The sequence below is a fragment of the Methylobacterium sp. BI1 genome (assembly GCF_056680125.1).
The window spans coordinates 446,270-501,866 of the sequence record NZ_CM155267.1 but is presented as its reverse complement, the minus strand read 5'-3'; the positions used below and the strand labels follow the sequence as shown (position 1 = coordinate 501,866).

The following is a 55,597-nucleotide window of genomic DNA, read 5'->3' as shown; positions in this document are numbered from 1 at the left end:
GACGCCTCTCGCGCAGCAAGGTTACCCGTTGAGGATCTCGGCCGCCGTCCGGAGATGCGAGCGGTTCCCGCCGACCGCCCGCGCCTACTTCTTGGCCAGGTCCTCGAGGCGGGACTGCATCTCGGCCATCTGTCGCTTGAGGTCGTCGAGATCGGTCCCGGCCGAGCCGTGCTGGGCCGGGACGGGAACGCCCCCGGACTTGCCCGCCGAGGAGGGATGCGCGCCCATGCCGGAGAGCGGGCCGGTGCCGAAGGTGGTGAACATCTTCATCGCGTCGCCGAAGAAGCTCATGTTCGCCCGGACCTGTTCCTCCATCGCACTCTGGAACGCGGTGGGCGCGAAGCTCTGCGCCATCTTCTCGCGCAGGCCCTCCTGGTCCCGGGCGAAGTTCGCCATGGAGAATTCCAGGAAACTCGGAACCATGGTGCGCATGCTGTCGCCGTAGAAGCGGATCAGCTGGCGCAGGAAGGCCACCGGCAGCAGGTTGTCCTCGCCGGCCTTGTTCTCCTGCTCGAAGATGATCTGCGTCAGCACGGAACGGGTGATGTCGTCGCCCGAGCGCGCATCGTAGACGAGAAAATCCTCGCCGTTCTGCACCATCGTCGCCAAGTCCTCGAGGGTGACGTAGGTCGACGTCCCGGTGTGATAGAGGCGCCGGTTGGCGTATTTCTTGATGACGGTGTGGGTGGACTTACCGTTATCCGCCATTTCTGGGGGCCTCTCCCGGCGCGTTCGTAGCCGCGCGATCTTCTTACCGCGGCGCCGAGGACCGCTGCTCGATCCCGCGCCGCACAAGGACACCTTAAGACGTTCCCGTGCCGACGAAAACAGCAATTTATCGCCCATCCCGCGGAATACCACGCAACGGAGCGGGTCCTGTCACGGCCGGGGCCGCAAACAACCTTCGGATGCCTTGACTTCGCAGGGTCGACGGCTTTCATCCGAGGGAACGGCACAAAGGCGCCCACGCTCGATTGCATTCAGAGCGTCAAGGGAGCGCCCGCCGGAATGAGGAGAACGTCACCATGGCAGCAGAAGATATCGTCATCGTCGGCGCGGCCCGCACCGCGGTGGGTTCGTTCGGCGGCGCATTCAACACCGTCCCCGCGCACGATCTCGGCGCCGTGGCGATCAAGGCCGCCCTCGAGCGCGCCGGCGTCCCGGCTGACGACGTGGACGAGGTGATCTTCGGCCAGGTCCTCACCGCCGGCGCCGGCCAGAACCCCGCCCGCCAGGCCGCCATCAAGGCTGGCATCCCCGAGAAGGCCACCGCCTGGGGCGTCAATCAGGTCTGCGGCTCGGGCCTGCGCACCGTCGCCATCGGCATGCAGCAGATCGCCAACGGCGACGCCACCGTGATCGTGGCCGGCGGCCAGGAATCAATGTCGCTCTCCCCCCACGCGCAGTACCTGCGCGGCGGCCAGAAGATGGGCGACGTCAAGCTCGTCGACACCATGATCAAGGACGGCCTCTGGGATGCCTTCAACGGCTACCACATGGGCCAGACGGCCGAGAACGTGGCGCAGGCCTTCCAGCTCACCCGTGAGCAGCAGGACCAGTTCGCCACCGCCTCGCAGAACAAGGCCGAGGCCGCCCGCAAGGAGGGCCGCTTCAAGGAGGAGATCGCCCCCGTCACCGTGCCGGGCCGCAAGGGCGACGTCGTGGTCGACACCGACGAGTACATCCGCGACGGCGCCACCATCGAGGCGATGGCCAAGCTGAAGCCGGCCTTCACCAAGGACGGCACCGTGACCGCCGCCAACGCCTCCGGCCTCAACGACGGCGCGGCCGCCATCGTACTGATGTCGGCCTCCGAGGCCGAGCGCCGGGGCATCAAGCCCCTGGCCCGGATCGTCTCCTGGGCCACGGCCGGCGTCGACCCGAAGGTGATGGGCACCGGCCCGATCCCGGCCTCGCGCAAGGCCCTGGACAAGGCCGGCTGGAAGGCGTCCGACCTCGACCTGATCGAGGCCAACGAAGCCTTCGCCGCCCAGGCGCTCGCCGTGAACAAGGACATGGGCTGGGACACCGACAAGGTGAACGTCAATGGCGGCGCCATCGCCATCGGCCACCCGATCGGAGCCTCCGGCGCCCGCGTTCTCGTCACCCTGCTGCACGAGCTGAAGCGCCGGGACGCCAAGCGCGGCCTCGCCACCCTGTGCATCGGCGGCGGCATGGGCGTGGCCCTCTGCGTCGAGCGCGTCTGAGTCTGAGCCGCAGGCGGTGCCGCATGAATTCTTGACGGCACCGCAAATTTAAATCGGTCGCGCCCGACGTGGACCGTCCGCTAAAGCGCGACCGGCCAAACATAATCACAAGAAACCAGATTTCGGAGGAAACCATGGCTCAGGAACGCGTCGCACTCGTCACCGGCGGTACCCGCGGCATCGGCGCCGCCATCTCGAAGGGCCTGAAGGCCAAGGGCTACAAGGTCGCGGCCAATTACGGCGGCAACGACGAGGCGGCCAACGCCTTCAAGGACGAGACCGGCATCCCGGTCTTCAAGTTCGACGTCGGCGACTACGCGGCCTGCGAGGCCGGCATCAAGGCCGTCGAGGCCGAGGTCGGCCCGGTCGACATCCTGGTCAACAATGCCGGCATCACCCGTGACGGCCTGTTCCACAAGATGACCTTCGAGAAGTGGCAGGCGGTCATCAAGACCAACCTCGACTCCGCCTTCACGGTCACCCGGCCGGTGATCGAGGGCATGCGCAACCGGGGCTTCGGCCGCATCATCCTGATCTCGTCGATCAACGGCCAGAAAGGCCAGATCGGCCAGGCCAACTACTCCGCCGCCAAGGCCGGCGTGATTGGCTTCGCCAAGGCCCTGGCCCAGGAGAGCGCCTCGAAGGGCATCACCGTCAACGTGATCGCGCCGGGTTACATCGCCACCGACATGGTCATGGCGGTGCCGGAGGACGTGCGCAACAAGATCATCTCGACAATCCCGGTGGGCCGCCTCGGCGAGGCCGAGGAGATCGCCCGCGCGGTGGAGTACCTCGCCGCCGACGATTCCGGCTTCATCACCGGCTCGACCCTCACCATCAACGGCGCCCAGTACATCGCCGGATAGTCGTTCGCGCGGCTCCCTTCGCGGGAGCCGCGCCCCTCACTCGATGCCCATGCAATTGGCGTAGAACGTCGCCGTCGCCGGCCAGTCCGAGAAGACCCCCTTCACCCCAACGTCGCGGTAGAGCACGTCGAGGAGCGCGAAGGTGTCCCCGTCCCGGTCGATCAGCGGACGGATCGATTTGTAGTAGTACCCTCCCCCATCCTTCAGCGGCCCCGAGCGCTCGAGCGACCAGGTGACCAGGTCGAGGCCGGCGGCCCGCGCCGCGCGCGCATAGGCCGAGGGCACGATCGTCCCGTTCGGTCCGACCCCGACCAGCATCCAGAGGGGCGGCGCCAGGGTGCGCAGGCCGAGGGCGGACAGTTCCGCCATGCCGCGTTTCCAGCTCTCCGGCTTCTCGGGATCGAAGCCCGGATCGGTCTCGTCGCGGTTGTCGAGCCACAGGGCCTGTCGACCGAATTCGGGCTCCGCCTTCAGCCAGTACTGGATGTCCCGGAGCTGGAAGCTCTGCGGGCGCACCTCGGAAGCCGGGATGCCGGCCTGCTTGTAGGCATCGATCATCGCCTGGGCATACTGGTCCTGGCCGTAACCCTCGAAGGGCATCGGGACTTCGGGGGCCTTCAGTTCGGGCGTGAACCGGCGCCCCAGGGATTTGACCAGGGCGATGTACGCATCGTGGGTCATGAGCGTGCCGGTGGTCGCGTAGAGGTCGGTACGCCAGCGGGGGGTCGCATGCGCGTAGGCCTCCCGGGTCGTGGCCTGCGGGTCGCTGGCGTCCATCTTGCCGTTGAGGCTCTTGAACTCGGCCAGGGTCAGGTCGCTGGTGCAGCAGCGGGCCGAGGCCTTGCGCCCGGTGGCCGGATCGGCGGGCTGGAAGTCCTGGCTGCACTTGGCCGCCAGGTCCGGGCGGGCGAGGATGTCCGTGGTGGTGTGCAGGTCGCACTGGGCGTGCCGGCAGACCAGCTGCCGGTCCCGCGTGAAGGCGACATCGCACTCGATCACGCCGGCGCCCATGCGGGCGGCGGCCAGCACGCCCTCCCGCGTATGCTCGGGAAATTGCAGCGGCGCGCCCCGGTGCGAGATCGAGAAGCGGCGGGCGGTGTAGGGCCTGTCCGCCCCGCAGGCCTGCAGGCGCTCCTTCAGGGGGCCGGGCTTCATGCTGTCCACGAGGTAGAAGGGCCGCGGCCCGAGCTGGGCCGGCTCCCCCGCGCCCGCCGGGCCGGCGGCGAGGAACAGGGCCATGCCCAGTCCCCCCGCGCTCCGGGCCAACCCCGATCCGAAAGATCCCGTCCCCATGCCCCGCCTCCGCGCCGATTGCCTGCTCCACGCAGGTAGGGCCTGGCCGTGACCGGTCGATGAAGGGAGGGGCCCCGGATCATCTTCGCCTTGCCCGGGGCGGCCCCGGCGTGGGACAGCGGCGCCTCCCGCCTCGGACGTCCGGTTCCCCATGCCCTCCGCGACCCTGCTCGGCTTCGGCGCCATCCTGCTCTGGTCGCTGCTCGCCCTGCTCACGGCCCTGTCGGGGGCGGTGCCGCCGTTCCAGCTTGCCGCGATGACCTTCGCGCTCGGGGGGCTCGTCGGCTGCGCCAGCTGGCTCGTGCGCCCGGCGGGCATCCGGGCCCTGCGCCAGCCCTGGCCGGTCTGGCTCCTCGGCGTCGGCGGCCTGTTCGGATACCACGCGCTGTACTTCGCCGCCCTGCGCCTCGCCCCGCCGGCGGAGGCGGGCCTGCTCAATTATCTCTGGCCCCTCCTCATCGTGCTGCTGTCGGCCCGGCTTCCGGGGGCGGCGGGCCTGCGCGCCGGCCATCTCGGCGGGGCCGCCCTCGGGCTCGCCGGCGTCGTGGTGCTGTTCGCCGGGCGGGGCGGGATCGACTTCGCTGCCGGAGCCGTGCCCGGCTACGTCGCGGCCCTGGCGGCGGCCTTCGTCTGGTCGGGCTATTCCGTGCTCTCCTCCCGGGTCGGCGCAGTGCCGACCGATGCGGTGGCGGGCTTCTGCCTCGCCACCGCCGCCCTGAGCCTGGCCTGCCACCGCGCCTTCGAGACGACGCTGTGGCCGGCGGGCGCGGTGCAATGGGGGGCGGTCGTCGCCCTCGGACTGGGGCCGGTGGGCGCCGCATTCTATCTCTGGGACATCGGCGTGAAGCGGGGCGACCTGCGCCTTCTCGGGGTCGCGGCCTACGCGGCCCCGATCCTGTCGACCCTGACCCTGGTACTCGCCGGCTATGCCGAGCCTAGCCCAGCCCTGGCGCTCGCCTGCCTCCTCATCGTCCTCGGCGCCGGGGTGGCGGTGCGGGCCTCCCGCGCCGGGACGCCCTAACGCCGGCGCAGCGATACCGGACCATCAGGACCTGGGCATCGGGCGCCAGTCCGGCGGCGCCATCTCGAAGCCGGCGAACTCGAAGGCCGGCGAGACGGTGCAGCCCACCAGCGTCCAGGCCCCCAGGCTGGTGGCGGTCTGCCAGTGGCCGGCCGGGACGACGATCTGCGGCTGCTGACCCCGCGCGAGATCGGGACCGAGATAGGTCGCGCTGGCATCGTGACCGTTGGGGCTCACCGTCAGGACGAGGGGAGCGCCCGCGTGCCAGTGCCAGATCTCGGCCGCATCCACCCGGTGCCACTCGGAGACCTCGCCGAGATCGAGGAGGTAGTAGATCGCGCTGCCCACCGAGCGCCCGTCGACCGTGCGGGGATCCCGGAAGGTCTCACGGTAATGGCCGCCCTCCGGGTGCGGCGCGAGGCCGAGGCGGGCGATCACCTCGGCGGCGGTCGGTCCCTGGGATCCGGCACTCATGGGCGAACTCCTACAGATGGTGGACGAACTCCTGCAGATGGCGTCACTCGATGGCCCCTTGCGGCAGGCTGAGACCGGGGGGCGCCTTGGCGCCGGATGATCCGCTCCCCGACTCCTTGGCCACCTTCGGGCGGGCCTTCTTCGCCGGGCTCCTGCTCGGCTTGGCCGCCTCGTTCCCGGCGGCCACCGGCGCACTCTTCACGGCGGGGGCCTCCCCGCATTCCCGAAACCCGAGTTCGGCCAGGCTCTTGCCGGTGTCGGAGACGATGTTGAGCGTGTCGGGCAGGGCCGCCGGCACGGGGTCCCAGCGGACCGGGGCACCGAGCAGCGCTCCCAGGGCCGCCGGGCTGCCTCCGCGCCGTAGGGCGAACAGGTCGGGACCGTACGCCGTGGCGGCTTTGCCGGCGATGACGACCTCGAGCACCCGGGTGGTCTCCGGCGTGAGCGGACGCAGCGGGTTCTCGACCACCACCGCCCCCGTGCGCGTGACCCAGACCGCGAAATCCTTCGGCCCCTCGTAGAGCGCCGCCCGGGCCTCGCATTGCACGGTCAGCCCCGGCAGGTTGGCGGCCGGCATCGGCGCGGGCGCGGGCTCCGGAGCGGTGGGGGCGGTCGCGGGGGCCTCGGCCGCAGGTTTGGGCTCGGCGTTGAGCTTAGGCTCGGACTTGCGCTTAGGCTCGACCTTGGGCCTGGGCTTCGGGGCGACCCGGCGCGGGGGCGGCGCTGCGGCCGGCGGCTCGGTTTCGAGCGTCGGCTCGGGACCCTGTGCCTGGACCGGACCGGCCACGATCAGGGCCATCAGGGACAGGAAGGCCGCAGGTTGACGCGTTGGCCAACGGCGCGTGCGGGAGCACACCATCAACGAAGCTCTCGTTCTCGATGCGGGTCTGGGTAGGGGGGCGACGGCAACGCGCGGGCCGGGTCCGCGTCCGGAATCCCGAGCGGCCGCTCCGGCTCGATGTCCAGGACGGGCGCGCTGCGATCGATGGGACTGGGGCGCAACGGCTCGAGGCTGCGGATCAGCAGATCCTCGCCATCGGCCTCGTCCACGAGGTCTTCCTCGCGCGCCATGCGCAGCTCGGGGCGGCGCCCACGCCTGAGCTGAAGGGCCACGAGGAAGCCGGAGAACAGGAGGACGCCCAGGGCCCCCAGGATCAGGAGTGTTTCCATGCCGGGTCCAGGGTTAGCCCAGGACGCGCCGCGTTGCATCCTCCTCCGCCGCTTTCGCGGATCGCCGCCCCGGGCCGGAACGGTCCTTGCGTCGTCGAGGGACGATGTCAGAAGTGATGGCGCGAACCCCGCCCGATATCCCCAGTCCCGGGGCCGTCAGGCACGAGCCGTGCAGTCAACAACCGTGCAGATATGGACTGCGCAGGAATGCACCCTGTGACCCCCGGACATGGTCCTCGTTCCGTGTCGATGGCCGGGGATTTCGCGCCGTTCCGACGCACCGGCGTCGTCCGCATGCCGTATGACGCCCTAGCCCGCTCCCGAACCTCAAGGTCGATCGATGCGCATGCATGACCTCAATCCGGCCGATGCCGCCTACGACCCCGGCCATGAAGCGCAGGGGGCGGAGAGCCTGGAGCACGATCTCCTGCGGCTGATCGAGGAATCCCGCGAGCAGGCGGCGGAGGATCCGTTCCGCAACCCCGTGCTCGCGGTGACGCTGGCCATCACCCGGCGCTTCGACCGGGGCGAGATCGGCGAGGACGACCTCGACGCCCTGTTCCCCCGGCTGCGATCCCAGTCGCTGGCGTCCCGCGCCGAGCGCCTGCGCGCCTATGTGGGTCTGGACCGGGACGCGGCGTCGGCGCCCGACAGCCGGATGGCCGCCCGTCTCGTGGCGGCGGTGCCCGCGCGCCAGGGGGATTTCGAAACCTTCCGGGACCTCGTGGGCCGCACGGGCTTCGCCGTGGTCTTCACCGCCCATCCGACCTTCGGGATGCCGCGCGCCGTCGCCGCCCTGATCGCCCAGGCGGCGAGCCAGGCTGAGGGCGCCGCCCGCGCGCCGCTGCTGACGCGCGCAGCCGCCCTCTCGACCCGGCCCGATCCGAACATCAGCCTGGACGACGAGTTCGACCAGGCCTGCATCGCGGCCAATCACGGCCGTACCGCCGTCGACGGCTTCAACGCCGCGCTCCTCGATGCGGCCCGGGTGCGCTGGCCCGACCGCTGGACGGAATTGGTCCCGAAACCCTTCGCGATCGCGAGCTGGGTCGGATGCGACACCGACGGACGCACCGATATCGGCTGGTGGGACACCCTGCGCTATCGCCTCGAGTCGAAGCGGATGCAGCTCGACCGGGTGATGCGCCACCTGCCCCAGGTGCCCGCGACCCAGGTGGTGCGCGACCTCACCGGGAACGCGCTCGCCGCCGTGAACCGCCAGCTCGCCGTGGCGCCCCGGCTCGGGACCAAGCCGTCCCTGGAGGCGGTGCACCGCTTCGCCCTCGCGTTGATCATCGAGCGCGAACGGGCCCAGACCGATTCCAGCGCGATCCTGGCCGGGCTCGCGGGCGCCCTCGGGGCGGCAGAATCCGAGGCCGACCAGCGGAGCATCGCCCTGCTGCGGTCCGGCATCGCCACCCACGGTCTCTCGAACGCCCTGCCGCATTTCCGGCTGAACGCCAGCCAGATCCACAACGCGGTGCGGCGCGTCACCGATCTCGAGGGTGAACCCACGGACGCCGCCCAGCGCCGTTCGCACCTCGCCACCATCCACGCGCTGCTCAACGACGTGCAGGCGGTGGACGTGGATTTCGGCGCGCTCGCCGCCGAGCGGGCCTCGGCCGCGCGGCTGATGATGACGATCACGCAGATCCTCAAGCACGTGGACGGCACCCACCCGGTCCGCTTCCTGATCGCGGAGACCGAGACCGGCTACACCCTGCTCGCCGCCCTCTGGCTGGCGCGGCACTACGGCATCGCCGACCGGGTCGAGATCACGCCGCTCTTCGAGACGGCCAGCGCCCTCGAACAGGGCATCCGCGTCCTCGACGACGCGCTCCGCAACCCGCATTGGCGGCAGTACCTCAAGCGCATCGGGCGCCTGACGGTGCAGTTCGGCTATTCGGATTCCGGGCGCTATGTCGGCCAGCTCGCGGCGAGCTTCTGGATCGAGCGCCTGCGCCTACGCATCACCGAGCTGATGGTGCAGAACGATCTCACGGGCGTGGAGCTCGCGATCTTCGACACCCACGGCGAATCCATCGGCCGGGGCGCGCATCCCAGCTCCCTGCGCGACCGCCTCGCCTATCTCGCCCCGGAGGATTCGCGGCGGCGCAACCGGACTGCCGGAATCCGGGTGCGCCTCGAATCGAGCTTCCAGGGGTCGGACGGCTACCTGATGTTCGGCACCCTGCCCCTGGCCGAAGCCACGGTGGAGCGCATCGCCGAGCACGTCTTCGCCTTCGACGTCGCCGACGACGACAGCTTCGCCGACTATGTCCTCTCCGATCCCGCCAGCGGGGCCGACGAGACCGACGACCCGATCTACGCCGAACCGGATTTCGCCGCGGAGTTCTTCACCGTGGTGCGCCAGGACATGGAAGCCCTGGTGGACGATCCCGGCTACGCCGCCCTGCTCGGGACCTTCGGCCCGAGCCTCCTCGACCGCACGGGCTCCCGGCCCGTCGCCCGCCAGACCGATGGCGGCGGCCCGACCATGATCACCCATCCGCGCCAGATGCGGGCGATCCCCAACAACGCGATCCTGCAGCAGCTCGGCTTCCTGGCCAACTCCCTGCACGGCGTCGGCCGGGCGGCCGGGCGGACGCCGGACCTGTTCCGCGACATGCGCCGGGACTCCGTGCGCTTCTCACGCGCCTTCCGGCTGGTGCAGCACGCGGCCAGCGTCTCCGACCTCGACGTGTTGCGCGCGTATATCGACACGCTCGACCCGGCGGTGTGGCTGGAACGGGCCCGGCGCACGCAGCGCGACGGCCGGCGCGAGGAGCTCGTGGTGATCGCCAACGCCCTCGACCGGCTGCGGCTCGCCCCCGACCTGCGCCACCTCTTCGGCCGCCTCACCTGCGACTGGCTGAACCTGCAGGTCGCCGCGCCCGACCTCGGCCGGATGTCGGCCCGCCTGACCCTGCTGCACGCGATCCGCCTCGCGCTGATCCACCGGATCTGGTTCCTGGCCGTGCACATCCCGGGATTCCGCCCGCAATCGGGCGTGAGCCGCGAGGCGCTGATCGAGCGCTTCCTGCGCCTCGACATCGACGGCTGCCTCACGCTGCTGGAGGACATCTTCCCGATCACCCCGGATCCGACCCTCGGGCTGAACTTCGGCGAGCCGGCCGGACCGCGCGACGTCGGCACCTACGAGGCCGAGCACAAGACGCTGTTCGAGCCGATCCGGCGCAGCTTCCTACGGGTGCGCGAGATCTCGGGCATGATCCAGCACGAGGTGGGCGCGTTCGGCTGAGGCGCGGGGCGCGCGGCTCCGGCACGCCCCCCCATTTCGGAGCCCGGGCGCCCGTCAGTGCGGCGCGGCGTCCGAGCCCGGCTTCATCGCGGCCGCGGCAGCCGCCAAGCCCCAGCGGACCAGATCCTCCGCCTCTGCGGCCGTTCCCGCCTCGGCATAGCAGCGCAGTTCGGGCGCGTTGCCGGAGGCGCGGAAGTGAAGGGTGCGTCCGGCGTCGAGTTCCATCCGCACGCCATCCTGCTCGTCGACGGCGCGCGGCTCGCCGATCGGCCGAACGAAATCCCGCCGATACGCCTCTTGGCCGAGTTGCCGCAGGAAAGCGCCGCTTCTCTCGGCCGGCGTGTTGGGCAGGCGATCGCTCGCGGTCTCGCCCACGGAGAGGGACGCGACGAGGTCGGCGAGGGACAATCCGGCTTTGCGCGCCGCGGCCAGCGTGGCCAGGATCGGCAGCATCGCATCGCGGGTCGGCAATGCGGGCAGGGTTCGCCCATCGAGGGTCACGTCCGAACCGAGCAGGAAGCCGCCATTCGCCTCGAAGCCGACGACGGCATCGGCGCCCTCCGTCTCCGCCTGGGCCATGCCGGCGATGACGTAGGGCGAGCCGACCCGGGTGCGCAGCACCCGCCGGAAGCCGCCCGCATGTTCGATGGCCGAGCCGGCCGTGACGGGGACGACGACGGTATCGACGCCGAGGTAGCGCGCCGTGATCAGCCCGAGGACGTCCCCCCGCAGGATCCGTCCGGCGGCATCCGCGACGAGGGGCCGATCCGCGTCGCCATCCGTCGTCACCAGGGCGTCGAACTCGCCCGACGCCATGGCTTCGCGGATGAAGGCGATATCTTCTGGGCGATGGGCCTCCGTGTCGATCGGAACGAAGCGGTCCGCGCGCCCGATCGCGGTCACGTCCGCCCCCAGCGCCGTCAACAGGTCGACGAGCACGTCGCGCGCGACCGAGCTCTGCTGGTAGACCGCGATTTGGAGGCCCGCCAGCATGTCCGATGCGAAGGCCGCGCGGTAGCGCTGGCGGTAGCGGTCCGTCGCGTCGCCCTCCGGGGCGGCGGAAGCGGCCGCCGCCATGGGGGCTTCCGTGGAGATATCGCCGAGGGCGGCCAGGATCGCAGCCTCGTCGGTCTTGGTGATCTCGCCGTCGGGCCGGTAGAACTTGAGGCCGTTCCGGTCTTCCGGGATGTGGCTGCCGGTGACCATCACCGCACAGACGCCGCGTCGAAGCGCTTCGAGAGCCAGGGCCGGTGTCGGCAGCGCGCCGCAGTCGATGGCCGTGAAGCCGGCGCCCGCTGCGGCGGCCGCCACCGTCGCCGCGATGCCGGGGCTGCTGTCGCGCAGATCCCGCCCGATCACGACGGTGCGACCGGTGCTGGTCGTCTCGGCGACGGAGCGGAAGAAGGCGCTGGCATAGGCGTAGCTGGGCCAGCCCACCAGGTCGGTGACCAGCCCACGCAAACCGCTCGTTCCGAACTTCAAGCTGCTCATGAGAACTCCGATCACAGGGGCACGGCGCGGCGCCGGCAAGACGACTGCGCTGCTTCTACAACACGACTGCGCTGCTTCTAGGAGAAGTGGTTCCCCACCTCAATTGCGCGCCGGTCCGTGAGGGCCAGCGGCGCGAGCCTCACAGGGGCGAACAGTGCTAGACCGACACGACCGTGAGCAGCGTGCCCTCCACCCCCGTCACCCGCACCCGGGCGCCCAGCGGCGCATCCGGGCCGGTGACGCGCCAGAGGGTGTCGTTGACGCGAATACGCCCCTCTCCGGCGACGATCGGTGCCACGAGAGGATAGTCCCGTCCGACGAGGCCCTGGGCGCCCTGGTTCAGCGCGTTCGGTCCGGCCTTGGCCCGGCGGCTCGCGACCACCGCGAAGGCCACAGACAGGGCGGCGAACAGCAGCAACTGTCCCTGCCAGGGCATCGGCACGAGGAGAAGCTGCAGCCCCGTGACTACGGCCGCGAGCCCGAGCCAGAGCAGGAACACCCCCGAGGCGACGAGCTCGGTTCCCATCAGCACGAGGCCGACGAGGATCCAGGTCCAGGCTGGGCCGATCGCATCGACGAACGACGCGATCATCGCCCGGACCCGCCGACATTCGGAGGCAGGCCCGCGCTCTTCCGGGTCGGAGCCCCTTCGCCGAAGACGCTGCGGGTGATCTCGGCGATGCCGCCCAGGGTGCCGGCCAGGGCCGCCGCCTCGATTGGCACCACCACCACGCGCTGGTTCGGCGCAGTGGCGATGGCCTTCACCGCCTCCACGTACTTCTCGGCCACCAAAAAGTTCGCCGCCGCGAGGTCGCCCTTGGCGATGGCCTCGCTGACGAGCTGGGTCGCCCGCGCTTCGGCCTCCGCCCCGCGTTCACGGGCCTCCGCGTCGCGAAAGGCCGCCTCCCTGCGCCCTTCCGCCTCCAGGATCGCCGACTGCTTGCGCCCTTCGGCCCGCAGGATCTCCGCCTGCCGGTGCCCCTCCGCCTCCAGCACCGAAGCGCGCTTCTCGCGCTCGGCCTTCATCTGGCGCGCCATCGCGCCGGCGAGGTCGGCGGGCGGCACGATGTCCTTGATCTCGATGCGGGTCATCTTCACGCCCCAGGGCGAGGCGGCGGCATCCATCACCCGCAGCAGGCGCTCGTTGATCTCGTCGCGGTGCGACAGGAGCTGGTCGAGGTCCATCGAGCCGACCACGGTGCGGATGTTAGTCATGGTCAGGGTCATCATCGCCACCTCGAGGTTCGAGACCTCGTAGGAGGCGCGGGCCGCATCGAGCACCTGGTAGAAGACCACGGCGTCGATCCGCACCCCGGCATTGTCGCGGGTGAAGGCCTCCTGGCTCGGCACGTCGATGACCTGCTCCATCACGTTCACCCGCCGGCCGATGCGCTCGACATAGGGGGCGATGAGGCCGAGGCCGGATTCCAGGCTGCGGTGGTACTTGCCGAACCGCTCCACGGTATAGACGTGCCCCTGCGGCACGATGTTGATGCCGATCCCCAGGGTGACGACGACGAGCGCCACGAGCACCACGGCAGCGACGCTCACGCCCACAGAGAAATCCATGCCTCGTCCCCCGGCCGTCCCGCCGGCATTGAGACCGGCGGGCCGTGACGAAGCAAGGGCGTTGTTCACGTGGTCGCGACCCGGAGGGCCCCCGTGCGGTCAGCGCGCCCAGACGCCGAGGCGTTCGGCGCGGGCATGGTCCTCGGCGGCCACGAGGTCGGGCGTCGCCTCGGGCGAGGCGCGACCGCCGCCGTTGAACAGCACCACTTCGGAGAGATCGCGCCCCTCCACCGAGCACAGGCGAGCCTCGCTGCCCGCCACCGGCTGGCAGGTCACGGTGCGGCCGGCGAGGTAGCGGGTGAGTTCGTCGGCCTGTCCGCCACGCACCCACTCGACCCCGAACAGGCGCACGAGCTTGCCACTGACGCGCAGGGTCGCGGTGTCGATGACCTCGACCGGACCGCTGATCTCGTTGGCGGCGGCCTGTTTCGGGAGGGCTTCCTCCGGCGGAGCCGGACTCATGTCGGGCGCGCTCGGGGGCGCCACCGTGGACGAAGCCTGCGGTGACGATGGCGTCGGCCCCGCCGCGTCGGGCGACGCGGCTTCCTGCGGCGTCCGCCCTCCGAAGACGGCGAGAAGGGCCACGAGCGCAGCCGCTCCCAGTCCGATCGGGAGGGCGCGCCGAGACAGGGCATCGCGCATCACGTTGCGGTCACGGGCAACCTCACCGAGCCGCGACGCGCTGTCGGCGAGGCGACCCCGGGCGTAGCCCCCGACGCGTTGGGCTCCCTCTCGGACGCGGCCCGCGACGAGGCCTGCCCGGCTCGGCTCCGCGAAGTCGGTCATGCTCCCCGACGCGAGCCCCTCGGTCGGCGAAGACGCGACCCGGCCGCGCCGGAGCGTTGCGAAGCGCCCGGACAGGGCGATGGCGAGGGCACGGGTGCGGGTGGCCGAGCGCGTGACCAGGGACCGTGCCAGGACCGACTGCGCCTCGACGAACCGTGCCGTTGCCGTGCGGAAATCCTCCGTTGGAACGGCTTCCGGCGCGGGTTCGGGGTCCGGCTCGGGGATCGGCCGGAACAGGGCGGGGTGCCGGTCACGGAGTTCCGCGAGCAGCGCCGGCAGATCCATTGGGACGAAGGTCCCGTCCGCCTCGGTGACGTGACGCGGTGCGCCCGTCCGGTCGATCACATGGTAGCCGGGCGGCTCCGGGCTCGGCACGAGGGCCGCTTCCGCCAGGAGCGCGAGCGTGCGTTCCGCCACGGGATAGGCGCCCGCTTGCGCGATCGCTTGAGCGATGCGCAGGCGCAAGGTCTCGCGCTCCGAGGCCATCCCGTCCCGTCGCGCGTCACCCGGTACCGGCGAGGGTGGATTTCGATCATCCAAGACGCGCACAACTCCGGGTATGACGGACCGATCGCGACGGGCCGGCTTCAGGCACCGCGCTGCGCATTCGCTATAGCGCTCTGCGGCCCTGCACCATAGCGGCGCAGCACGCGGCTCGACTCCGCGACGATCAGCGGGCGCTCCCCGGCGAAGCTGATGGTGAGCGTGAGCTCGGACACGCCCTGCGAACGCACCCCGCGCACCGGATTGTCGGCGCGGAAATCGAAGGTGGTGTGGACGATGCAGGTCGCGCTGGCCGCATTGCAGGCAGTTCGGGTCGCTCCGCCCTGCGCCTCATAGCGCCGCTCGGGCCAGCGCCGGACGAAGCGGCGCTTCTCGGCGATGAGGGCCGCCAGGGACAGGGTGCGACCGTGGAAACGCACCCGCTCGGCATAGAATCGCGGCGCGGCAGCCACCATCCCGTCCCCGGGGGCCGAGACGCTGTCGAGGTAGCGGTCGGTCAGGCGCGTCGCGGCGGCGGCCCATTCGGGGAAGCGAGCGTCCGAGCTCGCCACCGATGGCGCCATCGGGGTGGACGTATCGGCCAGCCGCGGTCGGATATGGAGTCGCTCCGGCGCGGCGCGTCCCTCGCGGGTCGCCACACGGCGGCCGTCGGCGGATCCCGCCACGCGTCGCCGGTGGGAGGCCATCGGCGTCCGCTCGGAGCTTACCGCGTCCTGAGCCGTCTGACCCTCCGCCTGCGCCCGGGCTGTCGCCGGCGTTTCCGCCACGGGCTTTCCGGTCACCGGCTTCTCCGAGACCGATTGCTCAGGGGCCGACTTCTCGCCGACGGCCTTGTCCGTGCCGGGCTGCACGGTCTGTCGCGCCGGCGGGTCGACCCAACCCGGACGCGTTTGAGCCTGGGTCGTTCCCACGGAGAGGGCGACGCTCATCAGCGCCACGGACGAGGCGAAGCCAAGTCGGACGAGACCGGTTCCGTTGGAGCTTGGACCGTGGCGCATGGCATCATCACCGAGGTCGCGGCCGGGGTTTCGGAAAAGCGCGTGCGGGACCGATCGACCGGAGTGAAACGTCGGGTGCGCCCGCTAAGTTTCCCTGAATGCGTGGGCATTGGCTCGGCCCAGGTTCCGAGGTGTGGACGAGTGCGAGGATTGCGGGGACGCGCCGCGACACAGACTCGTACGCCGCAAGGTGGACTCTTGTGCCGACGGGCTCTTGTCATTGCCAAGCCTGAACCCACCTTGGGGATCGGGTCCGGGCCCCTCTGGCGGTCGAGGCGTTGACCGTGATGTCGGACCCTTCCATGCTTTTGCGCTGACGCGGCGCGAACGCACCGGAGGGTGTCGAACCTCATGGTCCCTCGTTGTCTCCCGTTCCCTCATCGTCAGTCTGATCCGGGCCGAATCGGAGGCCCCCGATGAGCGCGTCCTCCCGCAAGGCGCTCCTCCTCGTCAATCCGAAGGCCCGCAACGGCAGCTTCTCCCTCGACGAGGTTCGCGATGTCCTGCGCGCCGGAGGGATCGAACCCTTCGAGCCGCCGGGTGACGCCGACTGTACCGCGGTCATCAAGCGCCACGCGCAGGGCTGCGACCTCGTCATCCTCGGGGGTGGTGACGGTACCCTCAACGCGGCGGCACCCGCGCTGGTCGAGACGGGATTGCCCCTGGGCATCCTGCCCCTCGGCACGGCCAACGATCTCGCCCGCTCGCTCGGCCTGCCGGTCGACCCGGTGGAGGCCGCCCGCCTCATCACCACCGAGGAGGCAAGGCCGGCCGATCTCGGCTGCGTCAACGGGCACTACTACTTCAACGTCGCCAGCATCGGCTTCTCGGCGGACCTCGCCGGCGACCTCACCGCGGAATCGAAGAAGACCTGGGGCACTCTCGGCTACGGCATCGCGGCGGTCCGCGTGCTCCGCCGGATGCGGCCCTTCACCGTCTACATCGAGCATGACGGCCAGACCGAGACGGTGCGCACCATCCAGGTCTCCGTGGGCAACGGGCGTCACTACGGCGGCGGCATGACGGTGGAGGAGACGGCCACCGTCGACGACGGCAAGCTCGACTTCTACAGCCTCGAGGTCGCCCATTGGTGGCGGCTGCTGATGCTCCTGCCGGCCCTGCGCAAGGGCACCCAGGGCAAGGCAGCCGACGTGCGGGCCTTCAGCACCACAGAGATCGTGGTGAAGACCAAGAAGCCGCGCCCCGTGAACACCGACGGCGAGCTGTCGACCTACACTCCAGCCCATTTCAAGGTGGTGCCGAAGGCGGTGCGGATCTTCAGCCCGGCACCGGCCGAACGGCCGGGCGTGGCCGCGAGCAGCCCCGGCCTGACGGCCTGACCGAGCCGAATCCGGGGCCGGTCCCGGCCCCGCCCCTCTCCATCCCCGCTCCCGGCACGACACCGTTCGGGGGAGCGGCCCTGACTGACGCGACGAGGCCATTGTGGACAGCCTGCTTCAACTCGCCAGCGACCCCACTGCCTGGGCGGCTCTCGCCACCCTGGTGGTGATGGAGGTCGTGCTCGGCATCGACAACCTCATTTTCATCTCGATCCTGACCAACAAGCTTCCGCCCGAGCACCAGCAGAAGGCACGGCGCATCGGCATCGGCCTCGCGCTGATCCTGCGACTCGGCCTTCTCGCCACCATCGCGTACATCGTCGCGTTGACGCAGCCCGTCTTCGAGGTGTTCGGCAAAGGCTTCTCCTGGCGCGACCTTATCCTCATCGCCGGCGGCCTGTTCCTGCTGTGGAAGGCCACGAAGGAGATCCACCACACCGTCGACCCGGAGCCGGAGACGCCCGGGAGCAGCGCCGTGCGGCTCGGCTTCGCCGCGGCCATTGGTCAGATCCTCGTCCTCGACCTCGTCTTCTCCATCGACAGCATCATCACGGCGGTGGGCATGACGGAGCACGTGCCCATCATGGTAATCGCCGTCGTGACCGCCGTGACCGTGATGCTGCTCGCCGCGGATCCGCTGTCGCGCTTCATCGCCGCCAACCCGACCGTGGTGATGCTGGCCCTGGGCTTCCTCATCATGATCGGCATGACCTTGATCGCCGAAGGGTTCGGTGCGCATGTGCCCAAGGGCTACATCTATACCGCGATGGCGTTCTCGGCCGGCGTGGAGGGGCTCAACATGCTGGCACGTCGGCGCCGGCGGGCATCGACCGGAACGGTGACCAGGTCCTGAGGAAACATCGTTAACGTTTCACGGGAAAACCGGCGAACCGACCCGGCCCTACCATTGGCCGGGCCGGGGTTTCGCCGGGTCCTCATGGCATCCGCGCAGTCGCCGGAGCGGTCGTGCCGGGAGGGCTGGTCGCCCGCTGTTCGAGGAGACCAGTTGCGTCATGCACCGACATGCTTCGTCAGCGGACGCCCAAGTTGGGCGGGCTCAGCCCTTGGAAAGATCGATCTCGACGGAGAAGGGATTCCCTACAGGATCGGCTCGCGGGCAGCGGCTTCCTCACGGGCACAGACGGCTTGGTCCGGGGCGGGACCACCGGCGGACCTGAGCTTGCCGAGCTCGACGCGCGCCTTGTCCAGATCGGTCCGGAAACCGGCATCGCCCTGCAGGGCTGCGAAGACAGCGCTGCCAGCCGTGCGCCCAGCCTCGATGTCGCTGGCCCAGTGCAGACCACAGACGATGCGGCTCTCGCCGTAGGAACGGGCACGGACGAAGAACTGCGTCGCCTTCTCGGGCATCAGGGCCGCCATGATCGCCGCGTAGGTCCAGGCCTGGGTCGCATGGCTCGACGGGAAACTGAACGCATTGCCGAGGTCTGAGGTCCGCATCACGCAGATCTCCGCATCGTTGCCGACGAAGGGACGTAGGCGCCGGTAGTGCAGCTTCGGACCGCGCGTCGCCTGGGCGATGTCGAGGCGCGCGCGTTCCAGGAGGGTCATCAGGGCGGGCGCTCGGGACTGCTCGATGCGCTGGCCGATGACGCAGGCGAAATCGTCGAGGATTGCCGAGGCGCCGTCGGCCACATCGGTGGTAGCCAGGGTCCAGCGCGGCGTTCCCTTGAGGGCCCGAGTGGCGACGAACGCGGCCTTGTCCGCCGCTTCAGCCGCCGACTGGCCCCGCGGCGGGGCCCCGAGGATCGCGACGGTGTCGGGCGCTTGCGCCTCGGAGAGGTAGGGTGCCCGGGCTGCCTTGCCGGGGGTCAGGGGCGTGACACCGACGGCAGGGGCCGAGGTCGGCTTCTGCGCGGCCTCCTCCGCCCGAACCGCCGAAGAGGTGATCCCCACCGGCAGGGCGGCGAGGAACATGAGTGTCTGGAGCAGGCGGGCCATCGGCGTCTCGGCGTCAGAGGTCAGCACAGAGCAGGTGCCACTGGAGTATAGGACTTCTATACAACAGGCCTATGGCACGGCTCGTCTGAACGCTGACGAAATTGCCTGCGCTGTTTCTTTCCGACTCTCGGATAACGTTCGACGAGAGGAATGGCCTCGCGTGTTCGTTCTGCAACCCCGCAACAGAGCGACGCGCCGGGCGGACGGCGCGTCGCTAGAACCTGGCAATTCTGGCGCCGGGGCGGCGCAACGATCGATCAGAGCTTCGTCGCTGTCCGACCGGCGAGGTCGCGCGCCGCGGATTCGAGGCCCGCATGGTCGTGCCCTCCGCTGAGGGCGTAGGCCGAGTGGCCGGCGGTCCAATAGGCGGTCTCGCCGTCGCCGGGGCTCGTGACTTCGCTCGGCGCGACGTGGCCGTCGAGGCTGCGGGTGGCGAACAGGGAGACCTCGCCGAGCTTGCCGGCGTCGATCATCACCTCGATGCCGGTGCCATTACGGGCCGGAACGATCTGCACGTCGCGTACCGTCCAGTCCGTCGGCAGATCGGGCAACGCGATGCCGGTGGCGGCGGCAATGCCGGCGCGATCATAGGCCTGAGCCTGATCGCCCCGCTGCGCGGCGATGCGGGCGCGGACCTGCGCCGCCTCGCGCGCGTGACGGGCATCGGCCACGAGGGCCGGATCGACGGGGGAGGCGAACGTGTCCGGCACGCCGAGGAAGGGTCCGTCGGAGTGGGCCAGCCAGCCGGTGCCGACGAGGAGCGCGATCACCGCGGCCCGACGCAGGCGGTCACCGAAGCGGCGCCAGGCCAGGGTCCGGTCCAGGCGCCGCGCAGCGGCCCGGTTGCGCTCCGGTCCGGGCCCGGGAAGGATGGCGAAGGCCTGCCGCAGCGCGTCGCGGTCGTGCAACTCGGCCATGATCTGCGCGGCGGTCTCGGGGTTGCGCGCCAGGTGCGCTTCCACGTCGAGGCGGCGCATGCCGTCGAGCTGTCCGTCCACGAAAGCGGTGAGGTCATTCTCTGTGATCGGATCGATCATCGCGGTCTGGTCCATGGCGTCGGCTCCGGTCGGATACAGGGGGCGCGTCCCCGGACGAGGAGTCCCGGCCGCGCTGAGGACGGATCGGCCTGTCTATGGCGCTCCGTCCCGGTCTTCGGAAACGTCTCAGGTGTCGCCGACGGCGCGGCCCGTCCGGAGCGAGGCATCGTCCGCGTCCTGGGCGACGAGGCGCAGGCGCGGCCGCTCGGTCGCGAGGCGTTGGCGCCGTCCGGCGACGCCGCCCCCCTGACGCTCGCCTTCCTCGAAGGCCCGCAGGGCAGCGCGGCCTCGGCCGAGGCGCGACATCAGCGTACCGATGGGGATGCCGAGGACGGCCGCCGCATCGGCATAGGCCATGCCTTCCAGGGTCACGAGGTGAAGGGCGGCACGCTGTTCTTCCGGCAGCGTGAGAAACGCGCGCCGGATCTGCGCGAGGCGGACCTGCGCCTCCTGAGCGGGAGGCGCCATCTCCTCGCTCATCTGCACGAGCGTATCGGCATGGCGGGCCTCGACCCGTTTCCGGCGCTGCTCGTCGATGAAGACGTTGTGCAGCACCGTCATCATCCAGGTGCGCAGGTTGGTGTTCGGACGCGCCGCCTGGCCTGATTCCAGTGCCCGCACCAGGGCATCGTGCACGAGGTCGTCGGCCCGCAGCGTATCGCGTGTCAGGGCCCGCGCGTAGCGCCGGAGGGGCACGAGCAGGTCGACGATGGCGGTGGGGCCGGGCCGGTTCGGTTCGGTCGTCATAAGAGCATCAACGCACGAACCGGTGGTCTTAATCCAGCGGCAGCGTGCGGAACCGCATCAGCGGTAGGTCGCCTCCAGATCGAGGGTGCAGGTCCGGCCGATCTGTTCGTAGTTCTCGGCGATCCAGGCCTGCGCCGCGCCGCGGCCCTTGTCCCGCAGGCGCTCGAACACCCGCCAGCGGGCATCGAGGCGTGAGGAGGCCTGGTACTCGTCGAGGGCCCCGGTGCCGTCGATGCGGTGGACGTACTGCGACTGGTACTCGCCCCGGCCGAGCACGCCCTCGGCGATGAGGTGGTCGACGAAGTCGATCGCGCGCAGCTCGCGCATCAGGTTCGCGTTGAAGGTGATCTCGTTGAGCCGGTCCTGGATCTCCTGCGGCGTGCGCGGGGTCTCGCGGCGCTCCACGGGGTTGATCTGCACCAGGACGATGTCGCGGGTCTCGGCCCCGCGGTAGAGGGGATAGAGCGGCGGGTTGCCGAGATAGCCGCCATCCCAGTAGGGCACGCCGTCGATCTCCACGGCCTGGAACACCGTCGGCAGGCAGGCGGAGGCCATGAGGTGATCGACGTTCAGCGCCTCGCGCTCGAACACCGCGAGCTTGCCCGTCCAGACATTGGTGGCGGAGACGAACACCGCCGCGGTCTCGGCGGCGCGCAGGCGTTCGAAATCCACCTGGGCGGCCAACACCTTGCGGAGCGGATTGTAGTTCAGCGGGTTCGACGTGTACGGGCTGGTCTTCAGGGCCCGGCTCCAGAACTCCGCGATCGGATTGTTCGACCAGAACTCGAACAAACCGCTGAAAGCACGGCGCTGGGCCGGCCAGAAGTCGCCGTCGAGGCTGACCTCGCGCCAGAAGCGCTCCAGGGCCCGGCGAGCGCCCTCGGGTCCGTCCTCAAGCCAGCCGTCGACCATCACCACGGCGTTCATCGCCCCGGCACTGGCTCCGGTGATCGCCTCGAAACCGAGGCGTCCGTCCTCGATCAGCGCATCGAGCACGCCCCAGGTGAAGGCACCGTGCGCGCCGCCGCCCTGGAGCGCGAGGGCGACGGTCTTCTCCGCGCCCGGTCCCGCCATCACGCGGGTCTTGGCGGCAGGCTGCATCCGCAGGTCCCGTTCGACCGGAACGTCGATGAGCGAATCGACCGTCGGCTCCTGATACGGATCAAGCATGCGGATCTCCTGACATTCATGCTGCAGCGCAATATATGGTGCCGCAAGGCCACAAACAGGCGGGAAGAAGCAGCGGTTCCCTGTCCGAGACGCAGCCCTGCCACCCGGACCGGTCCGGAAACTCGACATCGCCGCCCGGATGGGACATGGGAGAGGTCGAATACGATCAGCGCGTTCGCTGTGCCGTCCGGAATGCCCGGTGACGCAGCGGACTTGACGCCCGCCCGCCGTCATCTCAGCTAAACGATCGAGGGCATAGAGTTTGCGGCATCGGAACGCCGCCCCCGGTCCGAACCGGCCCGGTCGGCGGCTCCCGGTCGCCGGCGGACGTTCCTCGGAGCGCACAGTCAACGATGGACATCATGGACGCGACCCCCGTCAACCCGATCAGCGGCACCGGCCCCGAGATCGCCGGCCCGAGCCCACGGCACCGCACGGTCGGCGTCACCATCGGATCCGGTGAGGGCGCGGTCACGGTGGGCGGCGGCGCGCCGATCGTCGTCCAGTCGATGACCAATACCGACACCGCCGACATCGACGGCACGGTGGCCCAGGTGGCTCAGCTCGCCCGCGCCGGCTCCGAACTCGTGCGCATCACCGTCGACCGGGACGAGGCGGCCGCCGCCGTGCCGAAGATCCGCGAGCGCCTGGATCGCATCGGCGTGCACGTGCCGCTGGTGGGAGACTTTCACTACATCGGCCACAAGCTCCTCTCCGACCATCCGGCCTGCGCCGAGGCGCTGGCCAAGTACCGGATCAATCCGGGCAATGTCGGCTTCAAGGAGAAGAAGGACACGCAGTTCTCGACCATCATCGAGCAGGCGATCCGCTACAACAAGACCGTGCGCATCGGTGCCAACTGGGGCTCCCTCGACGAGGCCCTCCTCACCCACCTGATGGACGAGAACGCCCGCTCGCCCCGGCCGATCGATGCCCGTGCGGTGATGCGCGAGGCCATGGTGCAATCGGCCCTCACCTCGGCCGAGCGCGCCGTCGAGCTGGGCCTGTCCAAGGACAAGATCATCCTGTCGGCCAAGGTCTCGGCGGTGCAGGACCTCATCGCGGTCTACCGTGAGGTGGCGCGTCGCTCGGACTTCGCCATCCATCTCGGCCTCACCGAGGCGGGCATGGGCTCGAAGGGCCTGGTCGCGGCCTCCGCCGCCATCGGCGTTCTCCTGCAGGAAGGCATCGGTGACACGATCCGCTACTCGCTGACCCCCGAGCCGGGCGGCGACCGCACCGTGGAGGTGAAGGCCGCGCAGGAACTCCTGCAGACCATGGGCTTCCGCACCTTCGTGCCCCTCGTCGCCGCCTGCCCGGGCTGCGGCCGCACCACCTCGACCACGTTCCAGGAACTCGCCCGCGACATCCAGAGCTGGATCGTCAACTCGATGCCGGAATGGAAGAAGGCCTATCCAGGCGTCGAAGGCCTCAACGTCGCGGTGATGGGCTGCATCGTGAACGGGCCCGGCGAATCGAAGCACGCCGACATCGGCATCTCACTGCCGGGCACCGGCGAGACCCCGACCGCGCCGGTCTTCATCGACGGCAAGAAGGCCATGACCCTGCGTGGACCGACCCTGGCCAAGGATTTCGAGACGGTGGTCACCGACTACATCGAGCGCCGCTTCGGCTCCGGTGCCCGCACCGCCGCCGAGTAACGATCGGCTACGACGGCGTGAGCCGCTGCCACGGAACGGCGACCTTCGGTGAGGTTGCCGTTCTCGCATGCTGCGCCGCATGATAGCGTGAACGCAACCGTCCCCCGCCGCCCGACGCCGTCGGGACCGGCCCCGGTGTTCCCGCGCGCGGTCTGAGCACCACGCCGCGAGACGTCGGGCTCGCAACGAGTCTCGATCGAGCCGAATGACGCAGACCGCCCCTTCGAGCGCGCCCGCTGCCAAACCCGAGGGAGCCGGCAGCCCGCCTCCCGTGGCCGATGGAGCCGCCGAGACCGCGCGCGCCCATGCACCGGCGAGCCTCTGGACCCTGGTCCTCGGCTCCATCGGCGTGGTTTACGGCGATATCGGGACGAGCCCGCTCTACGCCTTCCGCGAGGCCCTGGTCTCCGCACGCGCCGACGGCATCCTGCTGCGCGAGGAGGTTCTGGGCGTCGCCTCTCTGATCCTGTGGGCGCTCGTCCTCATCGTCACCATCAAGTACGTCGTCATCCTGATGCGGATGGACAACAACGGCGAGGGGGGGATCCTTTCGCTGATGGCGCTCGCCCGGACCGCGCTCGGCGGCTCGCGCGTGGTCTTCATGTTCGGCCTGCTCGGCGCCTCGCTGTTCTACGGCGACGCCATCATCACGCCGGCGATCTCGGTGCTCTCGGCCGTGGAGGGTCTGAAGCTCGTCACCCCGGCCTTCGACGCCTACGTGCTGCCGATCACCATCGCGATCATCGTGCCGCTATTCCTCATCCAGGTGCGGGGCACCAGCAAGGTCGCGGCCTTCTTCGGGCCGATCATGGCGGTGTGGTTCGCCGCGATGGCGCTGGCCGCCCTGCCCCACATCATCGCCAACACCGACGTGTTCTGGGCGCTGAACCCGTACTACGCTGTCCACTATCTTCTGGGGCACGGCACCGGGGCCCTGGTGGCCCTGGGTGCGGTGTTCCTCGCGGTGACGGGCGCGGAAGCGCTGTTCGCCGATCTCGGGCATTTCGGCCGCCGCCCGATCCAGATCGCCTGGCTCGGCCTCGTCGGACCCTGCCTCGTGCTGAACTACTTCGGACAGGCGGCCCTGGTGCTGTCGAAGCCCGACACCACCGATCCGTTCTTCCAGCTCGTGCCCGAATGGGGCCTGCTGCCGATGGTGCTTCTCGCCACCGCCGCCACCGTCACGGCGAGCCAGGCCGTCATCACGGGCGCGTTTTCCTTGTCGCGCCAGGCGATCCAGCTCGGCCTGCTGCCACGCCTCGAGATCCGCCACACCTCCGAATCGCATTCGGGCCAGATCTACCTGCCGCAGATCAACGCCCTGCTGATGGTCGGCGTCGTGATCCTGGCCGTGCTGTTCCGCTCCTCGGCGGCCCTGGCCTCCGCCTACGGCATCGCCGTGACGGGCACGATGCTGATCACCGCCAGCCTCGCCTTCTTGGTGCTGTGGAAGACCTGGAAGTGGTCGCCCTGGGCCGCCGGCCTCGCGATCCTGCCCTTCGCGGCCGTCGAGTTCCTGTTCCTGCTGTCGAACATGCTGAAGGTCTTCGAGGGCGGCTACGTGCCCCTGCTCTTCGCGGGCGCCCTGATCATCATGATGTGGACCTGGGTGCGCGGCGTCGGCATCCTGATCAACAAGACCCGCAAGACCGACGTGCCGCTGACCGAGCTTGTCAGCATGCTGGAGAAGAGCCCGCCGCATCACGTCCGCGGCACGGCCGTGTTCCTTACGAGCGACCCCTACATCGCGCCCGCTGCCCTGCTCCACAACCTCAAGCACAACAAGGTGCTGCACGAGAAGAACGTCGTGCTTACCGTGGAGACCGTGGACACGCCCCGGGCCGCGGAGGCCGACCGCATCCACATCGAGCCGATCGGCCCGCACTTCCACAAGGTCGTGATGAAGTTCGGCTACATGGAGACGCCGAATATCCCCCGGACTTTGACGCTGCTGCGCAAGCAGGGCTTCAAGTTCGATATCATGGCGACGTCGTTCTTCCTGTCGCGGCGCTCGATCCGCCCGGCAGCCCATTCGGGCATGCCCCTGTGGCAGGACCGAATCTTCATCACCCTGGCCAAGAACGCCAACGATGCCACGGACTTCTTCCAGATCCCCACCGGCCGCGTGGTCGAGGTCGGGACCCAGGTGACCGTGTAGGAGCCGCAGCGCGCGGGTTTCCCGGTATCCGGGCGAGAGACACCCTGCGCTGCGTGGATCAGGGGCCTTCGCAGGGAGGCATCCGGCTCAGGCCAGGGCGGCCGGCTCCGGCGCCCCCGCCGGTCGGCCCGATGCGGGTTCGCGGATTCCCCCACGCAGCGCCAGGTCGAGGGGGCCGTCGAGGTTGGGCAGCGGCGCGGCCCGCCGATGCGCGGAACCGGCGTAATAGGCCCTGAGCCGGGATGTCTGATCCAGCAGGTGAGCCTCGACGCGATCGTTCAGGCGTCCGACCGGGCCCGTCAACGCATCGAATCCCCTGGTGAGCGCCTGGACGGTCGCGCGCATGCACGCCGTTGCGATATGGGCGACCGACCGAAGCATGTTCATGAAGACCTACGGCGTGGGGGAGGCACGACACCAGATAGGGTGGCGGCCCCGCCGGTCCCCGCGACCGAAAGCGGCACGCAGGACGCTGGAACCCGACGGGCATCGGGGTCGGTCGGCGCTGCGATCCGGTGGCATTGGTGTCGCTCAGGGCCTCGGCAGGTTGAGCACGGGCGGCGGGATCAGCGGCTCTGGAGCCAGGGCGGCCGGCGTCAGGGCGACACGGCTGCGGGCGGACTTCGGCGCCTTGGCCGCCACTGCGGGCTTCTCGTTGGCGACGGCCCGGGCCGTATGGACCGGAGCCGCACGATGATCCGGCGCCGAGGGAGCCGGAATCGTCGCGTGAGCGCGCGTGGTCTCGACCGGGACGGGGGTGGAGGCGGCCGCGGTGGAAGCCGGAGCCGCGACCACCGGCATCGTCGGCGCCGGGGGAGCGTCTGCGGACGCGAAGGCCAGCGCAGTGGCAGGTGCGGGCGGCTCGGCCTGCTCGACGGCACCCGGCTTGCGCTTCTCGTAGAAGGCATTGCCGCCGGCCACCGCCACGTAGTGCATGTTGTTGTAGGGAAAGCGCAGGCCGGCGGTGTGGAAGTACATGGCCCGGCCGACCTTGGGGTGGCGCTGGCCGTCGAGGACTGCGTCCGTCACCTCGGCGACCTTCAGCAGGCTCTTCTCGTCCATCTTCTTCGTCAGGACGCCAGGGGCGAATTGCCGGGGCTGACCGACCACGGCACAGATCCCGCCATTCGGGAAGGCGGCGGCCTCCAGCCGGTTCATCACCACCGTGCCGACGGCGAGCAGGCCTTCGGCATCGCTGCGATTCGACTCGAAGTACATTGCCCGACCGAGACAGTCGCGCTCCTCATCGGTAACAGACACCGGCTTGGCCGCGAGCGTCGAACCCGTCATCGTGGGTGCACCCGCATAGGTATTGCAACCACCGAGACTGGGAAGGGCCAAGAGGAGACCAAGGAGAGGCAGCGTCGTCGCCGATCGGGTTTCCTGCATGCCGCCTCGCTCCACTCCCTCAAGCGTATCCATATGGCTTGACCACCAAATGGGTTCGTTTCTGGGCAGGGGCGGCGATTTCGAGGCGGCGGCTCAGGCCTCGCGGTCGTAGCGGAAGGCGTCCGCCACCCGCGGCATCCCGATCCGATCGTAGAAGGTGACGGCTCCGGGGGCGGCCGTCAGCAGGAGCGAGGCCTGCGGCCCGACCGCCACGCGAGTGGCGGCGATGAGGCCCTGGCCGATTCCGAACCCCTGCGCGGAGCGGCTCACCGCAAGGTCCGAGAGATAGGCGCAGAACACGAAATCGGTGAGCGTGCGCGCGATTCCAACGAGGTCGCCATCCCGCCGGGCGGTGACGACGAGGTCGGCCTGCGCCAGCATCCGGGCGAGGCGCGACAGGTCGTCGACCGGTCGGCGCGGGGCGAGGCCCGATTCGATCAGGACGCGGCGGAACGCCGCCGCGTCGAGCTCCGGCTCGACGCCGTAGACGACCTCCGGCACCCTCAGGCCGTCAGCGTCCCGTGGCAGTGCTTGTACTTCTTGCCCGAGCCGCAGGGGCACGGCTCGTTGCGCCCGACCCGGCCCCAGGTGGACGAATCGTCCGGGTTGCGCTCGAGGACGGCGGTGTCCGTGGCCATCTCGCGCGCGGCGTAGCCGTAGGCAGGACCTGCGCCGCCGTCGCTGCCGGACCCGATACCGGCCATCTCGTTCTCGCCGGTGACGGGGTCGAGATGCTGGGCGAACATCGGGGGCAGGCCGGGCTGGGCGAAGAGGTTGTCGGCGCCCTCGGCGGACGGCTCCTCGTACATGATCTCGATGCGCGAGAGCTGTTGCGTCACCTGCTCGCGCAGGGCGGCAACCAAGCTGTTGAAGAGCTCGAACGCCTCGGACTTGTACTCGTTGAGAGGATCGCGCTGGGCGACGCCCCGCCAGCCCACCACCTGGCGCAGGTGGTCGAGGGTGACGAGGTGCTCGCGCCAGAGATGGTCGAGGGTCTGCAGGAGCACCTGCTTCTCGACATAGGTCATCACCTCCGGCGTGTTCTTCTCGGTGCGCCGGACATAGGCCTCGTCGGCAGCCTGTCGCAGGCGGTCGCGCATCTCCTCGTCGGCGATGCCCTCCTCCTTGGCCCAGTCCTCCACCGGAACGTCGAGGTTGAGCACCGTCTGGACCCGCTCGCGCAGGCCTTCGATGTCCCACTGCTCGGCATAGGCGTTCTCGGGGACGTGCACGGCCACGAGGTCGTCGACGACGCCGTGGCGCATCTCGTCCACGGTCTCGCGCACGCTCTCCTGGCCCATGAAGTCACGGCGCTGCTCGAACACGACCTTGCGCTGGTCGTTCATGACGTTGTCGTACTTGAGGACGTTCTTGCGCATGTCGAAGTTGCGCGCCTCGACCTTCTGCTGCGCCTTCTCGATGGCCTTGTTGATCCAGGGATGGATGATCGCCTCGCCCTGCTCCAGGCCGAGGCGGGTCAGCATGCCATCCATCCGGTCGGACCCGAAGATCCGCATCAGGTCGTCCTGGAGCGACAGGTAGAACTTCGAGCGGCCGGGATCGCCCTGGCGGCCGGAGCGGCCGCGCAGCTGGTTGTCGATGCGGCGGGATTCGTGGCGCTCGGTGCCGATGATGTAGAGACCGCCCGGCAGGGCGACCTTGCGGCCTGCGGCTGGATCGGCCGGCTCGCCAGAGGCCAGCACCTTGTCGCGGTTCTCGGCGATCTCGGCCTTGATGGCCTCGATCTTCGCGTCGCGCTCCGGCCCCTCGGGCAGGCCCGCGAGTTCCTTCTCCACCCGCATCTCGACGTTGCCGCCGAGTTTGATGTCGGTGCCGCGGCCGGCCATGTTGGTCGCGATGGTGATGGCGCCAGGCACGCCGGCCTCGGCGACGATGTAAGCCTCCTGCTCGTGGAAACGGGCGTTCAGCACGGCGAAGCGCTTGGTCACGCGGCCCTCGCGGGCGGCAGCATAGACGTCGGTCAGGGCGTTGGGATCCGAGTAGTCGAGCTGGCGGAAGCCCGCCTTGACCAGCATCTCGGCCAGATGCTGCGACTTCTCGATCGAACCGGTGCCGACCAGGATCGGCTGGTGGCGCGCATGCGCCTTCTCGATCTCGGCGATGATGCCGTCGTACTTCTCGCCCACCGTCCGGTAGACCTCGTCGTCCTCGTCGACGCGCTCGACCGCCTTGTTGGTCGGGATGTCGACGACTTCGAGCTTGTAGATCTCAGCGAATTCGTCCGCCTCGGTCGAGGCGGTGCCCGTCATGCCGGCGAGCTTGGAATAGAGGCGGAAGTAGTTCTGGAAGGTGATCGACGCCAGCGTCTGGTTCTCGGGCTGGATCGTCACCCGCTCCTTGGCCTCCAGGGCCTGGTGCAAGCCCTCCGAGTAGCGCCGGCCCTGCATCATGCGACCGGTGAACTCGTCGATGATCACCACCTCGTCGTTCTTGACGATGTAGTCCTTGTCCAGGGTGAACAGGGTATGGGCGCGCAGCGCCAGGTTCACGTGGTGGACCAGCGAAACGTTGTGCGCGTCGTAGAGGTCGCCCTCCTTGAGGAGGTCGGCCCCGCGCAGGAGGTCCTCGACGAACTCGTTGCCGCTCTCGGTCAGCGAGACCGTGCGCTGCTTCTCGTCGAGGTCGTAATGCTCGCGCTCCAGGTGGGGCATCAGGGCATCGACCGAGACGTAAAGCTCGGAACGGTCGTCCACCGGGCCGGAGATGATGAGCGGGGTGCGGGCCTCGTCGATCAGGATCGAGTCGACCTCGTCGACGATCGCGTAGTTGTGGCCCCGCTGCGAGAGCTGGCTGAGCTCGTACTTCATGTTGTCGCGCAGGTAGTCGAACCCGAACTCGTTGTTGGTGCCGTAGGTGATGTCGGCGGCGTAGGCCGTCTTGCGCTGCTCGTCGTCGAGGCCGTGCACGATGGTGCCGACGGTGAGGCCGAGGAAACGGTAGACCCGGCCCATCCACTCCGCGTCGCGGGCGGCGAGGTAGTCGTTCACGGTGACGACGTGGACGCCGAGGCCCGAGAGGGCGTTGAGATAGACCGGCAGGGTCGCCACCAGGGTCTTGCCCTCGCCTGTGCGCATCTCGGCGATGCCGCTCTCGTGCAGTACCATGCCGCCGATGAGCTGCACGTCGAAGTGGCGCTGGCCGAGCACGCGCTTGGCGGCCTCGCGCACGGTGGCGAAGGCGGGCACGAGGATGTCGTCGAGGGTCTTGCCGGCGGCGAGCTCGGCCTTCAGCATCACGGTCCGGGCGCGCAGATCGTCGTCCGAGAGCGCGGCGACCTGCGGCTCCAGCGCGTTGATCTCGGCCACACGGGGACGATAGCCCTTCACGCGCCGGTCGTTGGACGAGCCGAAAATCTTCTTGGCGAGGGCACCGAGCATCGTGAACCTACGGTCGATCGAAAAGTCTGAAGGCGAATGTTGGCCGGGCTTATAGAGGTAAACACGGGCCGGCGCATCCGAAAGAGCCGGCCCGCGTCCACACCGGGGTCAGGGGTGGGGCGGGTCGGCGTGGGTCGAGCGGAGGACGCCAAGCGACCGCACGCCCGGACGGGCGCTGAGCCGGCTTTGACCCGCCCAACGCAGAGGCGCCGCGTTTCGATCCGCGGCGTGATTCGCCCGCGCAATCCCGATTGGCCGAATCCGGTGCCGGGGCCTACGGCCGCGGGCACCATAAGGAGGATCCGGGCGAAGGATGCAGGCGCGCGTCCGGGCCGCCCCAGGGCTCTCCCCGCATCGTGATCGTCTCACGCACTGGTCGCGGCAACGCGAGGGGAACGGTGTGCGAGCCCATCACGGGCGCGGCGAACGGGCCCCGGATTCGACCGCCTGACGCTGCGGCCGTGCTTGCCATCGGGGGGTGCACGCGCCACCTGATGACGCGGCAAATCCGCGGCCCCCGGCCGCACCTCGCTCGACCGCCCCCTGCGACGACCTCCGACCGGCCCGGTGCCGGGACGTGGGCGGCGCTCCCAAGGACGCCTCCATGACGATGATCAAGTCCCTTTCGCACCCCGGCCGCCTGCGCATGGGCCTCCTGCGCACGGGCGCCGTCGCCCTGGCCCTCGGCCTGCCGCTGGCTGCGGCCCGGGCGCAGGCACCGGCGGCAGCGCCAGCCACACCAGCGGCTCCGGCCACACCGGTCGCTCCCGAGACCGTGGTGGCGAAGGTGAACGGGGCGCCGATCACCGCGGGGGACCTCGCCATCGCGGCCGAGGATCCCGCCCTCTCCCTCCCGGGCGTCGACGATGCCCAGAAGAAGTCCCTCCTCGTCGACTACATGATCGACCTCAAGGTCGGGGCTCAGGCGGCGGAAACCGCCAAGATCGGTGATTCGCCGGACTTCCAGCGCAAGCTCGCCTACTTCAAGGACAAGCTTCTCCTCGACGAGTACCTGGAGCGCGAGGCCAAGAAGGCGGCGACGCCGGAGGCCGCCAAGGCCCTCTACGACCAGACCGTCAAGGCGATGAAGCCCGAGGAGGAGGTGCATGCCCGCCACATCCTCGTGGAGAGCGAGGACGAGGCCAAGAAGATCGCTGCACGCATCAAGGGTGGCGAGGACTTCGCCCGAGTCGCGGCCGAGGTGTCGAAGGATCCCGGCTCGAAGACCGAGGGCGGTGATCTCGGCTGGTTCACCAAGGAGCGCATGGTCGCCCCCTTCGCCGAGGCCGCCTTCAAGATGAGCCCGGGGCAGGTCTCCGATCCGGTCAAGACCCAGTTCGGCTGGCACGTGATCAAGCTCGAGGAAAAGCGCACCAAGCCGGTCCCGACCTTCGACGAGATGAAGGAGCAGGTGGACCAGTACCTCACCCGCAAGGCGCAGCAGGACCTGATCCTGAAGCTGCGCGAGGGGGCCAAGATCGAGCGCACGGCGGCCGCTCCGGCCGTGGCGCCCGCCCCAGCGCAGAAGGCACCGTAACCCGCCTCAAGCGACTTGCCTCAGGCGACTCGGCGCAGCGGGTGCGGTGCGGGCTCGGTCCGCCCGCGCCCGTTGCGCTTGGCCCGGTAGAGTGCGGCATCCGCGCGACTCAGCAGGGCATCGAGCCGGCGATCCGGCGCCAGGGCGTCGGAGCTCTCCTCGGGCCCAGCCAGGCCGACACTAACGCCGATCGCCAGATGCGGCAGTTCCGGCACGGCGATCCGGGCCACGGCGCGGCGCAGAAACTCGGCCTTGGCCAGGGCCTCCTCCGGGGTCAGTCCACGCAGGAGGCAGGCGAACTCCTCGCCGCCCATCCGACCGAACAGTGCCGTGCCCGGCAGCAGCGCCGACACGATGTGGCAGAAGCCGACGAGGACGCCATCGCCCACCGCGTGGCCGTGCCGGTCGTTGATCCGCTTGAAGTGATCCAGGTCGAACAGGAGCAGGGTGATGGCACCGCCCTTCCCCAGCGCAGCCTCGGCCCGGGCCACGAAGGCGCGCCGGCTGAGGATGCCGGTCAGCGCGTCGGTGTCGGCGGCGAGCCGCTGCAGGCGCTCCGCGCGCTCCTTCGTCAGCGACATGAACACGAAGGCAATCGCCAGGGTGAAGAGCATGCCGGCGAGACACAGGATGGTCAGCCAGGGCGTCTGCAGCGGGTTCGGGACGGTCTGCGGCGGTGCGACGATCGCGAGGGGCACGCGGATCCAGTAGGCGAAGGTGTAGGACAGCAGCAGGGCGACGCCGGGATAGCGCGACACCAGGGGCTCGGCCCGGGCCCGCCAGATCTCGCGAGCGGCCAGCAGGCAGAAGCCTCCGGCGAGACTCGAGGCCAACATCACCCGGGCGGGAATCGAGGCGAAGAAGGCCGGGACCAGGCAGCTCGCCCCCCACAGCCCGATCGCCAGCGCGATCGGCACGAAGCGTGCGCGCCGCCCCTCGAACGCGCGGGTCCCGGTCCAGATCAGGCCGTAGGCGCCGATCATCACGCCGTTCGCGACCCCGATCGAGACCCAATCCGGGATGATCCCGCGCAGGGACAGCAGGGCCGAGGCCACCGCGCCGGTGATGTGGGCGACGCCCCAGATCGCCAGGGCGTGGACGTGGCGGGCCTGGCTCCAGGACAGAAGGAACAGGCTTCCGACCATGAAGGTCAGGATCACGGTCACGAGCAGGAGAGTCGAGGCATCGAGCAGCATCGATCCGTTCCGCCCCCCTCGCTCGTTCGATGACCAGAAGCCGCTCGCCTCGTCGGGACAGCCGACCGGCGTCCGAATCTATCCTATGCGATCATGGTTACCCAGATCTGGACGTCCGCCGCCCATCGCCAGCTTGGCAGACGGAACGCTGTCATGGCTCCACTTTACGCGGACCGGGACCGAGCGGCGTGATCCGAAGGGCGGTGATCCGGTTGCGGGCCTTGCGCAGGACCTGGAAGCGGAAGCCGTGGAAGTTGAAGGCGGTGCCGGTGTCGGGAATCGCCCGGGCCTCGTGGATGACGAGGCCCGCGATGGTGGTGGCCTCGTCGTCGGGCAGGTCCCAGTCCATCGCCCGGTTGAGGTCGCGGATCGGCACGCTCCCGTCGGCCTGTACCGAGCCGTCGCCCTGGGGCCGCACGCCGGAGACGGTGACGTCGTGCTCGTCGGCGATATCGCCCACGATCTCCTCGAGAATATCCTCCAGGGTCACGAGGCCCATCACCTCGCCGTACTCGTCGACCACCAGGGCGAAGTGCGTCTTCTTGGTGAGGAAGGCCTTCAGCTGGTCGCGCAGGGAGGTGGTGTCCGGCACGAACCAGGTCTCCAGTGCCAGGGCCTCGACCTTGAGACCGGACGCGTCGCCGCCGGCGGCGTCCAGCGCCCGCAGGAGATCCTTGGCATGCAGCACGCCGACGATGTTCTCCGTCGTGCCACGCCAGAGGGGCATGCGCGTGTAGGGCGAGGCCAGCACCGCGCGCACGATCTCCTCCGAGGGCAGGTCGGCATCGATGATCCGCATCTTGGTGCGGTGGACCATCACCTCCGAGACGGTGAGGTCGGACAGGTCGAGGAGACCGCCGAGCATGTCGCGCTCGGCCTTGGCGACCCCGCCCTCCCGATGCAGCAGGGCGACCTGGCCGCGGATCTCGTCGGTGGCGGAGAGGATGGTCTGGCGCTCGCCGATCCGGACCCCGAAGGGCCGGAGCATGGCGCGGACCAAGGCCTCGATGGCGAGCGCCGCCGGCCCGAGCAGGGCCACCGCGAAGGCCACCGGCCGGGCCATGACCAGGGCGGCGCTGTCCGGCTTGTTGATCGCGAGGGTCTTGGGCAGCACCTCGGCGAAGATGATGACCAGGACCGACATCACCCCGGTGGCGTAGAGGACGCCGCTCTTGCCGAAGAGGGTGGTGAGCACGCTGGTGGTGAAGGCCGAGGCGCCGATCGCCACGATGTTGTAGCCGATGAGCATGGCGCCGATGAAGCGCTCGCGGCTCGCCAGGATGGCGTTGACGAGGCGCGCTCGCACGTCGCCGGCATTCTCCAGGGCCAGCATGCGGGCCCGGGACGCCGCCGTGAAGGCGGTCTCCGCGCCGGCGAAGAAGGCCGAGAGCAGGAGCGAGATCGCCACGATGCTCGCGGCCAGCCAGAGATCGGTATGGGGTTCCATGCGTGCCGATGCCGGAGGATGTCGTCAGGTCCAGCCGGTGATTACCACGGCGCGGGCCGGGCCGTTCACGCCTCTTGGGTCCCGGCGATGAGGTCCTTGATCCGCCCGGCGAGCGCCTCCATCACGAAGGGCTTGGTCAGCACCTGCATGCCGGGTTCGAGGTAGCCGTTGCCGAGCACGGCGTTCTCGGCGTAGCCGGTGATGAACAGCACCTTCAGGCCTGGGCGCACGACCCGGCCCGCATCGGCCATCTGGCGGCCGTTCATGCCGCCGGGCAGGCCGACATCCGTCACCAGGAGATCGAGCCGCACGTCGGATTCGAGCACCTTGAGACCGGCTGCCCCGTCCGCCGCCTCGATGGCGGTGTAGCCGAGATCCTCCAGCACCTCCGTCACGAGCATCCGCACCGTGGGCTCGTCGTCGACGATGAGCACGGTCTGGCCCTGCTCGGCCCGGGGGGCGTGCGCGAGGTCGGCCTCGCCGTCGCGGGCCTCCGCCTCCCCGTAGTGACGGGGCAGGTAGAGGCACACCGTTGTGCCCTGGCCGACCTCGGAATAGATCCGCACCTGCCCCCCCGACTGGCGGGCGAAGCCGTAGATCATCGACAGGCCGAGGCCCGTGCCCTCGCCCAAGGGCTTCGTCGTAAAGAACGGGTCGAAGGCCCGGGCGATCACCTCCGGCGTCATGCCAGTGCCGGTGTCGGTGACGCAGAGGGAGAGGAACTGCCCCGGCTCCAGGTCGCGCTCGCGGGCGGCGCGGACGTCGAGCCACTTGTTGGCGGTCTCGATGGTGATGCGGCCGCCCTCCGGCATGGCATCGCGGGCGTTGATGCACAGGTTCAGGAGGGCGTTCTCAAGCTGGTTCGGATCGACCAGGGCAGTCCAGAGCCCGGCTGCGCCGACCACCTCGATGGTCACCGCCGGCCCCACCGTGCGGCGCACCAGCTCCTCCATGCCGGCGATGAGGCCGTTCACGCTGGTGGGCCTGGGGGCGAGGGTCTGCCGGCGCGAGAAGGCGAGCAGGCGGTGCGTCAGGGCGGCGGCGCGCTTGGCCGCGCCCTGCGCCGCGTTGATGTAGCGATCGAGGTCGGTGACCCGACCCTGCGCCATCCGGGCCTGGAGCAGTTCGAGGCTGCCGGAGATTCCCGTGAGCAGGTTGTTGAAGTCATGGGCCAGCCCGCCGGTGAGCTGGCCCACCGCCTCCATCTTCTGCGCTTGGCGCAGGGCCTCTTCGGTCCGGCGCTGGTCGGTGATGTCGCGTCCGATGATGGTGAAGGTCTCGCCGTCGGGCGCCGCGGTCCACATCACCGTGCGCCGCTCGCCCGCCTTCGTGAAGACGCGGTCGACGAAGCCGGTCACGGTCTCGCCCCGCGCGAGACGGCGGACCACCTCCGCCGTCTCGGCATGGTCGGCCGGATCGATCAGCACCGCGAAGGGCCGGCCGAGCAGTTCGGCGTCGTCCCAGCCGAGGGTGCGGCCCCAGGCCGGATTGATGGTCTTGAGGTAGCCGTCGAGCCCGGCGGTCCCCATCAGGTCGGTGGTGGTCTCCCAGATGCGGTCGCGCTCGCGGGTGCGACGCTCGACCTGGCGCTCCAGGCTGGCGTTCAGGCGCGCCAGCTCGGCGCCGGCGGCCTTCTGGTCGTCGATGTCGGTATTGGTGCCGACCCAGCGCAGGATGGTGCCGTCGGCCGCCCGGATCGGCTCGGCCCGCACCAGGAACCAGCGATGGGCGCCGTCGTGGCGGCGGATGCGGAACTCGCCCGCGTAGGGCCGACCCTCTGCGAGGCAGGACTCCCAGGCTTCCACCGCCGCGCGGTCCGCGGCGTGGACGAGGGCGGCCCAGGCCGCGCCGCGGACGCCATCGAGGGCGGGGCCGCAATAGGCGGCGCAGGCGGCGTTGAACCAATCGAGGGCGCCGGTGGCGGAGGCCGCCCAGACATGGATCGGGACCGCCTGCGCGAAGGCGTGGAACTGCGCGTCGCTCGCCCGTCGCGCGGAGGTCGCGCGGCTGCGCTCGGTGGCCGCCCGCACGCGCTCGGCGACGTTGCGCATGAAGGCGAGCTCTTCGGGCGACCAGGACCGGGCGGTGGCGTGATTGAGATAGAGGAGCGCCACGAAGCCGCCGTGCTCGGTCAGCGGCATGTTGACGAAGGAATGCGCGCTGATCGCCTTCAGGGCCTCGGCACCGGCGGCGGTGCGCGGGTCCGCCTCGGCATCGCCGCAGATCACGGTCTCGCCGCGCTTCAGATCCTCGATGTAGGAGCCGTAATCGCGGAAGTGCAGGGTTCCGGCGAGGCTCCGGATGCCGGGGGCGTTCCAGTCGCGCTCGATCAGGATGGTCTCGGCCACCGGGTCGATGGTGCCGTAGCCGGCCCGGCTGACGCCGAGGGTGGTGCCGAGGATTTCCGCGGCCGCGTACGCGATGGCGGCGGTGTCGTCGAGGTCGCGCAGGCGGTCGCCGAGTTCGGCCACCGCGATCCGCCGGGCCTCGGCGGCGCGGCGCTCCTCGACGTCGATGGCGAGGACGAAGAATCCCTCCACCGCGCCGGCCTCGTTTCGGCGGGGGATGTACTGGATGGCGCAGGTCCGGAGCCGACCGCAGCTGTCCGGCAGGACGCCGTCCCGGGCGATGGTCTCGCCGGCCAGGGCCCGGTCCATGTCGGAGCGGCGCTGCGCGAAGATCTCGGGGCCGATCACCTCGCGGGCATGGCGGCCGACCAGGGTCTCGACGCCGCGCCCGAACCAGGTCTCGTAGTGGCGATTGTTGAACCGGTAGGTGTAGTCGCGGTCGAGATAGGCCACCAGCACCGGCAGGGCGTCGGTGATGAGGCGCAGCTCCGCCTCGCGCTGTCCCGCCGGCGTGCCGCGCAGGCGGGCGACCTCGGCCTCCAGCGCGGCGATGCGGCAGTGCAGGCTCTCGGTCCCGGACTCGCTCAAGCGGCGCTCAGCTCGGCATTCAGGAAGGCGCGGACCTCGGCGCCGTCGATGCCCGGCGCGATGAAGCTCTGGCCGATGCCCCGCGCCAGGATGAAGGTCAGCGCGCCGTCACGGACCTTCTTGTCCTGCGCCATCGCCGCCACGAGGGCGTCGGCGTCGCCGCAGCCGCCTGGCACCGCCTGGAGCCGGGTCGGCAGGCCGGCGAGCGCAAGGTGGTTGGCGACCCGGCCGGCATCCTGGCCGGGGCACAGGCCGAGGCGGGCGGAGAAGCGGAAGGCCAGAGCCAGCCCGATCGCCACCGCCTCGCCGTGGACGAGGCGGGCGGACTCGTAGCCGGTCAGGCGCTCCAGGGCGTGCGCGAAGGTGTGGCCAAGGTTGAGCAGGGCGCGCTCGCCGTCCTCGCGCTCGTCGCGCACCACCACCCCGGCCTTGGACCGGCAGCAGATCGCGACCGCCTCGTCGCGCTCAGGCCCGCCCGCGAAGATGCCGGCCCAGTGCGCCTCGCACCAGTCGAAGAAGGCGGCGTCGTTGATGAGGCCGTACTTGGCCACCTCGGCATAGCCCGCCCGCATCTCCCGCGCCGACAGGGTATCGAGGGTGGCGGTGTCGGCGAGCACCAGGCGGGGCTGGTGGAAGGCGCCGATGAGGTTCTTGCCGTGGGGCGAGTTGATCCCGGTCTTGCCGCCGACCGAGGAATCGACCTGGGCGAGGAGGCTGGTCGGCGCCTGCACGAAGCGTACGCCGCGGCGCAGGGTGGCGGCCGCAAAGCCCGCGAGGTCGCCCACGACGCCGCCGCCGAGGGCCACCACGAGGTCGTTGCGCTCGACCTTGTGGGCGAGGAGCCCGTCGCAGACGGCCGCGTAGGTGGCGTAGGATTTCGAGGCCTCGCCCGGGGCCACGGTGACGAGACCCGAGCGCAGGCCGGCCGCCGCGAGGCCGTCCTGCAGGCGCGCGCCGTAGAGGGCGGCCACGTTGGTGTCGGAGACGATCACCGCCGCCTTCGCCCCGAGGGCGGCCACGTGCCGGCCGGCCTCGTCGAGGAGGCCGCGCCCGATCAGGATGTCGTAGGCGCGCCCCTGGTCGAGGGGCACGGCCACGGTGAGGCGGTCGGTCACTGGGCTGCGATCCCGGTCTGCGAGGGGCGGTTCAGATAGGCGTCGAGGGCTTCCATGACGTCCTGCACGACCCGGTCGTGGGCGACGTCGCGGGAGATCACCTCCACGTCGGCGGTGGCGTAGACCGGATGGCGCTGGGCCATGAGCTGGCGCAGGGTCTCCTCCGGATCCTCGGTCTGGAGGAGCGGGCGCCCGCCGCGCTTGCGCACCCGGCGCATCAGCACGTCGAGCTCGGCCTTCAGCCAGATCGAAACGCCGCCCTCGGCGATGCGGGCGCGGGTGGTCTCGCGCATGAAGGCGCCGCCGCCGGTGGCGAGCACCAGGGGCCCTTCCCGCATCAGGCGCGCGATGACCCGCTCCTCGCCATCGCGAAAGCTCGGCTCGCCGTAGATCGCGAAGATATCCGGAATCGTGAGCTTGGCCGCCGTCTCGATCTCGTTGTCGGCATCCTTGAACATCAGGCCAAGGCGCGTGGCCAGGCGCCGGCCGACGGTGCTCTTGCCGGCCCCCATGAGACCGACGAGCACGATCGACCGGTGCCCGAGGGCCCGGCGGAGACGCAGTTCGATCGGCGCGCCGGCGGCGGCATCCGGCGGTTCACCCGGGGGCGGCACGCCGCCCTGAGGAGGGACTTCGGTCATCACGGACATCTACACATCGTTGGGCGGGTCTTAGCGCGTTTTCCGGTGGGGGCGAAGCACCCGGGACGGGGCGCGCACCGGAATGGCGCGCTGCCTGTGGCCGCGAAGTCATTGCCATCGGCGCCGGCCCGTGATGCAACCCCAAGCTTGTCGTCAGCCACATCCGGCTCCTGAAGCCATCTGGCCCCCGAGGCGCGCTCACGTCCCCAGCGCCGCACGATCGAGGTTCGTCCGAGTGCCGACCCTGTTCCGTTTCCTCGCCACCCTCGCCATCCTGGCCGGGCTCGCCTTCGCGGGGATGTTCGCGCTGGCGACCTTCGTGGTGCCGACGCCGCGCGAGATGAGCGTGACCATCCCCGCCGCGAAGCTCCAGCCGCCGAACCGGTGACGCGGGCACCGACCCTTCTTCCAAACCGGACGGCCGAGATCTCCGCGAACGAGATTCCTGCGGAGAAAACTCCGGTGGGCGAAATGTCCGCGGGCGACGCCCTGATCCGCGACTACCTCGACATGCTCGCCGCCGAGCGCGGCGCAGCCGCCAACACCCTGGCGGCCTATCGGCGCGATCTGGCCGACTACCTCGCCGCCCTGGCGCGGGATGGGCACGACCCCGTCGCGATGGAGGCGGCTCCCCTGCGCGCCTACCTCGCCGACCTCGAGACGCGGGGCCTCTCGGCGGCCTCGGCGGCGCGGCGTCTCTCCTGCATCCGGGGCTTCCACCGGTTCCTCTACGCGGAGGGCCTGGCCGAGGACGACCCCAGCGCCCCGATCGGCGGCCCGCGCCGGGTCCGGGCCCTGCCCAAGGTGCTCTCGGTGGCGGAGGTCGACGGGCTGCTCGCGGTCGCGCGCGCGCATGCGGCGGGCGACGCGCGGGGCATGCGCATGCTGTGCCTGATCGAGCTGCTCTACGCCACGGGCCTGCGCGTCTCGGAACTCATCGCCCTGCCCCGGGCGGCGGCCTCCACGAAGGAGCGCTACCTCGTGGTCAAGGGCAAGGGTGGGCGCGAACGGCTGGTGCCCCTGACGGAGATCGCCCGGAGCGCCATGCGCGACCACCTCGCCCATCTGCGCGCCGACGGCCCCTGGCTGTTTCCCGCCGATAGCGAGAGCGGGCACCTGACCCGGCAGGCCTTCGCCCGCGACCTGAAGACGGTGGCCGCCGCCGCCGGCCTCCGGGCCGACCGGGTCAGCCCACACGTGCTGCGCCACGCCTTCGCGAGCCACCTGCTGCAGAACGGCGCGGACCTGCGCATCGTCCAGGAACTCCTCGGCCATGCCGACATCTCGACGACGCAGATCTACACCCACGTCCTCGACGAGCGCCTGAAGAGCATGGTCCGTGACCTGCACCCCCTGATGGACGAGTGAGACCCGGCCGCGCCGGACGCCCAGGCACCGGCACCGAGAGGGCGTCTCAGCCCTCCGCCTCCTCGTGCAGGGTGTCCTCGATGTAGAGCTGCGCCAGCAGCACCTTGGCCACCGCCATCAGCGGCAGGGCCAGGGCGATGCCCCAGAGGCCGAAGATCACGCCGAGCACGAGCTGCCCGGCGAAGATCGTGGCCGGGGGGATGTCGAGGGCCTGCTTCTGGATGAACGGCGTCAGCCCGTAGCTCTCCAGGGTCTGCACCGCGAGGTAGACGCCGAGGGCTCCGAGAAGCGCCGTGGTGCCCGAGGCCAGGGAGGCCAGCAGGATCACGACGCCGGCGATCAGCGGGCCGATGGTCGGGATGAAGGCGAGCAGCCCGGCCTGGAGGCCGAGGATGAGGGCGCCGCCGATGCCCAGGAAGGCGAGGCCCGCCCAGGTGCAGACGAAGATCACCGCCATGGTGATGAGCTGGCCGAACAGCCAGTGGCGCAGGGTCTCGCCCATGCCGTCGAGGAGGGCGGTGGCGCGATCCCGGTGCGCCGGCGGCACGAAGCGCACGAGCCCGTCGCGATAGGCGCCCGGATCGGCCGCCACCGAGAGGCCGAGGAAGATGATGACGAGGGCGTTCCCCAGGGCGCTGAACAGGCCGATCACCACGGTGGCTGCTGGCCCGAGCACGCTGCCGGCATCCGACAGCAGCGAGCCGGGGCTCTTCATCGCCCCCGAGGCGAGGCCCGCGAGGCCGCCCGGCTTCTGGCCGGAGGATGCGGAATCGTCGTCGCGCCGAGGGCCAGAATCGTCCCCGCCGCCGGGTTTTCCATCCCCGCCGCCGGGTGCACCACCCGTGCTCTCGCCGCTCGCAGACTCGCCAGCCTTTTTCCCGCTCCCCTTGCCCGGGGCGATCTCAGGTATGTCGATGCCGTAATCCTTCAGCCGGTCACGCAGGGTGCCGGCCTGGGACGCCACGGTCTGCCCGAGATCCCGTCCCTGCTGCACGATCGTAGCGCCGCCGAAGGCGATGAGGGCGAGGGTCAGGCCGGCGAGCACGAGGCTGACGAGGCTGAGGCGCAGGCCCCGGCTTCCCGGCAGCACCTGGCCGAGGAGGCGCGTCAGACCGTCGAGGAAGACGCCGAGCAGGATCCCGGCGAAGACGAGGAGCAGCGTCGAGGCCGCCATCCAGGCGAGCGCCAGGACGGCCATGAAGGCCACGACGGCGATGCCGGAGACGGCGAGGGACCAGCTGCGCGGGCGCGGGCCGGCGGGCTCCTCGCGGAGGAAGGGAATGGCCATGAACGGTTTGGGCTCCTGGCATGCCGGGTCGGGCACGCGGATTTCGGACGGGTCTCCGGGCAGGCCCGGCCGCGCTGCGCCCGGCCCATCCTGCGGGAGGATGTCGCCAGCTCAGCTTGAGTTCCGCCGCCCGGTACCGCGACCGGCCGCGACGCAACCTTAGCGTGGGGCGGGGGCCGCCCGATCCCAGCGCGCGGCGGCGCGGTCGTCGGCCTCCGTCGCCTCGACCCAGCCGCCCGTGGTGCCGTCGGCGAGATGCTCGCGCTTCCAGAACGGGGCCCGCGTCTTGAGATAATCCATCAGGAAGCTCGCGGACTCGAAGGCCGCGATCCGGTGGCTGGACGCGGTGACCACGAGGACGATGCCCTCCCCCGGGGCCACGAGTCCGTGGCGATGGATCACGCACACGCCCTGGAGCGGCCAGCGCGCGCGGGCGGTCTCGACCACCCGGCCGATCTCCGCCTCGGCCATGCCGGGATAATGCTCGAGCTCCAGCCCCGTGAGGCGACCGCCCTCGTCGCGGCACAGGCCCGTGAAGGTGACGATGGCGCCGGCGCTGCCGCCGAGATCGCGGGTGAGCCGGGCGATCTCGGCGCTCGCGTCGAAGGGTGCGCTCTGGATGCTGACATCGGGCATGGGCTTTCCCCGGGCTGGTCTCGGAACGGCGGCGTGAGGGACTTGGGTGCGCCGCGTCCGGTCGGTACACCCTTGACGAGGCCCGGCGAACCTGCCCTCACGGGCACGGGCGCTCTATGCCCCCGAACGCCCGGCGACACCACCGGGATTGCGAAGGACATTTTCCGCCGTGACCCCAGAGCTGATCCTGCCCCATGACGGCGTCCTGCCGGTGTTCTCAGCCCGTCCGGTCTGGTGCGGCCGCGCGAGCACGGTGATCGGCGACGCCACCCTCGGCGCCCAGGCCTGGCTCGGCGACCACAGCGTGATCCGGGCCGACGGAGACCGGATCGTCATCGGCGAGCGCTTCTGGCTCGGCCACCGCTCCACCGTCCACATCGCCACCAACACCTATCCCACCCTGATCGGCGACCGGGTCACGGTGGGCCGCAACGCCGTGGTGCATGCCTGCACCGTCGGCTCCGACGTGGTGATCGAGGACGACGTGATCGTGCTCGACGGGGCAAGCGTGGAGAGCGGTGTACTGATCGAGGCGGGGGCCACCGTCTTCCCGCGGGCGCACCTCGCCGCCGGCTTCGCCTATACGGGCAGTCCCGCCAAGGCGGTGCGGGCGATCAGCCTGCCGGAGATCGCCGAGCAGGCGGAGCGTCTGCGCGAGGCCTCCGGCGACCTGCCGGCGGCACCGGCCGCCGACGAGCCGGAGCCGGATCCCAGCGTCTACGTCGCCCGCACCGCACGCCTGCGCGGCCGGATCGCCCTCGGGGCCGGCTCCACGGTGCTGTTCTCCTGCGACCTCCACGCCGAGGTCGGCCCCATCGTGGTCGGGGCCAACACCAACATCCAGGACAACACCGTCATCCGGACCCGCGGCGAGGGCGTCGTGCTCGGGCGCGACACCACGGTCGGGCACAATGTCCGCCTTTCCGACTGCCGCATCGGCGCGCGCAGCCTGATCGGCATCGGCTGCGTCGTCGCGCCCGGCACCGTGATCGCCGACGACGTGCTGCTGGCCGCCGGCGCCGCCACCGATCCGGGCCAGCTCCTGGAGGGCGGCCACCTCTGGGGCGGACGCCCAGCCCGCATCCTCGGCCCCCTCGATGCCGAGAAGCGCACCATGATGGCCCGGGTGGTCGAGGGCTACGTGGCCCACGGCGTGGCCTACCGGCAGGCGGAAGCGGCCCTCGTTTGAGACGGGTCTCCCTGCGGCGGACCGGAACGTCGTGGCGGGCGCCCGTTACGCCATCTTCCTAGAACCCGTGGCACCGGGAGGGAGCGGCGATTTCAGGGGACCTGTGCGGCGGGATACGCGAAAACACCGCCCCGTTCGGTTCGGGAACACCTGTCATCGAACGGACGTTGTCCGCCCCCGATGCTGTCTCGCAGAGAGTTTCCTATGAAAGCCGTCACCCTCGCCGTCATCGCGACCTTCGCCCTCGGGGGCGTCGCCCTCGCCGCCGGCAGCGGCCCGGGCTCGGCCAACAACGCGCCGGCCCAGGAGTTGGAGCAGAACGGCGCGCGGAACGCCTCCCAGTACGGCTCTCCCGCTGACACCGCGCCGACCCAGGACCGGAGCGCAACCACGGGCTCGACCGGCCGTCCGGGTCCAGGCATGACCGACGCTGCGCCCGGCGTCCCCACCAGCCGCTGAAAGTAGGAAAGGCCCGGATCGCTCCGGGCCCTTTCTCTATCCGTTCCCCCGCGTCGCCGTTCAGGCGGCGCGCACGGTGGCGAGGAAGCGCTGGACCTCGGCGCTGAGATGCTCGGACTGGCGCGAGAGCTCGGAGGCGGCGCCCAGCACCTGGCTCGCCGCCGCACCGGTCTCCTCGGCCGCCCCCGCCACCCCCGCGATGTTGGTCGTCACCGCCCCCGTGCCCATCGCCGCCTGGGCCACGTTGCGCACGATCTCCTGGGTCGCCGCCCCCTGCTCCTCCACCGCCGCCGAGATCGAGGTGGCCACGCCGCTGATCTCGCGGATGCGCGCCGCGATCCCGTCGATGGCCGCCACCGCCTGACCCGTCGAGCCCTGGATCTGGCTGATGTGTTCGCCGATCTCCTGCGTGGCCCGCGCCGTCTGGTTGGCCAGCTCCTTGACCTCCGCGGCCACCACCGCGAAGCCCCGCCCGGCTTCCCCGGCCCGGGCCGCCTCGATGGTGGCGTTCAGCGCCAGCAGGTTGGTCTGGCCGGCGATCGAGGTGATCATCGTCACCACGTCGCCGATGCGCGCCACGGCCGTGTTGAGGGTCTGCACGAAGCTGGCGGTCTGGGCGGCCTCGGCCACGGCCGTCTGGGCCATCGCGGCCGAGCTGCCGACCTGGCGGCCGATCTCCTGCACGGAGGAGCCGAGCTCCTCGGCCGCGGCCGCCACCGTGTTGACGTTGGCGGCGGCCTCGTCGGCGGCGGCGGCCACGCTGCTGGACTGATTGGCGGTCTGGGTGGCGGTGCCGGCCATGCTCTGGGCGGTGGCCTGCAGCTCGGTGGCCGAGCTCGTCACCATGCTGATGATGCCCCCCACCGCCCCCTCGAAGCTGTCGGCCATCGCCCGCATCGCCGCCTTGCGCTGCGCCTCCGCCCCCGCCCGCGCCAGCACCGTCTCCTCCTCCAGGCCCCGCATCCGGATCAGGCCGTCCTTGAAGACCTGAACGGCGTCCGCGATGGTGCCGATCTCGGTCCGGGCGCCCTGGTGCGGGATGGTCACGGAAAGGTCGCCGCCGGCGAGGGCCTGCATGGGCTGGACCACGGCGCCGATGCCGCGCGTGATCCCGCGGATGATCAGGAAGGCCGACAGCGCCGACAGGGCGAGTGCCAGGAGCATGGCGGTGAGACCCAGGGTCTGGGTCTGCTCGAAAATGGCCATGCTGCGGGCCTGGGCCTGCGCGGCGCCGTCATTGTTGAGGGTCGCGAGCTTTTCCAGGGTGTTCGACGCGGCGCGGCGGACCGGCAGGCCCTTGCTCTCGTAGAGTTCGAAGGCCTGGGCCTTCTGTCCGCTGCGCGAGAGATCCAGGATGGCTTGGCGGATCGGCAGGAAGGTCGCCGCATCGCGCAGATAGGTGTCGTAGAGGGCGCGCTCCTCGGGCGAGGCGATCATCGGCTCGTAGATCGCCCGGCGGTCGGCCAGATTCTTGTCGAAGCGCACGAGGTCCGCCTCGATCGAGGCCGTCAGCTTCGGATCCGTGGCCTGCGTATGCCGGAGCACGACGGCGCTGATGCGGGCCGTGACCGTGTCGATCTCGCCCAGGACTCGGATGCTCGGAAGCCAGTTCGTCTCAATCTCCACGCTCTGTGCGCGCATGCGCTGCGTGCCGAGGAGCCCCAGGAGGCCCAGGCCGACCACGAAAACGGTCAGAAGCGAGAAGGCCGCGATCAGGCGACTGCGAATGGACAGGTCTTTGACTGACACGACGAACCTCATCGGGCGCCGCCTGGACTGGATCAACACGCGCGGCGAGCAGCCACAACGCTCCGCAATGCTTAAGATCTTGCGTTCACGAAGGAACTATTCCGAACCACTGGTTGCACCAACTGAAAGCGACCAGACCTCTCGCTGATCTTAAAGTTCGTCGCAACGATGATTTCAGTCCAAGGTCCTGACCCTCGTACCGATCGAGATTCGAATACTGCCGCAGGGAGAAGGCTCGACCGGCGTCGCGGATTCCAAACTGGCACTTCCGGATCGGATGCGTCCGGACAGCCCCGACCCCGCCTCGATCTAATCCCTACAAATTGAATCGTTCGATTCACGAAGTCGTGAGCGACGGGGCCGATCATGACGTCATGGCCATCGATCCCTTCACACCGCGCAACTTGGCTTCGGTCGTCGCCCTCGGGGGTCTCGGCACGATGATGATCGCGCCGGAGCCGAGCTGGCACACCGCCGGCATCGGCCTCGCCTGCCTCGTGGCATTCGGTGGCCTGTCGCTCCTGCCTGCGCCGCGGTCCGACGCACACGACTCCGGTCCGACGACGGCCAAGCGCCGCCACGGCCGCCCGAGGACGGACGACGCGCGCGAGGTCCCGACCCGGGCAGAGCCGGACGATACGGCGCCGCAGCTCCCGGCGTCGCGCAGTCTCACCGATCCCCATCCTGCACTCTTCAAGGGAATGCGGACGCGCCGCAGTAGCGCCCCGTAGACTCCGCCGACCCGAGGGCGCTCAGGTACCCACGATCTCGGGCCGTCCCGGGTCCGGCCCTTCCAAGAAGCGTCGGACGAGCAGGCGCGCGAGGTCGCGGGGGGATTCCGGCGTCAGCACCGCGAGCTTGCGCGACGTCGAGAGCGAGGCGAGGCCGTGCAGGGCCGCCCAGAGCGCCGCCACCGCCTGCCGACGCTCGTCCGGGTTGGGGATCATGGGCGCCAGCACGTGGCCGACGAGGTCGGTCGTCTGGCCCAGGGCCTCGGCGTACCAGTCCGGGAAGGGGCTGTCGGGCGCGATCTGGTGCTCGAAGACGAGACTCCAGACCTGCGGATCGGCCGCGACGAAGCCCAGATAGGCATCGGCAAGCGCCAGGGCCCTGTCGTGCGGAGCGGCCTCCGGCCTCACCGCCGCCTCGAGGGCGGCGTGCAGGCGGGCCAGGGTACGGGCATTGACCCGCATCATCACCGCATCGAGATCGCCGACCGCATTGTAGATCGAATTCGGCGCATACCCGATGGTGCTGGCCAGTCGCCGCATGCCCAGGCCGCGCAGGCCCTCCCGCCGGACGAGGTTCTCGGCGGCCTTCGTGACCAGGGCGAGGAACTCGTCGCGGTTGTGCTCGCCGCGCGGGCCCGTGCCCCGTTTCTCCGCCCCTGCCATCCCGCCTCCTGGTCCGGTGATGCCCACGTCTCGCCCACGTCCCCGTGCGCGGTCGCACCGGCCGACCCGTCGGATTGCACGACGTGCAATCGCGCCATTGAACCCGATCTGCGGCAGCGATATGTTTTGAACGGTGTTCAAAGAGCGCGCGCTTCACCATTTGACGCTATCGCCGCGTGCGGGCAGTCATGCGTCGTCCGAGGAGCCTTCCATGTTTCGTACCTTGATGACGACCCGCCGCTTCGCACCCTTGTTCTGGTGCCAGTTCTTCTCGGCGTTCAACGACAACTTCCTCAAGAACGCTCTCGTGTTCCTGATCCTCTTCAAGGTAGCCGGTGCGGGCGGTGGCGGCTCGCCGATGCTGGTCACCCTGGCCGGCGCGGTCTTCATCGGCCCGTTCTTTATCCTGTCGGGCCTCGGCGGCCAGATGGCCGACCGCTACGACAAGGCGCTCATCGCCAAGCGGCTGAAATTCGCCGAGATCTTCGGTGCGGCGGCGGCGGCCCTCGGGTTCTGGCTGCATTCCGTCCCGGTGCTGTTCGTGGCCCTCGGCCTGTTCGGCACGATCGCGGCCCTGTTCGGACCGATCAAGTACGGCATCCTGCCCGACCACCTGCGCCGGGACGAGCTGACCGCGGGCAACGCGCTGGTCGAGGCCGCGACCTTCCTCGCCATCCTGCTCGGCACCATCGTGGCCGGCCTCGCCACGGCCATGGGCGGCGGCGCGCTGGCCTTCAGCACGATGATCATGGTGTTCGCCGTCCTGTGCTGGCTCTCGGCGCGGGCGATCCCGTCCACCGGCGAGGCCGCACCGACCCTGCGGGTCGACCCCAACGTCGCCCGCTCCACCGGTGCCCTCCTGCGCGATCTCTGGGGCGACACCCGGCTGTGGCGCGGGTCGCTCATCGTGAGCTGGTTCTGGCTCGTGGGCGCCGTGGTGCTGTCGCTGCTCCCCGTCCTGGTGCGCCAGAGCCTCAACGGCTCCGAGACCGTGGTGACGACCCTGCTCGCCGTCTTCTCCATCGGAATCGCGGTGGGCTCGGGGCTGGCCTCCTGGCTCGCCAGCGGCCGCATCGTGCTGCTCCCCACCCCCGTCGGCGCCCTGCTGATGGGCGCCTTCGGGCTCGATCTCGCCTGGACGGTGGCGCATCTTCCCCCCGTCTCGGGCGATCCCTCGGGGGCCTGGGACTTTCTCACCACGGGCACGGGCCTGCGCGTCACGATCGACCTGTTCGGCCTCGCGGTCGCGGGCGGCCTCTACATCGTGCCGTCCTTCGCGGCCGTGCAGGCCTGGACCGACAAGGACAAGCGCGCCCGCGTCATCGGCGCCGTCAACGTGCTCACCGCCGCCTTCATGGTGACGGGGGCGCTGGGCCTCGCCGCCCTGCAGGGGGCCGGCTGGTCGATGGCCGCGCTCCTGACCCTGCTCGGCGTGCTCAACCTGGTGGCGGGCGTGGTCATCCTGGCCGTCCTGCCGACGAGCCCGTTCCGCGACTTCCTCTCGATCCTGTTCCGGGCCTTCTACCGCCTGGAGGTGCGCGGCCTGGAGAATGTCGAGAAGGCCGGCCCGAACGCCATCATCGCCCTCAACCACGTCTCGTTCCTCGACGCGCCCCTCGCGCTCTCCCTCCTTGACCAGGAGCCGGTCTTCGCCGTGGACCACGGCATCGCGCAGCGCTGGTGGGTGAAGCCGTTCCTGGCGATGACGAAGGCGATGCCCCTGGACCCGACCCGGCCGCTGGCCACCCGCACGCTCATCAACGCGGTCAAGGGCGGCGAGACGCTGATCATCTTCCCCGAGGGGCGCCTCACGGTCACCGGCAGCCTGATGAAGGTCTATGACGGGGCCGGGCTCATCGCCGACAAGTCCGGGGCCATGGTCGTGCCGGTGAAGATCGACGGCCTGGAGAAGACCGTTTTCTCGCGCCTGTCCAAGAACCAGGTGAAGCGGCGCTGGTGGCCGAAGGTCACCGTCACGATCCTTTCGCCGGTCGCCCTTAGCGTGGACCCGGCTCTCAAGGGCAAGGCTCGCCGGCAGGCGGCGGGCGCCGCGCTTTACGGAATCATGTCCGACCTCGTCTTCCGGACCACCGAGATCGACCGCGGCCTGATGCAGGCCCTCGTGGAGGCAGGCGACCGCCACGGCTGGCGCCGCACGGCCGTCGAGGATCCCACCGGATCCTTAAGCTTCTCCCGGCTGGTGATGGGCGCCAACATCCTGGGACGGAAGCTGCAGGGGCTCGGCACCCCCGGCAAGCCCCTGGGCGTGATGTTGCCGAACGCCAACGGCGCGGCCGTGACCCTGTTCGCCCTGGCCTCCGCCGGGCGGGTCCCGGCCATGATCAACTTCTCGGCCGGCGCCGCCAACATCCTGTCGGCCTGCAAAACGGCCGAGGTCGACACCATCCTGACCTCCCGCGCCTTCATCGAGAAGGGCCGCCTCGGCGCCCTCGTGGAGGCGATCCGGGAGTCCGTCAGCCTCGTCTACCTCGAGGATGTCCGCGCCGGCATCACGACGGGCGACAAGCTGCGCGGCTTCCTGGCCAAGCGGGCGCCCCTGGTGCCCCGGCGGGGCGACGACCCGGCCGCGATCCTGTTCACCTCGGGCTCGGAAGGCGCGCCCAAGGGCGTGGTGCTCGCCAACCGCAACATGCTCGCCAACACCGCGCAGGTGGCCGCCCGGATCGATTTCGGGCCGAGCGACAAGGTGTTCAACGTGCTGCCGGTGTTCCACGCCTTCGGGCTGACGGCCGGCCTGGTGCTGCCCCTGGTCTCGGGCGTTCCGGTCTACCTCTATCCCTCGCCGCTGCACTACCGGATCGTGCCCGAACTCATCTACGGCTCGAACGCCACGGTCCTGTTCGGCACCGACACCTTCCTGGCGGGCTATGCCAAGACCGCCCATTCCTACGACCTGAGGTCGCTGCGCTACGTCGTGGCCGGGGCCGAGGCGGTGAAGGAAACCACCCGCAAGACCTGGGGGGAGAAGTTCGGCCTGCGCATCCTGGAAGGCTACGGCGTCACCGAATGCGGCCCGGTGGTCGCCCTCAACACGCCGATGTTCAACCGCTTCGGCACCGTGGGACGCCTCCTGCCCGGCCAGGACTGGCGGCTGGAGCCGGTGCCCGGTATCGCGGAGGGCGGACGCCTCGTCCTGCACGGTCCCAACATCATGCTGGGCTACCTGCGGCCCGAGCGCCCCGGCAGCATCGAGGCGCCTCCCGAGGGCTGGCACGACACCGGTGACATCGTCGCCATCGACGCGCAGGGCTTCGTCACCATCAAGGGCCGGGCCAAGCGCTTCGCCAAGATCGCCGGCGAGATGGTGTCGCTGGCCAGCGTCGAGGCCCTCGCGGCCGAGCTGTGGCCCGACGCCCCGAGCGCCGTCGCCGCGGTGCCGGATGCCCGCAAGGGCGAGCGGCTGGTGCTGTTCACCGAACGCAAGGACGCGACCCGGGCCGCCTACCAGAGCTTCGCCAAGGGCAAGGGCGTGGCGGAGATCGCGATTCCCGCGGAGGTCGTGGTGCTGGAGCGCGTGCCCATGCTCGGGACCGGCAAGGTCGATCAGGTCAGCGTGGTCAAGCTCGCCCGCGAGCGCGCGGCCGGCCAGGCGCCCGCCGCCGCCTGAAGGACCCGTCGGGGCCGAAAGCCCCGCGATGCCCCGAAACGACACCGTAGCGGCCCATCGCACGCACGGGTCCGAGCGCGGGATCGGCGGCCCGGATTCGACGCGATCCGGTCCGTCTCCGTGGGCCGGGCAGCGCCCCCTCACCCGGCAAACGGCCGCTCGGACGTCTGTTTGGGACGCCGAGACAACAGATATGGACTCACAGACCAAGCGACCGACTCAACCCGGCGGCGGGATCGCTTATGCTGTTGCAGATGCTGCAGGACCCGCTGGCCGGGTCCGTGCGGCGGGATGGGATCACGGGTGCGCGTGGCGCGCCGCGCTGGGTCCCGCGCAGATGGCAACAGGCGTGATGACCGCTGACATTCGCAAGCTCCGACCGCTCGGCGACGGGCCCGGCCCGACGAACGCGGCGGCAGGGACCGGCGCGGTCGCACACGTGGTCCGCCCTGCCCACGGCAACACCCAGGATTCCCGGAGGAGGCTCATCGTCGTGACGGAAAAGACCCATCCCGAAGCCTTCGGTCACGACGCTCCCACCGAAGCAAGCGATCTCGCGGATGGAACAGCGGACGCCGATATGACCACCCCGACGGCCGGGACCGGGGACACGACACCGACCATTCGCCGTCGCGGCCCCCTGGTGACCCGCTGGATCGGCTTCTCGGCCCAGCGCCGGCGGGCACGGGAGCGGTCGAGCCGGCTCCAGGACCGGCATCACGACGCCGGCGGCGCCCGCTCCAACTCCTGATCCGTCCGAGTCAGGTCTCCGGGGAAACCTGGGGTCCGATGCCGAGCGCCCGCAGCGCGTCGGCCAACGCGTCAGCCAAGCCGTCGACCTGCGCCGCCGCGTGGGCCGCCGAGAACGCCACACGCAACCGGGCGGTGCCGGCAGGCACCGTGGGCGGGCGGATCGCGACGACCAGATAGCCCCGGGCCTCCAGGGCGGCCGAGAGCGCGAGCGCCGCCTCCGCCGCGCCGACGAGGACGGGCACGATCGGGCTGGCGGCCGTGGGCAGGCCGAGCCGCGTCGTGAAACGGCGGGCCAGCGCCAGGGGCCGGGCGGCGCGCTCGGGCTCCGCCTCGACGATCTCCAGGGCGCGCAGGGCGGCGGCGGCCGAGGCTGGCGGAAGGCCCGTAGTGTAGACGAAGCTGCGAGCCCGGCTGGTCATCAGGTCGATGACCTCGCGCGAGGCGCAGAGATAGCCGCCGTACGAGCCCAGCGTCTTCGACAGGGTGCCCATCTCCAGGGGGGCACGGGCTCCGGCCTCCACCACGCCGAGGCCGTGCGCATCGTCCACCAGCGTCCAGGCATCGTGGGCGGCCGCAACCTCCAGGATGGCGTCGAGAGGCGCGCGGTCCCCGTCCATGCTGAAGACCCGCTCGGTCAGGATCAGCGCCCGCCCGTGCCGGGCCCGGCGAGCGGTCAGGATGTCCCGCAGGTGCCCGACATCGTTGTGGCGGAAGCGCAGCATCGTCGCGCCCGAGACCTGTGCCCCCGCGAACAGGCAGGAATGGCCGAGGGCGTCCACCAGGACGAGATCCCGGGCGCCGGCCAGGGCGGGCACGATGCCGAGATTGGCCATGTACCCGCTGCCGAAGACCAGGGCCGCGTCCTTGCCCTTGTGGGCGGCGAGCCGTGCCTCCAGGGCGGCGAGGACGGGATGATTGCCGGTGACGAGGCGGGAGGCGCCGGCCCCGGCGCCGTAGCGCGCCAGCGCCTCCTGCCCGGCGGCGATCACGCGGGGATCGTCGGAGAGCCCGAGATAATCGTTGCACGAGAACGAGATCAGCGTCCGGCCGTCCCGGTGCGCGATCGGGCCGGGGCCGCGCGCGGTATCGATGAGGCGGCGGCGCAGGGCGCGCGCATCGAGGTCGTCCAGGGCCTGCCGGGCGAACGCGTCGAGGCTGGACGGCGCGGAATCGGCGGTGTCGGGCAGGGGCGGCGCGAGGGACATGCCCCCCGCATGGGGGCGAGCGGGGGGGCCTTGTCAAGGCGAACGGAGTCCATCGCCACCACACCCAGGCATTCCTGAAGTCAAGACAAGGTGGGCCGCGCGGGCAGTTAACCGCTTCGCAATGCGAAGCTGCGTAGTTTCATCGCCAAGGGGCGCCCAAACCTTGGCGCTCCGGCCCATTCCCGGAGGGCCGTGCCCAGGCACGGGCCTTCCCCTGACGGAGCACACCGACCCATGGCCCTCGATCTCGGCATGCCGATCCTCGTCGTCGACGATTATCAGACGATGGTCCGTATCATCCGCAACCTCCTGAAGCAGCTCGGCTTCGAGGAGGTCGACGACGCCTCCGACGGGACCGCTGCCCTCGCCCGGCTCAAAAACCGCAAGTACGGCCTCGTGATCTCCGACTGGAACATGGAGCCGATGACGGGCTACGAGCTGCTGCGCCACGTCCGCGCCGACGAGGCCCTGCGCACCACCCCGTTCATCATGGTCACCGCCGAGTCGAAGACCGAGAACGTCATCGCGGCCAAGAAGGCCGGCGTGAACAACTACATCGTCAAGCCGTTCAACGCCGCCACCCTGAAGAGCAAGATCGAAGCCGTCTGCGGCGCCTGATCGATCCACAACGCAGCCCAGGAACACCGAATCGGGGAGCCGGGAGCCCATGGCACTCGCCAAGCAGGCGCGGAACGTGAATCCCGCGTCGGATAAGCCGTCCTTGATCCGTGAATTGGTCGAGATCGCGGACTACATCGCCCACCTGCGCAACGAGATCGCCGCGTTGCGGGCCAACGAGCTCACCCGGGACCGCCTGCCGATGGCGCACGAGGAGCTCGGCAGCGTGGTGGCCGCCACGGCGGGCGCCACGAACTCCATCATGAATACGGCCGAGGAAATCCTCGGCCTGCCGGACGACAAGAACTACCGCGCCACCGTCGAGGCGCGCATGAACGACATCTTCGAAGCCTGCACCTTCCAGGACATCACCGGGCAGCGCATCGCCAAGGTCGTGGAGGCCCTGCGCCAGCTCGAGAGCCGGCTCTCGCGCTTCGCCAGCGCCGTCAAGGCCAAGGACGAGGGCGGCATCGACCCGGAGGAGGTGGAGCGCCGGGTTCGCAAGGAACTCCTCATCCTCAACGGTCCCCAGCTCAACGGCCCGGCCGTCGCCCAGGACGAGATCGACGCCCTCTTCGCCTGATTACCAGACCAGGCGCTCAATCACCGCGTCGGGCCGGACCGCCTGACGGTCGAGCCAGTCCGCGATGTCCCCGAGCGTCGCCTGCGCCGCCGAGACGCCGAGTTCCTCGGCGTGGATGCCGCGTGCCACCAGCAGGCTGGGAATTCCGAACGCGCTCGCTCCGGCGATGTCGGTGCGCAGCGCGTCGCCGATGGCGAGCACCCGGGCCGGCTCCGGCGGCGCACGCTCGTCGAGGCCTCCCGCCAGGGCGAGCGCCGCCTCGTAGACGGGGCGATGGGGCTTGCCCGCATAGGTCACCGCGCCGCCGAGGGCCGCGTAGGCCTCCGCGATCAGCCCCGCGCAGGGAACGAGCTCGCCCCGGCGCTCGACCACGAGGTCGGGATTGGCACAGATCATCGGCACGTCCCGGGCCTTCATCGCCTCCAGCGTCCCGCGGTAATCCTCGGCGGTCTCGCGGGTATCGTCGAACAGGCCGGTGCAGACGACGCGCTCGGCCTGCGCCACGTCGACCAGGGTCACATCAAGTTCGTCGAAGATCGTGGCGTCGCGCTCCGGTCCGAGATGATACAGGCGCTCGCCCGGGTGGGCGGCGACGAGGCTGCGCGTCAGGTCGCCCGAGGTCAGGATGGCGTCGTAGGCACTCCGGGGCACGCCGAATCCGTCGAGGATCGCCTGCACGCCGGCCCAGGGACGCGGCGCGTTCGAGACCAGGATCACCCGGCGGGGCCGCTCGGCCTCCGGCAGGGCGCGAAATCGCGTGAGGGCGTCGCCGGCCCCCGGATGCGCGTTGGTGCCGTCGTGCAGCACGCCCCAGACGTCGCACAGGATGAGATCGTAGCCCGTGGCGATCGTCGCGAAGCCGTCCAGGGTCGGGACCGGCTGGCTCGTGCCGGGACGTGCGGGCGTATCGGGCATGCGGCGGGCCTCAAGCTGACGGGCGGGCGTTTCGGGGAGCGCCGCCCGGTTAGGCGGGACCTCCGGGAAAAGCAACGCCGCGCGGCCGTCAGCCGGCTCGGCGCAGGAAGTCGCGGAACGGGCGGCGCTGGGGCGGTGGCTCCGGATCCTCGTTCGGCGGATTCGGCTCGGGCGAGGCCGGCGCCGCCTGGAGCACCTCGGCGCGCACCACCCGGGCCGGCGCGAACACGCTGCCCTGCGCCAGGGGCAAGTCGAGCTCGATGAGATCGGGCACGTCGGTCTCGCGCTCCACGCCCTCGGCCACCAGGCGAATACCGGCCCGTGCGAGGGACGCGACGAGATCCTCCAGCGCGATGTCGGGCATCGCCTGACGGGAATCCGGACGCAGCAGCAGATCGGCCGGGACCTTCACCTGCGCGACGCCGCGATCGGCGAGGGCC

Annotated in this window: 48 protein-coding genes (1 of these 48 only partly in view); 18 read left to right on the top strand and 30 right to left on the bottom strand. The window is 70.4% G+C overall.

The features are described from left to right. Positions 1-84: 84 nt before the first annotated feature. Positions 85-708: a polyhydroxyalkanoate synthesis repressor PhaR gene (gene phaR, locus AC1MGR_RS02395; RefSeq protein ID WP_108037027.1), complete on the bottom strand. Its 624-nt coding sequence runs from the start codon at positions 706-708 to the stop codon at positions 85-87. 317 nt (positions 709-1,025) lie between these two features. Here phaR and AC1MGR_RS02390 point away from each other — a divergent pair, with 317 nt between their 5' ends. Next, positions 1,026-2,207, top strand: coding sequence for an acetyl-CoA C-acetyltransferase (locus AC1MGR_RS02390; protein WP_108037028.1), 1,182 nt, complete (start codon positions 1,026-1,028; stop codon positions 2,205-2,207). Between the two features lie 134 nt (positions 2,208-2,341). Beyond that, a complete protein-coding gene (gene phbB / locus AC1MGR_RS02385) occupies positions 2,342-3,073 on the top strand; it encodes an acetoacetyl-CoA reductase (protein WP_480233528.1) in 732 nt (243 codons plus the stop codon). A gap of 36 nt (positions 3,074-3,109) precedes the next feature. Here phbB and AC1MGR_RS02380 read toward each other — a convergent pair whose 3' ends face one another. Further along, a complete protein-coding gene (locus AC1MGR_RS02380) occupies positions 3,110-4,312 on the bottom strand; it encodes a glycerophosphodiester phosphodiesterase family protein (protein ID WP_480233527.1) in 1,203 nt (400 codons plus the stop codon). Positions 4,313-4,517: 205 nt separating this feature from the next. Between AC1MGR_RS02380 and yddG the strand changes: the two genes are divergently transcribed. Then, positions 4,518-5,387, top strand: a complete 870-nt coding sequence (yddG, locus tag AC1MGR_RS02375; protein WP_108037034.1) for an aromatic amino acid exporter YddG — start codon at positions 4,518-4,520, stop codon at positions 5,385-5,387. 24 nt (positions 5,388-5,411) lie between these two features. Here yddG and AC1MGR_RS02370 read toward each other — a convergent pair whose 3' ends face one another. Genes AC1MGR_RS02370 through AC1MGR_RS02360 form a run of 3 tightly spaced genes read right to left on the bottom strand, consistent with a single transcriptional unit; the run spans position 5,412 to position 7,031 of the window. Then, entirely contained in the window at positions 5,412-5,861 is a 450-nt protein-coding gene (locus AC1MGR_RS02370) for a cupin domain-containing protein (protein WP_108037036.1), read from the bottom strand. A gap of 43 nt (positions 5,862-5,904) precedes the next feature. Then, entirely contained in the window at positions 5,905-6,660 is a 756-nt protein-coding gene (locus AC1MGR_RS02365) for a hypothetical protein (protein ID WP_480233526.1), read from the bottom strand. A gap of 59 nt (positions 6,661-6,719) precedes the next feature. Then, the gene (locus AC1MGR_RS02360; RefSeq protein WP_480233525.1) at positions 6,720-7,031 is read right to left on the bottom strand and encodes a hypothetical protein; all 312 of its coding nucleotides are present in this window, start codon (positions 7,029-7,031) and stop codon (positions 6,720-6,722) included. Positions 7,032-7,377: 346 nt separating this feature from the next. Between AC1MGR_RS02360 and AC1MGR_RS02355 the strand changes: the two genes are divergently transcribed. Further along, the gene (locus tag AC1MGR_RS02355) at positions 7,378-10,293 is read left to right on the top strand and encodes a phosphoenolpyruvate carboxylase (RefSeq protein ID WP_480233524.1); all 2,916 of its coding nucleotides are present in this window, start codon (positions 7,378-7,380) and stop codon (positions 10,291-10,293) included. Between the two features lie 54 nt (positions 10,294-10,347). Here AC1MGR_RS02355 and AC1MGR_RS02350 read toward each other — a convergent pair whose 3' ends face one another. The 5 genes from AC1MGR_RS02350 to AC1MGR_RS02330 all read right to left on the bottom strand — a co-directional run bounded on the left by AC1MGR_RS02350 (position 10,348) and on the right by AC1MGR_RS02330 (position 15,641). Beyond that, complete coding sequence (locus AC1MGR_RS02350) at positions 10,348-11,784, bottom strand: phosphomannomutase (RefSeq protein ID WP_480233523.1); 1,437 nt, start codon at positions 11,782-11,784, stop codon at positions 10,348-10,350. A gap of 157 nt (positions 11,785-11,941) precedes the next feature. After that, the gene (locus AC1MGR_RS02345; protein WP_108037045.1) at positions 11,942-12,376 is read right to left on the bottom strand and encodes an NfeD family protein; all 435 of its coding nucleotides are present in this window, start codon (positions 12,374-12,376) and stop codon (positions 11,942-11,944) included. Continuing rightward, positions 12,373-13,353: an SPFH domain-containing protein gene (locus AC1MGR_RS02340; protein ID WP_108037047.1), complete on the bottom strand. Its 981-nt coding sequence runs from the start codon at positions 13,351-13,353 to the stop codon at positions 12,373-12,375. The genes AC1MGR_RS02345 and AC1MGR_RS02340 overlap by 4 nt, the downstream gene beginning before the upstream one ends. A 99-nt stretch (positions 13,354-13,452) precedes the next feature. Continuing rightward, positions 13,453-14,625 carry a thermonuclease family protein gene (locus AC1MGR_RS02335; protein WP_480233522.1) on the bottom strand — a complete coding sequence of 391 codons (1,173 nt, stop codon included), beginning with the start codon at positions 14,623-14,625 and terminating at the stop codon, positions 13,453-13,455. Between the two features lie 101 nt (positions 14,626-14,726). Beyond that, on the bottom strand, positions 14,727-15,641 hold the full coding sequence (locus AC1MGR_RS02330) for a hypothetical protein (protein ID WP_480233521.1): 915 nt from the start codon (positions 15,639-15,641) through the stop codon (positions 14,727-14,729). Positions 15,642-16,057: 416 nt separating this feature from the next. Here AC1MGR_RS02330 and AC1MGR_RS02325 point away from each other — a divergent pair, with 416 nt between their 5' ends. After that, positions 16,058-16,981, top strand: coding sequence for a lipid kinase (locus AC1MGR_RS02325; RefSeq protein ID WP_108037053.1), 924 nt, complete (start codon positions 16,058-16,060; stop codon positions 16,979-16,981). A 103-nt stretch (positions 16,982-17,084) separates the two neighbouring features. After that, positions 17,085-17,834 carry a TerC family protein gene (locus AC1MGR_RS02320; protein ID WP_108037055.1) on the top strand — a complete coding sequence of 250 codons (750 nt, stop codon included), beginning with the start codon at positions 17,085-17,087 and terminating at the stop codon, positions 17,832-17,834. 245 nt (positions 17,835-18,079) lie between these two features. Here AC1MGR_RS02320 and AC1MGR_RS02315 read toward each other — a convergent pair whose 3' ends face one another. The 4 genes from AC1MGR_RS02315 to AC1MGR_RS02300 all read right to left on the bottom strand — a co-directional run bounded on the left by AC1MGR_RS02315 (position 18,080) and on the right by AC1MGR_RS02300 (position 21,894). Continuing rightward, a complete protein-coding gene (locus tag AC1MGR_RS02315) occupies positions 18,080-18,940 on the bottom strand; it encodes an acid phosphatase (protein WP_480233520.1) in 861 nt (286 codons plus the stop codon). A 257-nt stretch (positions 18,941-19,197) separates the two neighbouring features. Next, a complete protein-coding gene (locus AC1MGR_RS02310; RefSeq protein WP_480233519.1) occupies positions 19,198-19,992 on the bottom strand; it encodes an anti-sigma factor family protein in 795 nt (264 codons plus the stop codon). A gap of 111 nt (positions 19,993-20,103) precedes the next feature. Then, positions 20,104-20,724: a sigma-70 family RNA polymerase sigma factor gene (locus AC1MGR_RS02305; protein ID WP_480233518.1), complete on the bottom strand. Its 621-nt coding sequence runs from the start codon at positions 20,722-20,724 to the stop codon at positions 20,104-20,106. 57 nt (positions 20,725-20,781) lie between these two features. After that, positions 20,782-21,894 carry a patatin-like phospholipase family protein gene (locus tag AC1MGR_RS02300; RefSeq protein WP_108037061.1) on the bottom strand — a complete coding sequence of 371 codons (1,113 nt, stop codon included), beginning with the start codon at positions 21,892-21,894 and terminating at the stop codon, positions 20,782-20,784. 353 nt (positions 21,895-22,247) lie between these two features. On the opposite strand from AC1MGR_RS02300, the gene ispG reads away from it, so the two are divergent. Further along, positions 22,248-23,555, top strand: a complete 1,308-nt coding sequence (gene ispG / locus AC1MGR_RS02295; protein ID WP_108037063.1) for a flavodoxin-dependent (E)-4-hydroxy-3-methylbut-2-enyl-diphosphate synthase — start codon at positions 22,248-22,250, stop codon at positions 23,553-23,555. Between the two features lie 205 nt (positions 23,556-23,760). Continuing rightward, positions 23,761-25,713: a potassium transporter Kup gene (locus AC1MGR_RS02290; protein WP_108037065.1), complete on the top strand. Its 1,953-nt coding sequence runs from the start codon at positions 23,761-23,763 to the stop codon at positions 25,711-25,713. An 87-nt stretch (positions 25,714-25,800) separates the two neighbouring features. Here the strand turns inward: AC1MGR_RS02290 and AC1MGR_RS02285 are convergent, their stop codons facing one another. From AC1MGR_RS02285 to secA, 4 genes are all read right to left on the bottom strand, one after another. Then, the gene (locus tag AC1MGR_RS02285) at positions 25,801-26,100 is read right to left on the bottom strand and encodes a hypothetical protein (RefSeq protein ID WP_480233517.1); all 300 of its coding nucleotides are present in this window, start codon (positions 26,098-26,100) and stop codon (positions 25,801-25,803) included. 144 nt (positions 26,101-26,244) lie between these two features. Continuing rightward, positions 26,245-27,003, bottom strand: a complete 759-nt coding sequence (locus AC1MGR_RS02280; RefSeq protein WP_480233516.1) for a cell wall hydrolase — start codon at positions 27,001-27,003, stop codon at positions 26,245-26,247. A 192-nt stretch (positions 27,004-27,195) separates the two neighbouring features. Further along, entirely contained in the window at positions 27,196-27,603 is a 408-nt protein-coding gene (locus tag AC1MGR_RS02275) for a GNAT family N-acetyltransferase (RefSeq protein WP_480233515.1), read from the bottom strand. 2 nt (positions 27,604-27,605) lie between these two features. After that, entirely contained in the window at positions 27,606-30,500 is a 2,895-nt protein-coding gene (gene secA, locus AC1MGR_RS02270) for a preprotein translocase subunit SecA (RefSeq protein WP_480233514.1), read from the bottom strand. A gap of 646 nt (positions 30,501-31,146) precedes the next feature. On the opposite strand from secA, the gene AC1MGR_RS02265 reads away from it, so the two are divergent. Beyond that, the gene (locus tag AC1MGR_RS02265) at positions 31,147-32,037 is read left to right on the top strand and encodes a peptidylprolyl isomerase (RefSeq protein ID WP_480234911.1); all 891 of its coding nucleotides are present in this window, start codon (positions 31,147-31,149) and stop codon (positions 32,035-32,037) included. A gap of 20 nt (positions 32,038-32,057) precedes the next feature. On the opposite strand, the gene AC1MGR_RS02260 is transcribed toward AC1MGR_RS02265, so the two are convergent. The 5 genes from AC1MGR_RS02260 to AC1MGR_RS02240 all read right to left on the bottom strand — a co-directional run bounded on the left by AC1MGR_RS02260 (position 32,058) and on the right by AC1MGR_RS02240 (position 39,372). Beyond that, the gene (locus AC1MGR_RS02260; protein WP_480233513.1) at positions 32,058-33,233 is read right to left on the bottom strand and encodes a GGDEF domain-containing protein; all 1,176 of its coding nucleotides are present in this window, start codon (positions 33,231-33,233) and stop codon (positions 32,058-32,060) included. 151 nt (positions 33,234-33,384) lie between these two features. Next, positions 33,385-34,680: an HlyC/CorC family transporter gene (locus AC1MGR_RS02255; protein WP_108037076.1), complete on the bottom strand. Its 1,296-nt coding sequence runs from the start codon at positions 34,678-34,680 to the stop codon at positions 33,385-33,387. 65 nt (positions 34,681-34,745) lie between these two features. After that, entirely contained in the window at positions 34,746-37,616 is a 2,871-nt protein-coding gene (locus AC1MGR_RS02250) for a PAS domain S-box protein (protein WP_480233512.1), read from the bottom strand. Continuing rightward, the gene (aroB, locus tag AC1MGR_RS02245; RefSeq protein WP_108037078.1) at positions 37,613-38,731 is read right to left on the bottom strand and encodes a 3-dehydroquinate synthase; all 1,119 of its coding nucleotides are present in this window, start codon (positions 38,729-38,731) and stop codon (positions 37,613-37,615) included. The genes AC1MGR_RS02250 and aroB overlap by 4 nt, the downstream gene beginning before the upstream one ends. Continuing rightward, entirely contained in the window at positions 38,728-39,372 is a 645-nt protein-coding gene (locus tag AC1MGR_RS02240) for a shikimate kinase (protein WP_108037154.1), read from the bottom strand. Before AC1MGR_RS02240 ends, aroB begins: the two co-directional genes overlap by 4 nt. Before the next feature lie 235 nt (positions 39,373-39,607). On the opposite strand from AC1MGR_RS02240, the gene AC1MGR_RS02235 reads away from it, so the two are divergent. Both AC1MGR_RS02235 and AC1MGR_RS02230 read left to right on the top strand, forming a co-directional pair. Then, positions 39,608-39,760 carry a histidine kinase gene (locus AC1MGR_RS02235; RefSeq protein WP_108037080.1) on the top strand — a complete coding sequence of 51 codons (153 nt, stop codon included), beginning with the start codon at positions 39,608-39,610 and terminating at the stop codon, positions 39,758-39,760. A gap of 83 nt (positions 39,761-39,843) precedes the next feature. Continuing rightward, positions 39,844-40,740 (top strand): site-specific tyrosine recombinase XerD, encoded by an 897-nt coding sequence (locus AC1MGR_RS02230; protein WP_108037082.1) that lies wholly within the window; start codon positions 39,844-39,846, stop codon positions 40,738-40,740. A 46-nt stretch (positions 40,741-40,786) separates the two neighbouring features. Here AC1MGR_RS02230 and AC1MGR_RS02225 read toward each other — a convergent pair whose 3' ends face one another. Both AC1MGR_RS02225 and AC1MGR_RS02220 read right to left on the bottom strand, forming a co-directional pair. After that, positions 40,787-42,028: an AI-2E family transporter gene (locus AC1MGR_RS02225; protein ID WP_108037085.1), complete on the bottom strand. Its 1,242-nt coding sequence runs from the start codon at positions 42,026-42,028 to the stop codon at positions 40,787-40,789. Positions 42,029-42,187: 159 nt separating this feature from the next. Then, positions 42,188-42,664, bottom strand: coding sequence for a molybdenum cofactor biosynthesis protein MoaE (locus tag AC1MGR_RS02220; protein WP_480233511.1), 477 nt, complete (start codon positions 42,662-42,664; stop codon positions 42,188-42,190). A 169-nt stretch (positions 42,665-42,833) separates the two neighbouring features. Here AC1MGR_RS02220 and AC1MGR_RS02215 point away from each other — a divergent pair, with 169 nt between their 5' ends. Beyond that, complete coding sequence (locus tag AC1MGR_RS02215; protein ID WP_480233510.1) at positions 42,834-43,853, top strand: gamma carbonic anhydrase family protein; 1,020 nt, start codon at positions 42,834-42,836, stop codon at positions 43,851-43,853. Between the two features lie 204 nt (positions 43,854-44,057). Next, on the top strand, positions 44,058-44,312 hold the full coding sequence (locus AC1MGR_RS02210; RefSeq protein ID WP_108037091.1) for a hypothetical protein: 255 nt from the start codon (positions 44,058-44,060) through the stop codon (positions 44,310-44,312). Positions 44,313-44,372: 60 nt separating this feature from the next. Here AC1MGR_RS02210 and AC1MGR_RS02205 read toward each other — a convergent pair whose 3' ends face one another. Continuing rightward, a complete protein-coding gene (locus AC1MGR_RS02205) occupies positions 44,373-46,073 on the bottom strand; it encodes a methyl-accepting chemotaxis protein (RefSeq protein WP_480233509.1) in 1,701 nt (566 codons plus the stop codon). Between the two features lie 362 nt (positions 46,074-46,435). On the opposite strand from AC1MGR_RS02205, the gene AC1MGR_RS02200 reads away from it, so the two are divergent. After that, a complete protein-coding gene (locus tag AC1MGR_RS02200) occupies positions 46,436-46,792 on the top strand; it encodes a hypothetical protein (RefSeq protein ID WP_480233508.1) in 357 nt (118 codons plus the stop codon). A gap of 21 nt (positions 46,793-46,813) precedes the next feature. Here AC1MGR_RS02200 and AC1MGR_RS02195 read toward each other — a convergent pair whose 3' ends face one another. Continuing rightward, positions 46,814-47,455: a TetR/AcrR family transcriptional regulator gene (locus AC1MGR_RS02195; protein ID WP_480233507.1), complete on the bottom strand. Its 642-nt coding sequence runs from the start codon at positions 47,453-47,455 to the stop codon at positions 46,814-46,816. Positions 47,456-47,666: 211 nt separating this feature from the next. Here AC1MGR_RS02195 and AC1MGR_RS02190 point away from each other — a divergent pair, with 211 nt between their 5' ends. Both AC1MGR_RS02190 and AC1MGR_RS02185 read left to right on the top strand, forming a co-directional pair. Then, the gene (locus AC1MGR_RS02190; protein WP_480233506.1) at positions 47,667-51,083 is read left to right on the top strand and encodes an acyl-[ACP]--phospholipid O-acyltransferase; all 3,417 of its coding nucleotides are present in this window, start codon (positions 47,667-47,669) and stop codon (positions 51,081-51,083) included. 580 nt (positions 51,084-51,663) lie between these two features. Beyond that, positions 51,664-51,834 (top strand): hypothetical protein, encoded by a 171-nt coding sequence (locus tag AC1MGR_RS02185; protein WP_480233505.1) that lies wholly within the window; start codon positions 51,664-51,666, stop codon positions 51,832-51,834. Positions 51,835-51,844: 10 nt separating this feature from the next. Here AC1MGR_RS02185 and AC1MGR_RS02180 read toward each other — a convergent pair whose 3' ends face one another. Next, positions 51,845-53,041, bottom strand: a complete 1,197-nt coding sequence (locus AC1MGR_RS02180) for an aminotransferase class I/II-fold pyridoxal phosphate-dependent enzyme (protein WP_480233504.1) — start codon at positions 53,039-53,041, stop codon at positions 51,845-51,847. A gap of 234 nt (positions 53,042-53,275) precedes the next feature. On the opposite strand from AC1MGR_RS02180, the gene AC1MGR_RS02175 reads away from it, so the two are divergent. Both AC1MGR_RS02175 and AC1MGR_RS02170 read left to right on the top strand, forming a co-directional pair. Beyond that, positions 53,276-53,659 carry a response regulator gene (locus tag AC1MGR_RS02175; protein ID WP_018046001.1) on the top strand — a complete coding sequence of 128 codons (384 nt, stop codon included), beginning with the start codon at positions 53,276-53,278 and terminating at the stop codon, positions 53,657-53,659. Positions 53,660-53,708: 49 nt separating this feature from the next. Beyond that, a complete protein-coding gene (locus tag AC1MGR_RS02170) occupies positions 53,709-54,242 on the top strand; it encodes a protein phosphatase CheZ (RefSeq protein ID WP_108035941.1) in 534 nt (177 codons plus the stop codon). On the opposite strand, the gene AC1MGR_RS02165 is transcribed toward AC1MGR_RS02170, so the two are convergent. Together AC1MGR_RS02165 and AC1MGR_RS02160 are read right to left on the bottom strand one after the other, a co-directional pair. Then, positions 54,243-55,157, bottom strand: coding sequence for a TIGR01459 family HAD-type hydrolase (locus AC1MGR_RS02165; RefSeq protein WP_480233503.1), 915 nt, complete (start codon positions 55,155-55,157; stop codon positions 54,243-54,245). An 88-nt stretch (positions 55,158-55,245) separates the two neighbouring features. Next, a protein-coding gene (locus tag AC1MGR_RS02160; protein WP_480233502.1) for an EAL domain-containing protein crosses the window boundary here: on the bottom strand, positions 55,246-55,597 show its end. The gene runs 1,118 nt beyond the window's last position; only the last 352 of its 1,470 coding nucleotides appear in the window; its start codon lies off the right edge, out of view — the gene reads right to left on this strand; its stop codon occupies positions 55,246-55,248.

Coding starts and splice junctions, on each gene's coding strand:
- phaR (WP_108037027.1), bottom strand. CDS start 708: ATGGCGGATAACGGTAAGTCCACCCACACCGTCATCAAGAAATACGCC.
- AC1MGR_RS02380 (WP_480233527.1), bottom strand. CDS start 4,312: ATGGCCCTGTTCCTCGCCGCCGGCCCGGCGGGCGCGGGGGAGCCGGCC.
- AC1MGR_RS02315 (WP_480233520.1), bottom strand. CDS start 18,940: ATGGCCCGCCTGCTCCAGACACTCATGTTCCTCGCCGCCCTGCCGGTG.
- AC1MGR_RS02200 (WP_480233508.1), top strand. CDS start 46,436: ATGGCCATCGATCCCTTCACACCGCGCAACTTGGCTTCGGTCGTCGCC.
- yddG (WP_108037034.1), top strand. CDS start 4,518: ATGCCCTCCGCGACCCTGCTCGGCTTCGGCGCCATCCTGCTCTGGTCG.
- AC1MGR_RS02255 (WP_108037076.1), bottom strand. CDS start 34,680: ATGGAACCCCATACCGATCTCTGGCTGGCCGCGAGCATCGTGGCGATC.
- AC1MGR_RS02165 (WP_480233503.1), bottom strand. CDS start 55,157: ATGCCCGATACGCCCGCACGTCCCGGCACGAGCCAGCCGGTCCCGACC.
- AC1MGR_RS02230 (WP_108037082.1), top strand. CDS start 39,844: ATGTCCGCGGGCGACGCCCTGATCCGCGACTACCTCGACATGCTCGCC.
- AC1MGR_RS02205 (WP_480233509.1), bottom strand. CDS start 46,073: ATGAGGTTCGTCGTGTCAGTCAAAGACCTGTCCATTCGCAGTCGCCTG.
- AC1MGR_RS02180 (WP_480233504.1), bottom strand. CDS start 53,041: ATGTCCCTCGCGCCGCCCCTGCCCGACACCGCCGATTCCGCGCCGTCC.
- AC1MGR_RS02335 (WP_480233522.1), bottom strand. CDS start 14,625: ATGGCCTCGGAGCGCGAGACCTTGCGCCTGCGCATCGCTCAAGCGATC.
- AC1MGR_RS02285 (WP_480233517.1), bottom strand. CDS start 26,100: ATGAACATGCTTCGGTCGGTCGCCCATATCGCAACGGCGTGCATGCGC.
- AC1MGR_RS02265 (WP_480234911.1), top strand. CDS start 31,147: ATGGGCCTCCTGCGCACGGGCGCCGTCGCCCTGGCCCTCGGCCTGCCG.
- AC1MGR_RS02390 (WP_108037028.1), top strand. CDS start 1,026: ATGGCAGCAGAAGATATCGTCATCGTCGGCGCGGCCCGCACCGCGGTG.
- AC1MGR_RS02240 (WP_108037154.1), bottom strand. CDS start 39,372: ATGACCGAAGTCCCTCCTCAGGGCGGCGTGCCGCCCCCGGGTGAACCG.
- AC1MGR_RS02300 (WP_108037061.1), bottom strand. CDS start 21,894: ATGCTTGATCCGTATCAGGAGCCGACGGTCGATTCGCTCATCGACGTT.
- AC1MGR_RS02350 (WP_480233523.1), bottom strand. CDS start 11,784: ATGAGCAGCTTGAAGTTCGGAACGAGCGGTTTGCGTGGGCTGGTCACC.
- AC1MGR_RS02340 (WP_108037047.1), bottom strand. CDS start 13,353: ATGGATTTCTCTGTGGGCGTGAGCGTCGCTGCCGTGGTGCTCGTGGCG.
- AC1MGR_RS02310 (WP_480233519.1), bottom strand. CDS start 19,992: ATGGACCAGACCGCGATGATCGATCCGATCACAGAGAATGACCTCACC.
- AC1MGR_RS02345 (WP_108037045.1), bottom strand. CDS start 12,376: ATGATCGCGTCGTTCGTCGATGCGATCGGCCCAGCCTGGACCTGGATC.
- AC1MGR_RS02365 (WP_480233526.1), bottom strand. CDS start 6,660: ATGGCCCTGATCGTGGCCGGTCCGGTCCAGGCACAGGGTCCCGAGCCG.
- AC1MGR_RS02170 (WP_108035941.1), top strand. CDS start 53,709: ATGGCACTCGCCAAGCAGGCGCGGAACGTGAATCCCGCGTCGGATAAG.
- AC1MGR_RS02190 (WP_480233506.1), top strand. CDS start 47,667: ATGTTTCGTACCTTGATGACGACCCGCCGCTTCGCACCCTTGTTCTGG.
- phbB (WP_480233528.1), top strand. CDS start 2,342: ATGGCTCAGGAACGCGTCGCACTCGTCACCGGCGGTACCCGCGGCATC.
- secA (WP_480233514.1), bottom strand. CDS start 30,500: ATGCTCGGTGCCCTCGCCAAGAAGATTTTCGGCTCGTCCAACGACCGG.
- AC1MGR_RS02355 (WP_480233524.1), top strand. CDS start 7,378: ATGCATGACCTCAATCCGGCCGATGCCGCCTACGACCCCGGCCATGAA.
- AC1MGR_RS02280 (WP_480233516.1), bottom strand. CDS start 27,003: ATGACGGGTTCGACGCTCGCGGCCAAGCCGGTGTCTGTTACCGATGAG.
- AC1MGR_RS02370 (WP_108037036.1), bottom strand. CDS start 5,861: ATGAGTGCCGGATCCCAGGGACCGACCGCCGCCGAGGTGATCGCCCGC.
- AC1MGR_RS02185 (WP_480233505.1), top strand. CDS start 51,664: ATGACCACCCCGACGGCCGGGACCGGGGACACGACACCGACCATTCGC.
- ispG (WP_108037063.1), top strand. CDS start 22,248: ATGGACATCATGGACGCGACCCCCGTCAACCCGATCAGCGGCACCGGC.
- AC1MGR_RS02220 (WP_480233511.1), bottom strand. CDS start 42,664: ATGCCCGATGTCAGCATCCAGAGCGCACCCTTCGACGCGAGCGCCGAG.
- AC1MGR_RS02290 (WP_108037065.1), top strand. CDS start 23,761: ATGACGCAGACCGCCCCTTCGAGCGCGCCCGCTGCCAAACCCGAGGGA.
- AC1MGR_RS02305 (WP_480233518.1), bottom strand. CDS start 20,724: ATGACGACCGAACCGAACCGGCCCGGCCCCACCGCCATCGTCGACCTG.
- AC1MGR_RS02360 (WP_480233525.1), bottom strand. CDS start 7,031: ATGGAAACACTCCTGATCCTGGGGGCCCTGGGCGTCCTCCTGTTCTCC.
- AC1MGR_RS02175 (WP_018046001.1), top strand. CDS start 53,276: ATGGCCCTCGATCTCGGCATGCCGATCCTCGTCGTCGACGATTATCAG.
- AC1MGR_RS02330 (WP_480233521.1), bottom strand. CDS start 15,641: ATGCGCCACGGTCCAAGCTCCAACGGAACCGGTCTCGTCCGACTTGGC.
- AC1MGR_RS02325 (WP_108037053.1), top strand. CDS start 16,058: ATGAGCGCGTCCTCCCGCAAGGCGCTCCTCCTCGTCAATCCGAAGGCC.
- AC1MGR_RS02195 (WP_480233507.1), bottom strand. CDS start 47,455: ATGGCAGGGGCGGAGAAACGGGGCACGGGCCCGCGCGGCGAGCACAAC.
- AC1MGR_RS02260 (WP_480233513.1), bottom strand. CDS start 33,233: ATGCTGCTCGATGCCTCGACTCTCCTGCTCGTGACCGTGATCCTGACC.
- AC1MGR_RS02225 (WP_108037085.1), bottom strand. CDS start 42,028: ATGGCCATTCCCTTCCTCCGCGAGGAGCCCGCCGGCCCGCGCCCGCGC.
- AC1MGR_RS02210 (WP_108037091.1), top strand. CDS start 44,058: ATGAAAGCCGTCACCCTCGCCGTCATCGCGACCTTCGCCCTCGGGGGC.